Source organism: Streptomyces sp. NPDC051173 (assembly GCF_040689515.1).
GTDB lineage: Bacteria > Actinomycetota > Actinomycetes > Streptomycetales > Streptomycetaceae > Streptomyces.
In genome coordinates this window covers 1-57,237 of record NZ_JBFBBD010000024.1, presented here as the reverse complement: position 1 = coordinate 57,237, position 57,237 = coordinate 1, and the positions used below count along the sequence as shown (strand labels likewise).

The window sequence follows — 57,237 nt, the reverse complement described above, 5'->3', positions numbered from 1 at the left end:
AAGCGCGAGTCCTCGATGGCGACGATCGCCTTCTGCATGTAGGGCGAGATGTCGTTCAGCGGGACGACCGTGCGGTCGCGGGAGTACACCTTCGCGATCTCGCCGCCCTGGGCGTCGAGGATGGTGGTGCGCTGACTGAGCGGAGGGGTCTTGAAGCTCGCGGGGATCTCGTCGAATCCCTCGACCGAACCCTTCGCCGCGAGGCCGAAGGCGCCGACGGCAGGCAGGACCAGGCCCGCAAGAACCGCTCCGGAGAGCACGCTGACACCGAGGAACCTGGCGGCCTGGCGACCCCTGCTGGGGCCCCCGCCCGAACGCTTCATAGCCATGAAGGGAAGCCTACGTTCTCATTCGGCGGACAGACGCCCGTGTGTTCGCCTACGCTGTTTCACGCCAGTCACTGCGATGCGCTTCAGCATCACCTACGCCTTCACTCTTGTGAGTGATGAGACGTGTCCGTATTGCCACCTGTGTCACTCGGTGCCCGCCGCGACATGGGAGAAGTGCCCCGATATAGCGGGGAAAGTCGCTGATGTCGCCAGCTCACTCCGTTGGGTGATCTGCCGTCTACGCATAGTCCGTTCGGGCCATCCAAGATTGGGCCCGAAGGGGGTGTTGCCCCCTGCCCGCCTTCCGTAACGTCCTCAACTGGCAACGGTGAATATGCCGCTGCCGCCGTGGGGGAGCCTCAATTCGGGAGAGGACGGCGCCAGCATGGGCTGGGTAACCGACTGGAGTGCGCAGGCAGCCTGCCGCACTACCGATCCGGATGAACTATTCGTTCAGGGCGCAGCACAGAACAGGGCCAAGGCGGTCTGCACCGGGTGCCCGGTGCGCACCGAGTGTCTGGCCGACGCGCTGGACAACCGCGTCGAGTTCGGGGTGTGGGGCGGGATGACCGAGCGGGAGCGGCGCGCGCTGCTCAGGCGCCGGCCGACCGTCACCTCGTGGCGCAGGCTCCTGGAGACCGCTCGTACGGAATACGAGCGGGGTGCGGGAATCCTGCCGCTGAGCGACGAGGACTACGACGCGTACGCGGCAGTCGGCTAGCCGCTGAGGGCGCCGGGCGTCAGCCCCCCGACACCGACGGCATTACCCACGGCGCCGTCAGTCGGGGGCCTCGGCACGTCGGTCGGAGGTTTCGGTCCCTCTGCCCGGCGGGCAAGGCGTAGCGCTCAGCCGGTCGCCTCGGTGCGTTCTTCCGATGTGCTCCCCGCAGTTGGGGCCGACGCGGTCGCGTTCGGTCCCGTTGTGTCACCCGCGGTCTGGCAGGCGAGCCGCTCGCCGATCGCGCGCAGGCCCGCCAAGTCGTGCACATCACCCGGCAGGGCGGCGACTTCCGCCACCGCGACCTCGGGGTGGAGCGCGGTGAAGCGGTCACGTGTGCGGCGCTCGCGCGCGAGCACCTGCATCCGCTCGGCGTGCAGCCTCAGCAGACCGGCGGTGAGCCGTGCGGTGGAATCCTGTGCGGTGAAGTCCTGTGCCGTGGAGCCTCCTGAGGGGGCGGGCTGGGGGAGGCCGCTCTCGGGAGTTGACGGGGCCGTGGGAGCGTCGGCGCCCGGGGCATCAACGGTACGTGAGGCAGCTTGCCCGCTGTCACGATCCACAATGCCGCCGCAATCAAGATTTTCCGATGTTTCCATCGCGGTCGTTGCCAAGGCTTCACCGGGTGCGCCGAGCGAGCCGTCGAGCAGCGCTTCCGCCGCGGCGAGCGCCCGGTCCGCGGGGAGCCGGGCGGCCTCGCTGCCGTGCACGCGGTTGAGCACCAGGCCCGCCAGCGGCATCCGCTCGGCGGCCAGCCGTTCGATGAAATAGGCCGCCTCCCGGAGCGCGTCCCGCTCCGGGGCCGCGACGACCAGGAAGGCCGTACCCGGTGCCTGGAGCAGCCGGTAGGTGGCGTCCGCGCGCGTGCGGAAGCCTCCGAACATCGTGTCCATGGCGGCCACGAACGTCTGCACGTCACGCAGGAGCTGGGCTCCCATCAGCTTGTTGAGCGGGCCGCTCATCACCGACATGCCGACGCCCAGGAACTTCATCCCGGCCCGGCCGCCGATCTTCGCCGGGGCCATCAGCACCTTGATGAACTTCCCGTCCAGGAAGGACCCCAGGCGCCCGGGAGCGTCCAGGAAGTCCAGCGCGGAGCGGCTCGGCGGGGTGTCCACGACGATCAGGTCCCACTCGTCCCGCGCGCGCAGCTGGCCGAGTTTCTCCATGGCCATGTACTCCTGCGTGCCGGCGAAACCGGCCGACAGGGACTGGTAGAACGGGTTTTCCAGGATGGCGCGTGCGCGCTCACCGTCGGCGTGCGCCTCGACTATCTCGTCGAAGGTCCGCTTCATGTCGAGCATCATGGCGTGCAGCTCGCCACCCGCGGAGGTGTCGATTCCGTGCACCCGGCGCGGCACGTTGTCGAGTTCCTCGATGCCCATGGACTGCGCGAGCCTGCGGGCCGGGTCGATGGTGAGGACGACGACCTTCCGGCCGCGCTCGGCGGCCCGTACGCCCAGTGCCGCCGCGGTCGTCGTCTTGCCGACGCCACCGGAGCCGCAGCACACCACGATGCGGGTGCGGGGGTTGTCGAGGACAGGATCCACGTCCAGTACGGACGCCGCGTCCAGGCTCACTCGGAGACTCCTTGCTTCCGCAGTTCGCGCGCCATGCGGTAGAGGCCCGCCAGATCGACGCCGTCGCCGAGCAGTTCCAGTTCGTAGGTGGGCAGGCGGAGGCCCGATATCTCCGTACGGCCCTGGTGCTCCAGGGCGAGCCGCTCGGTGTGCTCGCGCGCCTGTGTCACGAGGGGGTCGACCAACTGCCCGGCCAGGCCCGCGTGGCGTCCACGGCCGAAACCGGTGCGCTCCAGGGCGTGCGACAGCGTGCGGGCGACGTCGGCCCGGCGGCCGTTCGCCGCGATCTCCACGGCGGCCTCGTCCAGGATCTCCGGGCGCACCATGTTGATGACGACGCTGCCCACCGGCAGCTGCGCGGCGCGGAGTTCGGCGATGCCGTCCACCGTCTCCTGGACCGGCATCTCCTCCAGGAGCGTCACGAAGTGCACGGCTGTCTCGGGGGACTTGAGGACGCGCATCACGGCCTGCGCCTGATTGTGGATCGGGCCGATCCGGGCGAGCCCCGCCACCTCGTCGTTGACGTTGAGGAAGCGGGTGATGCGGCCGGTCGGCGGGGCATCCATGATCACGTGGTCGTAGACGTAGCGGCCCGCGCGGTCCTTGCGGCGCACCGCCTCGCACGCCTTGCCGGTCAGCAGGACGTCCCGCAGGCCCGGTGCGATGGTCGTCGCGAAGTCGATCGCGCCGAGCTTCTTGAGCGCGCGCCCGGCGCTGCCGAGTTTGTAGAACATCTGGAGGTAGTCGAGGAGGGCCCGCTCGGCGTCGATGGCGAGCGCGTGGACCTCGCCGCCCCCGCCGGGAGCCACCGCGATCTTCCGTTCCTCGTACGGCAACGCCTCGGTCTCGAAGAGCTGCGCGATGCCCTGCCGCCCCTCCACTTCGACCAGGAGGGTCCGCTTGCCCTCGGCGGCGAGGGCAAGCGCGAGTGCCGCGGCGACCGTGGTCTTGCCGGTTCCGCCCTTGCCGCTGACGACATGGAGCCTGCTCATGATTCGGAGCCTAATTCCTTCGCAACGGCCGTGTGGCGTCAGGTGGCGACATGGCCGGGTTCCAGTGGTGAGGCCCGTCACGCCACGGGGGAGCGGGCTCCTCGCGGGGCCACCACCGGCCCGGCGCTCGCCCGTTGAGCCGGTGGCGCGAGGCCGCCGCGCGGGCTACGCACGAGGCTGTCGGTGCCAGGCATTACAGTCGGGCCCATGACCAAGTGGGAATACGCGACTGTGCCGCTTCTCGTGCACGCGACCAAGCAGATCCTGGACACCTGGGGCGAGGACGGCTGGGAGCTCGTCCAGGTCGTCCCGGGCCCGAACAACCCCGAGCAGCTCGTGGCCTACCTCAAGCGGGAGAAGGCGTGAGTGCCGTCGAGGCCAGGCTCGCCGAGCTGGGTCTGACGCTGCCCGACGTCGTGCCACCGCTGGCCGCCTATCAGCCGGCCGTGCGCTCCGGCGCGTACGTCCACACCGCCGGCCAGCTGCCGATGGTCAAGGGCTCGATCCCGCTGACCGGCAAGGTCGGTGCCGAGGTCAGCGCCGAGCAGGCGAAGGAGCTCGCGGGGATCTGCGCGCTCAACGCCCTCGCCGCCGTGAAGTCGGTCGTCGGCGACCTCGACAAGGTCGTCCGAGTGGTGAAGGTCGTGGGCTTCGTCGCCTCCGCACCGGACTTCACCGGCCAGCCCGGCGTCCTCAACGGCGCCAGCGAGCTCCTGGGCGAGGTGCTGGGCGACAAGGGCGTCCACGCGCGCTCGGCCGTGGGCGTGGCGGTCCTGCCGCTGGACGCCCCGGTGGAGGTCGAGATCCTGGTGGAGGTCGGGGACTGACCCCGAGGTCCGCGTACGGGCCGCTGCGCGGGACGCGCACCGGCCCGGCCTCCCCCCTCGAACCCTCGAACATCCGCGCATGAGCGCATAGCATCCGGCCATGTCGACTTCGAACGGCCAGTGGTATCCGCCGGAGTGGCCCGACCGGATCAGAGCGCTCGCCCGCGGCGAGCTCCGGCCCGTCGCGCCCCGGCGCGCCGCGACCGTCCTGCTGCTCCGTGACGGAGCCGACGGCCCCGCCGTCCACATGCTGCGCAGACGCGCCTCCATGGCCTTCGCCGGAGGCGCGTACGCGTATCCGGGCGGCTCCGTCGACCCGCGTGACGAGCGCGAGGTGCCCTGGGCCGGGCCGTCGCGCGCGGAGTGGGCGCGCCGCCTCGGCGTGGACGCCGCCGGAGCCCAGGCCATCGTCTGCGCGGCCGTACGGGAGACCTTCGAGGAGGCGGGCGTGCTGCTGGCGGGCCCGGCGCCCGACACGGTCGTCGCGGACACCACCGGCGCCGGCTGGGAGGCCGACCGCGCCGCCCTGGTGAGCCGCGAGCTGTCCTTCGCCGACTTCCTCGACCGGCGTGGCCTGGTGCTGCGCAGCGACCTCCTCGGCTGCTGGGCGCACTGGATCACCCCGGAGTTCGAGCCGCGCCGCTACGACACCTGGTTCTTCGTGGCCGCGCTCCCCGAGGGGCAGCGCACCCGCAACGCCTCCACCGAGGCCGACCGCACCGAGTGGATCCGGCCGGGCGCCGCGGCGGACGGCTACGACCGGGGCGAGCTGCTGATGATGCCGCCCACCATCGCCACCCTGCGCGCGCTGCGCCCGTACGGCAGCGTGCGGGAGGCGCTGGAGGCGGCGGGTGAGCGGGATCTCACCCCTGTCCTGGCGCAAGCCCGGCTCGTCGCCGGTGAGATCGTGCTGAGCTGGCCGGGGCACGACGAATTCACCAAGCACATCGCTCCGGGACCGCCGGAGCCCGGTGCCCCCACGGGAACCCCGCGAGCTTTGGGAGCCGACTCATGACCACGACAGCCGACCTTCCCGGCAGGCCGCGCCCCGGCGCCATCGGCGGCCCCGCGACCGCCCGCGCGACCTGCGTGCTCGCGGACAACCCCTCCGCGATGACACTGGACGGCACCAACACCTGGATCCTCGCCGAGCCCGGCTCCGACCTCGCGGTCGTCGTCGACCCCGGCCCGCTGGACGAGGCCCACCTCGCCGCGGTCGTCGCCACGGCCGAGGCGGCGGGCCGGCGCGTCGCCCTCACGCTGCTCACCCACGGGCACCCCGACCACGCGGACGGTGCGGCCCGCTTCGCGGAGCTGACGGGCACGCACGTACGGGCGCTGGACCCGGCGCTGCGGCTGGGCGGCGAGGGGCTCGGGGCGGGCGACGTGATCACCACCGGCGGGCTCGAACTGCATGTCGTACCCGCGCCCGGCCACACCGCGGACTCGCTCGCCTTCCACCTCCCGGCGGACCGTGCGGTCCTCACCGGCGACACGGTCCTCGGCCGCGGCACCACGGTCGTCGCCCACCCCGACGGGCGGCTCGGCGATTACCTCGACTCCTTGCGCAGGCTGCGCGCGCTGACCGTCGAGGAGGGCGTGGAGACGGTGCTGCCCGGCCACGGACCGGTGCTTGACGACGCCCAGGGCGTCATCGACTTCTATCTGGTGCACCGGGCGAAGCGGCTCGCCCAGGTCGAGACGGCCGTCGAGAACGGCTGCCGGACGCCGGAGGACGTGGTCGCCATGGTCTACGCCGACGTCGACCGCTCGCTGTGGCCGGCGGCGGAGCTCTCCGTACGGGCGCAGTTGGACTACCTGGGCGAGCACGGCCTGATCTGACGGGCGCTCGAGGAGCGTGCGCGCATGCCGAAGGCCCCCGCTGGAAACGGCGGGGGCCTTCGGCGCGTCTGCGGGCGCGGTCCCTCACGGGCGCGCCAGGGGCGTGCGCCCCTTCGCGTCAGCGGGACCGCTTGGCGAGCCGCTCCACGTCGAGGAGGATCACCGCGCGGGCCTCCAGGCGGAGCCAGCCGCGGCCCGCGAAGTCCGCGAGCGCCTTGTTGACCGTCTCGCGGGAGGCGCCGACCAGCTGGGCCAGCTCCTCCTGGGTGAGGTCGTGCACCACGTGGATGCCCTCCTCGGACTGCACGCCGAACCGGCGGGACAGGTCCAGGAGCGCCTTGGCGACACGGCCCGGGACGTCGGAGAAGACGAGGTCCGACATCGAGTCGTTGGTGCGGCGCAGGCGGCGCGCGACGGCGCGCAGCAGGGCCGTGGCCACCTCCGGGCGGGCGTTGAGCCAGGGCTGGAGGTCGCCGTGGCCGAGGCCGAGCAGCTTGACCTCGGTGAGGGCGGTGGCGGTGGCGGTGCGCGGCCCCGGGTCGAAGAGCGACAGCTCTCCGATGAGCTCACCCGGGCCGAGGACGGCGAGCATGTTCTCGCGGCCGTCGGGCGAGGTGCGGTGGAGCTTCACCTTGCCCTCGGTCACCACGTAGAGGCGGTCGCCTGGGTCCCCTTCGTGGAACAGGGCGTCGCCCCTCGCGAGGGTGGCCTCGCCCATGGAGGCGCGCAGCTCAGCGGCCTGCTCGTCATCGAGCGCCGCGAAAAGCGGGGCGCGCCGCAGAACGTCGTCCACGAGTTCTCTCCTTGTCGACATGCACAGAGGACCGTGGTCCCCATGATGCCCGTCGGTAAAACTGTGTGATCAAACACAAGTGTCGCGCATCGTCGACCGAAGCCCTACGGCAGGGGTCCGATTGGGCTGCGGTTTTCCTGCGCACGGGCCGGATGTCAGTGCTGGGCTCTAGTCTGGCCGGGTGTCCAATACGCCGGTGAGAGCACAGGGCAAGGGGGCCGGGAGGGTGACCGGGAGCCGCGATTCCGCTGTGGGCGAACACTCGTCCGCACAACAGGCGAATGCCGCGAGGCAGAGCAAAACGCCGGGCGCGCCGTCGGGCGGTGACAAGCCCGCGAAGCGCGCCGCCAGGACGGTGAAGGCGCCTGCCGCCGCTCGACCGGCCAAGGCCGCCGCCTCGGTGAAGCCCGCGGCCAAGCAGGAGTCCCGGACCGCGCTCGTCCGCCGCGCGCGCCGCATCAACCGCGAGCTCGCCGACGTCTATCCGTACGCCCACCCCGAGCTCGACTTCGAGAACTCCTTCGAGCTGCTGGTCGCCACGGTCCTCTCCGCGCAGACCACGGACCTGAGGGTCAACCAGACCACCCCGGCGCTCTTCGCCGCCTATCCGACGCCCGAGGACATGGCCGCGGCCGACCCCGAGGCGCTGGAGCAACTGATCCGGCCGACCGGCTTCTTCCGGGCCAAGGCCAAGTCGCTCATAGGGCTCTCGGTGGCGCTGCGCGACCGGTTCGACGGTGAGGTGCCGGGGCGGCTCGAGGATCTGGTGTCGCTGCCCGGCGTCGGCCGGAAGACCGCGAACGTCGTGCTGGGCAATGCCTTCGGGGTGCCCGGCATCACCGTGGACACCCACTTCGGCCGACTCGTGCGCCGCTGGAAGTGGACCGACGAGACGGACCCCGAGAAGGTCGAGGCCGTCGTCTGCGACCTCTTCCCCAAGAGCGAGTGGACGATGCTCTCGCACCGGGTCGTCTTCCACGGGCGGCGCATCTGCCACTCGCGCAAGCCCGCCTGCGGCGCCTGCCCGATCGCCCCGCTGTGCCCGTCGTACGGCGAGGGCGAGACGGACCCGGAGAAGGCACGGAAGCTGCTGAAGTACGAGAAGGGCGGACTGCCGGGCCAGCGGCTGAAGCCCCCGCCGGACTACCCGGGCCTGCCCGCCCGTCCGCTGGGCGCCGAGTGAGCGTGCCGAGGGCACGCACGGAGTGAGCCGATGAGCGCACGTACGAGGGGAAGCGCATGACCAGCACGTACGGCCGGGGAGCCGCCGTCACCGCGGAGGGGCTGCCCGAGTGGCTCGAACCGGTGGCGCGCGCCTCGGAGACCATCGAGCCGCACCAGCTCAGCCGCTTCCTGCCGCCGGACACCGGCGGCCGGCAGTCCGCCGTGCTCGTCCTCTTCGGCGACGGCCCCAAGGGGCCGGAACTGCTGCTCCTGGAGCGTGCGGGGACGCTTCGCTCGCACGCGGGGCAGCCGTCGTTCCCCGGTGGCGCGCTCGACCCGGAGGACGGCGACCCGGCCGAGGGCGGGCCGGTCCGCGCCGCGCTGCGGGAGGCCGAGGAGGAGACCGGGCTCGACCCGTCCGGAGTGCAGGTCTTCGGCGTGCTGCCCCGGCTCTACATCCCGGTGAGCGATTTCGTGGTGACCCCCGTGCTCGGCTGGTGGCGCGCGCCCAGCCCCGTCGGGCCGGTCGACGAGGCGGAGACCGCGCGGGTCTTCGCGGTGCCGGTGGCCGATCTGGCCGACCCGGCGAACCGCGCGATGGCCAAACACCCCAGCGGCCACATAGGGCCCGCCTTCCAGGTGCAGGGAGCGCTCGTATGGGGGTTCACCGCAGGGGTGATCGACCGGATCCTGCACTACTCCGGCTGGGAGCGCCCCTGGGACCGGGCCCGCCAGGTACCTCTGGACCGGCACGCCTGACAGGCATGAGACGGTGACCTCGGCCCCACCCCCGGGCGCGGGGCCGCCGACCCCACCGACCACATCATTGCGAGGCATTTCCCGGTGAACGTGCTGGATGTCGTGCTGCTGATCGCTGCCGTGTGGTTCGCCGTCGTCGGCTACCGCCAGGGCTTCGTCGTCGGGGTGCTGTCCGTGATCGGCTTCCTCGGCGGCGGCCTGGTCGCCGTGTACGTCCTGCCGGTCATCTGGGACAGCGCCACGGACGACGCCACCCCGGGCACGGCCGCCGCCATCGCGGCCGTCGTCATCGTCATCGTCTGCGCCTCGATCGGCCAGGCCGCCACGACCCACCTCGGCAACAAGCTCCGCCGTCACATCACCTGGTCCCCGGCCCGCGCGCTGGATGCCACCGGGGGCGCGCTCGTCAACGTCCTGGCGATGCTGCTGGTCGCGTGGCTGATCGGCTCCGCCCTCGCCGGCACGTCCCTGCCGACGCTCGGCAAGGAGGTCCGCAACTCCAAGGTGCTGCTCGGCGTCGCCCGCGTCGTCCCCTCGCAGGCCAACACCTGGTTCGCGGACTTCAGCACGGCCCTCGCGCAGAACGGCTTCCCGCAGGTCTTCGCGCCCTTCTCCACCGAGCCCATCACCTCGGTGCCCGCGCCCGACCCCCAGCTCGCCGAGAGCCCCGTCGCCATCTCCGCCCAGCGCAGCGTCGTCAAGGTCGTCGGCACGGCGCCCAGCTGCGGCAAGGTCCTGGAGGGATCCGGATTCGTCTTCGACCGGCACCGGGTGATGACCAACGCCCACGTCGTCGGCGGCGTGGACGAGCCGACCGTCCAGATCGGCGGGCAGGGCCGGCAGTACGAGGCGAAGGTCGTTCTCTACGACTGGAAGCGCGACATCGCCGTCCTGGACGTGCCCCAGCTGGAGGCGCCCGCCCTGCGGTTCGCCGAGAACGACGCCGAGACGGGCAGGAGCGCCATCGTCGTCGGCTTCCCCGAGAACGGGTCGTACGACGTGCGCGCCGCCCGCGTCCGCAGCCGGGTCCAGGCCAACGGCCCGGACATCTACCACCGCGGCAACGTCCGCCGTGATGTCTACTCGCTCTACACCACCGTGCGCCAGGGCAACTCCGGCGGCCCCTTGCTCACCCCGGACGGCCGGGTCTACGGCGTGGTCTTCGCCAAGTCCCTCGACGACGCCGACACCGGCTACGCCCTCACGGCCGACGAGGTGCGTCCTGACGTCGTCAGCGGCCGCAAGGCGGTCGAGCGGGTGAACACCCAGAGCTGCGCCCTCTGAGCCCTCACACGGGCCCGTACGGGTCCCTGAGGGCCTTTCTGGCCGAGGGTCAGCCCGAGGGGTGCACGGGCGAGGGAGAGACGCGTCAGCGGCCGCGCGGGTGGTGGCGCAGCCGCGCCGACACCCAGCGGGCGCGACGGCGGATGATGCGCGGGATGCCGATGAGCGGATCCGGTCCGGCCACCGGCCGGTGCTCCGCCCGCGCAGCCCTGTCGGTCACCTCGCTCACAGCCACAGCGGAGTCGCCCTCGGCGCCCCGCTCCTGTGTCGCGTCACGGTAGTCGTGCGTCCAGCCCATACAGAGCTCTGTGCCCGGGGCCAAAGGTCGGTAATCGCCCAGGGGTCGCTCAATCGGCTTATGCGCCGGGCAATTGGCCGTTCGGGGGAACGGCCGTTCCCGTGCGCGCGGCGGTGCTCCGGCGGCCGGTGCCGGGTGGGATCCGGCAGGGTCGCGGGCCTGCTGCGGAGGTCAGCGGTCCGGTTCCGGGTCCTTGAGCCAGTTGACCAGTTCCGTGGAGAACGCCGCCGGGTCCTCCTCGTGCGGGAAGTGCCCGAGCCCGTCGAAGAGCCGCCAGCGGTACGGCGCCTCCACGTACTCCCCGGAGCCCGCGGCGCTGCGCGTACGCATCACCGGATCGAGGGAACCGTGCAGGTGCAGCGTCGGCACCCGCACCGGACGCTTCATCCGGCGGTTGAACTGGAGACCGTCCGGGCGCGCCATCGACCGCACCATCCAGCGGTACGGCTCGATCGAGCAGTGCGCCGTGGAAGGGATCGTCATGGCCCGCCGGTAGGTGTCGACGGCGTCGTCGTCCGGCAGCCGGGGGCCCGACCACTCCCGCACCAGCCGTCCCACCAGTGCCGCATCGTCGGCGACCAGCCGCCGCTCCGGCAGCCACGGCTGCTGGAAGCCCCAGACGTATGAACCGGCCGCGCTCTGCTTGACGTCGGAGAGCATCGCCGAACGCCAGCGGCGCGGGTGCGGCATCGAGGAGACGGCGAGCCTGCGGACCAGCTTCGGCCGCATCACGGCCGCCGTCCACGCCAGATAGCCGCCCAGATCGTGCCCCACCAGCGCGGCGTCCGGCTCCCCGAGCGAGCGGATCACGCCGGTGATGTCGAGCGCGAGGTTCGCCGGGTCGTAGCCGCGCGGCGTACGGTCGCTGCCGCCCACCCCGCGCAGGTCCATCGCGACCGCCCGGAAACCGGCGTCGGCCAGGGCCTGCAACTGGTGCCGCCACGTCCACCAGAACTGCGGGAAGCCGTGCAGCAGCAGCACCAGGGGCCCCTCGCCCATCTCGGCGATGTGGAACCGCGCGCCGTTCGCCGCCACATCCCGGTGGGTCCAGGGACCCTCGGGACGTACGACCGAGGCCCCGGAGACGACCGGGGCCGGGCCCGTCCGCGCCGCCGGTGGCCCGGCGGAGGGGGTGGGCTCGGGGTCGGGAGACGCGGGCGCTGCGGAGGTATCGGGCACCGTCATACGGCCGAGCGTGTCACAGATGCGTCGGCGCGGCCCGTGTCGACCAGCGGGTGCGGGTGCGGCTTGACGGTGCCCAGGACGGCGGCCGTCTGCTTTGCGGAGGCAATGGTCTTCTCGGGCTTGCTGACCTTCTTGAACCTGTTCACCGCCAGCAGTCCGAGAAGCGCCGCCACCAGCAGGAACGCGCCACCGACGATCAGGAACGACCAGGCGAGGCCCATGCCGAGGTTGTGAATGCCGTACGCAGCGGCGAAGCTCAGAACGGGCAGCGAGAACAGCGCGAGCGTCCCGGCCGCGGCGATCGCGCCACCGCCGATGCCGACGCGCTTGGCGTCCTGCCGCAGCTCGGCCTTGGCCAGCGCGATCTCGTCGTGCACCAGTGCGGACAGCTCCGTGGTGGCCGTCGCCATCAGCTGGCCGAGGCTGCGGTTCGCGCCGTTCACACCGGTCGCCGCACCGTCGTCGGCTGCGCTCATCGGCTGCTCCCTCATCGTCATCAGCTCGTCATCTGCGGGTCTCCAGCGGATGTGAAGACACCCAGAATCATGCCGGACCATCGTCCCCAGTGGTGCGCCCGGCAGCGACTTCGGCCAGCCTGCGGTGCTCGGCCGCCTTCGCCTCCAGGATCGCGGCCATCCGGAGGTGGTACGCCGGGTTGTCCTGCTCGTAGATGTCGGGGATGCCGTCGTGGTCCTCGTCGAGGTCCTCCGCGGCGCACAGCTTCTTGTACTTGTTGTCGCGCAGCTTGAGCAGCACGCTCGCCAGCACCGCGGCTATCAGCGAACCGACGAGCACGGACGCCTTGATCTCGTCGGTCAGCAACTGGTCGCTCTTGAAGGCGAGCTCGCCGATCAGCAGCGAGACCGTGAAGCCGATGCCGGCCAGCGAGGCGACGGCCAGCACGTCCGGCCACTTGAGGTCGGGGTTGAGCTCGGCCTTGGTGAAGCGTGCCGCCAGCCAGGTGCCTCCGAAGACGCCGATCGCCTTGCCCGCGACCAGGCCGAGCACGACACCGAGGGTCTCGGGCCGGGTGAAGACGTCCGACAGCGCGCCGCCGGAGATCGCGACGCCCGCCGAGAACAGCGCGAACAGCGGCACCGCGAGCCCCGCCGACAGGGGGCGCACGAGGTGCTCGATGTGCTCGCCGGGGGAGTGCGCCTCGCCCTCACGGCGCGTGCAGCGCAGCATCAGCCCCATGGCGACGCCCGCGATCGTCGCGTGGACGCCGCTGTTGTACATCAGAGCCCAGTTGGCGATGCCCAGGGGGACGTAGATGTACCACCCGCGCACGCCCTTGTGGAGCAGTAGCCAGAAGACGGCCAGGCCCAGCACGGCGAAGCCGAGGGCCGCGAAGTTCAGCTTCTGTGTGAAGAAGATCGCGATGATCAGGATCGCGAAGAGGTCGTCGACGACGGCGAGGGTCAGCAGGAACGCCCGGAGCGCCGACGGCAGGGAGGTGCCGATGACGGCCAGTACGGCGAGCGCGAAGGCGATGTCGGTCGCGGTGGGCACGGCCCAGCCCGCCGTCGAACCGCCGCCTGCCGACACCACGGTGAAGTAGACGAGCGCGGGCGCGGCCATGCCGCAGACCGCCGCGACGACCGGGAGGATCGCCGCCTTGGGATCGCGCAGCTCGCCCGCGACCAGCTCGCGCTTGAGCTCGATACCCGCGACGAAGAAGAAGACGGCCAGCAGTCCGTCGGCCGCCCAGTGCTGGACCGAAAGGTTCAGGCCGAGGGCACCAGGGCCGAAGTGGAACGAGCTGACCGACTGATAACTGTCACGCAGCGGGGTGTTCGCCCAGATCAGTGCGGCGACGGCGGCGACGAGCAGCAGCACGCCGCCCACGGTCTCGGTACGCAGGGCGTCGGCGAGGTAGTTCCGCTCCGGCAGCGGCAGCCGACCGAGAAAGACGGAACGGCGGTTCTTGGGCGCGGCCACGGCGGAGGACCTCCTGGGGGTCGACTGGATACACGTGTGCTGTGTGCCGACCAGACTTCCCGGCGCGCCCATGATTCTTGTCGCGTTTTTGACGCGACGAATACTTACCTTAGCCCGAAAGAGTGAGAGGCGCCCGGCGTGATGCCGGGCGCCTCTCACTCGTACCAGGTGTTCGCGCGCTGCCTCAGGGCCGCGTGAAGCCTCAGTCCTCGCTGCTCGCGGCCGGGAGCTGGTTCTGGATGAGGTCCATGACGGAGGAGTCGGTCAGTGTGGTGACGTCGCCGAGGGTGCGGTTCTCGGCCACGTCGCGCAGCAGTCGGCGCATGATCTTGCCGGACCGGGTCTTGGGCAGCTCGGCGACGGGGAGGATGCGCTTGGGCTTGGCGATCGGGCCGAGCTGCTTGGCGACGTGTGCCCGGAGCTCCTCGACCAGGCCCTCCTCGGTCGCGTCCACGTTGCCGCGCAGGATCACGAAGGCGCAGATGGCCTGGGTGGTCTGCGGGTCGGCAGCGCCGACGACGGCCGCCTCGGCGACCTTGGGGTGTGAGACGAGCGCGGACTCGACCTCGGTGGTGGAGATGTTGTGGCCGGAGACCAGCATCACGTCGTCGACGCGCCCGAGGAGCCAGACGTCGCCGTCGTCGTCCTTCTTCGCGCCGTCGCCCGCGAAGTACTTGTGCTCGAAGCGGGACCAGTAGGTGTCGAGGTAGCGCTGGTCGTCGCCCCAGATGGTGCGGAGCATGGAGGGCCAGGGCTCGGTGAGGACCAGATAGCCGCCGTGGCCGTCGGGCACCTCGTGGGCGTCGTCGTCCACCACGGTGGCCGCGATGCCGGGGATCGGCACCTGGGCGGAGCCGGGCTTGGTCGCGGTGACACCGGGCAGCGGGCTGATCATGATGCTGCCGGTCTCGGTCTGCCACCAGGTGTCGACGACCGGGGTCCGGTCGGCGCCGATGTGCTTGCGGTACCAGACCCACGCCTCGGGGTTGATGGGCTCGCCGACCGAGCCGAGGACGCGCAGGCTGGACAGGTCGAACTTCGCGGGGATGTCGTCGCCCCACTTCATGGCGGCGCGGATCGCGGTCGGCGCGGTGTAGAGGATCGTGACGCCGTACTTCTGGACGATCTCCCACCAGCGGCCCTGGTGCGGGCTGTCGGGCGTGCCCTCATAGAGCACCTCGGTCGCGCCGTTGCTCAAGGGGCCGTAGACGATGTACGAGTGGCCGGTGACCCAGCCGACGTCGGCCGTGCACCAGAAGACGTCGGTCTCCGGCTTGAGGTCGAAGACAGCGTGATGGGTGTACGAGGTCTGGGTGAGGTAGCCGCCGGTGGTGTGCAGGATGCCCTTGGGCTTCCCCGTGGTGCCGGAGGTGTAGAGGATGAACAGCGGGTGCTCGGCGTCGAACGCCTGCGGGGTGTGCTGGTCCGACTGGCGCTCGACGAGGTCGTGCCACCACACGTCACGGCCTGAAGTGAAGGCGATGTCCTCCTGGCCGGTGCGACGGACGACGAGGACGCTGCGGACGTTCTCGGTGCCGGGGCGGGTCAGGGCCTCGTCCACGGCGGGCTTGAGCGCGGACGGCTTGCCGCGCCGGTAGCCGCCGTCGGCGGTGATGACGACGCGCGCGTCGGCGTCGTTGATGCGGGTCGCGAGGGCGTCCGCGGAGAAGCCGCCGAAGACGAGCGAGTGCGGGGCGCCGATCCGGGCGCAGGCGAGCATCGAGACGACGGCCTCGGGGATCATCGGCAGATAGATCGCGACCCGGTCGCCCGCCTGGACACCCAGCTCCGTCAGGGCGTTGGCGGCCTTGGAGACCTCGCGCTGGAGCTCGGCGTAGGTGATGGTGCGGGTGTCGCCGGGCTCGCCCTCGAAGTGGATGGCGACCCGGTCGCCCAGGCCGTTCTCCACGTGACGGTCCACGCAGTTGTACGCCACGTTGAGCCGGCCGTCGGCGAACCACTTGGCGAACGGCGGGTTCGACCAGTCCAGGACCTCGGTCGGCTCGGTCTCCCAGCTCAGCCGCCGGGCCTGCGTGGCCCAGAAGCCCAGCCGGTCAGCCCGCGCCTGCTCGTACGCCTCCGCAGTGACATTGGCGTTCGCGGCCAGGTCGGCAGGCGGTGCGAAGCGGCGCTCCTCCTTCAAGAGGTTAGCCAGGCTTTCGTTGCTCACGACATCTCCCTTTCCCAGGCTGCCCGTTGCGTCCCGGGCCATAGCTCATCAGCCCGGGGTGCACTCTGACAAGGGTTGTCGGGAAAAACTGGTTTAGACCTTTGCTCGGAGCGGTTGTTCGAGGTCAGACGGGTGATACGGGGGTGGCGGGGGGTACGTCGCCCCGGGGGCGGCCGGGGTGGCGGCCCCGCTGACGGCCACCCCTCAGACGGCGTCGAGGACCTCCGGCCGTACGGCCTTGAAGGTGCGCGAGCGCGGGTCCAGCACATACGCCTGCGCCTCGGCCACGTGGAAATACATCCCCTGCAGCTGGAGCGTCCCTTCCGCCACGCGCCGGGCGACGCACACGTGGGCCATCAGGTGGTCGAGCTGCTGCATCACGTTGACGAGCGCGAGGCGTTCGGCGTCGTCCGCCACGGGGCGGTCGGCCAGCGCCACCTCGCCACGGCCGAGCCGGCCGATCCGCTGCATCCGGGCCAGGCTCGGACCGCCGTGCCGCAGCCAGCGGGTGAGTGAGGTCTGCTGGGCGCCCGGCCCCTGGCCGGCGGCGTCGAGCAGGGCCTGCATCGCCCCGCACCCGGAGTGCCCGCAGACGGTGATGGTGCCGACCTCCAGCACCTCCACCGCGTACTCCACGGCGGCGCCGACCGAATCACAGGTGCCGTCGGAGCCGGGCGGAGGCATCAGATTGCCGACATTGCGCACGGTGAATAGATCGCCCGGACCGCTGGAGGTGATCATGCTCGTCACCAGCCGGGAGTCGGCGCAGGTGAGGAACAGCTGGGTGGGACGCTGCCCTTCGAGGGCGAGCCGGGCCAGTTCGTCCCGCACCAGGGGGGCCGTGTGGCGCTGGAAGGCGGTGACCCCGCCGAGGAGCTGCCGCCCGCCCCCGGCGTCCTGGGTGCCGATGTCCGCGGCGGGGCGGGTGCAGTGGTGGTTGCGCCAGGGGGTCCAGGGGTGGCACGCGTGGGAACTGGAGGGCTCGGCGACGGTCTGACCGCCGCGTCCGCGGAGCGTGACCCGTCCGCCCTGTGCGCGATGGGTGTCGGTCCATGACTGCAAGGCGTCGTAGGCCGCGTGATCCATGAAGGAGCCTCCCAGCTCGACCACCACGCTCGCTCCGGTGGGCACCTGCGCCAGCGCCCGGGTCAGCCGTGGCACAGCAAGGAACGTCAACTGCCCGCCGACGAGCACCAGGTGATCGTGACCCCGGGGCTCGACGGTGATGCGGGTGTGTGCGAGCCGCCGCAGAGAGAGGAAGCCGGCGACCACGAGCCCGATCGCGAGCCCCTGGAGCACGCCGAGCAGCACCACCGATCCCAGCGTGGCCACGTACATCGGGAACTCCCGCTGCCGTCGCACATGCCTGATGTGCGCGAAGCTCACCATCCGGACTCCGGCGGCCATGACCAGCGCGCCGAGCGCGGCGAGGGGGATCAGCTCCAGCACGGAGGTGAGCAGACCGGCGCAGAGCACCACCCACACTCCTTGCAGAACCGTGGAATTGCGGGTGGCGGCGCCCGCCCGGACGTTCGCGGAGCCGCGCAGCGCGCCACCGGCGATCGGCAGCCCGCCGAGCAGCCCGGACACCACGTTCGCCGCCCCCTGTCCGATGAGCTCCCGGTCCAGCGCGGCGGGGTCGGCCGGCGCGTCCGGCCGCTCGGACCGCAGCCGGTCGACCACCACGGCGGACAGCAGCGACTCCATGCTCGCGACGAGGGTGACCGTCAGGACTGCCGCGAACACCCCGAGCACCGGCCCCTCCGGCAGGGCGGGCAGGGCCTGGAGCTCCCAAGGGGGCAGTGAGACGCGGGGCAGGACCAGTCCGGTGGCGGCGGCGGTGGCCACGGTCACCGCCACCACCGGCGCCGGGACCGTGCTCAGCCCACGGCCGATCCGCCCCGGCAGCCGGGGCCAGGCGACCAGCACGGCCAGCGTGATCGCGCCGACGAGCAGGGCCGCCGGGTGCGGATCCGTCAGCACCGGGGGAAGCGCGGCGAGATTCGCCGCGGCGGAGCTGTACGGACTGCCGCCCAGGACGACATGGACCTGTCCGAGCGCGATGGTGACACCGACGCCCGCGAGCAGGCCGTGCACGAGGGCCGGGCTCACGGCGAGCGCGGCACGGGCCACCCGGGCGGCGCCGAGCGCCAGTTGGGCCAGGCCGGCGAGAGCGGTGATCGCGCAGGTGGCCCGCCATCCGTATCGCTGCACGAGCTCCGCGGTCACCACGACGAGCCCCGTGGCGGCGCCGCTGACCTGAAGCGGGGCACCGCCCAGCAGACCCGCGACGATGCCGCCGGCCGCCGCCGCGACCAGACCCGCCTGGAGCGGGGTGCCGGTGGCCAGGGCGATGCCCAGGGAGAGCGGGACGGCGATCAGGAAGACGACCACGGAGGCGAGGAGATCCCGCCGCCAGAGGCGCCTGCCGGAGCGGCGTTCTCTGTTGCTTACGGAGTCGGGCGAGTCGGTCGGTCCCGACGTGTCCGTCGTATTCGTCGACTGAGGCTGCATGGGCGTTCCCGTCTTCGTCGGGGCGGCGCGGCCGCGCGTCGGGACGCGGCCGTGGTCACGGCGTGCAGCGGCGGGAGCGGCTGCGATGGCGGGGGTGTATCAACACTCGGTAAACGAATCGTAATGGAGAGTAAATGTGGAGGGAAGGCTGAAAGATCGAAGAAGGGGCGATTCCTCCTATCGAGTGAACGGGTGTCTTTATCTGCTGGTTGTTCTTCGATTTCGTTCTGTGCGAGGGGTGTTGCTTGTGCGAGTCTGCCGTGGTTGTTTCCTCGCTGATTCTTCGCTGATCTCTTCGGACGCCGCTCAGGCGGGCTGCGCCGTGGTGGCCGCCTGCCGCTCGTCGAGAACGAAGGAGGGGTCGACCTGGGCGGCGAGATCGGCGCCCGTCTTCGCGTTGCCCCAGCTCTCCGCGTTCTTGAGGTGGAAGTGCACCATCTGTCGCGTATAGCGCTGCCAGTCGCGCCGCTCGTAGGCGCTGTCGGCCGTCTCGTGCAGCGTGCGCAGGGCCGCCCGGTTGGACTCCTCCAGCAGGCCGAAGCGGGGCGGGCGGCCCTTCTCCATGGCCCGCACCCAGTCCGAGTGGCCGACTGTCACCAGCAGGTCGTCGCCGACCTCCGAGCGCAGGAAGTCGAGGTCGTCGGCGCCCTGCACCTTGTTGCCGACGACCTTCAGGGAGACGCCGAAGTCCTGCGCGTACTCCTTGTACTGGCGGTAGACCGAGACCCCCTTGCGGGTGGGCTCGGCCACCAGGAACGTCATGTCGAAGCGGGTGAACATCCCGGACGCGAACGAGTCGCTGCCCGCTGTCATGTCGACGACGACGTACTCACTGGGGCCGTCGACAAGGTGATTGAGGCACAGCTCGACCGCGCCGACCTTGGAGTGGTAGCAGGCGACCCCGAGGTCGGACTCGGTGAAGGGGCCGGTGGCCATCAGCCGGACCGACGCGCCTTCGTCGAGCGGGACGGTGCGGGCGCAGGCCGCGTAGACGGGGTTCTCCTCGTCCACCCGCAGCAGCCGCGAGCCCTCGCCCGGCGGGGTCGTCTTGATCATCGTGGCGGCGGAGGCGATCCGGGGGTTGCTCCCCCGCAGATAGTCCTTGATCAGAGGGAGCTGGGCACCCATCGCGGGCAGCGCGGCGGCCTCCTCGTCGTCCAGCCCGAGCGCGGCGCCGAGGTGCTGGTTGATATCGGCGTCCACCGCCAGCAGAGGTGCGCCGTCCGCTGCGAGATGGCGGATGAACAGTGAGGACAGCGTGGTCTTGCCGCTGCCGCCCTTGCCTACGAAAGCGATCTTCATGTTCACCAAGCGTAGGGTGATGGCCGCGGAAGGTGAGAACCGCGCGTGAAGAAGACCACTCCTTCGAGGGGTGTGAAGCCGAAGTGCGTACTGTTTTACCCATGAGTACGACTGCCGATCCGCTCGCGGCCCTGGGTTCGCTCCCTGGCGTTGCCGACTCCGTGGACTCCGTGCGCAAGGCGGTGGACCGCGTCTACGGCCACCGTGTGATGCGCCGCCGCAGCAATGAGATCGCCTCCGAGGCCGCGCTGCGCGGAGCGCGTGGCTCCGCGGCGCTTTCCGGCGCCGACTGGGCACTGGAAGAGGTCCGCCGCCGCACCGACTTCAGCGTCGAGGGCGAGCCCCGGACGGTGGGCGCGGCCCTGAGGCTCACCGCCGAGGCGGGCCAACTGCTGAGCGTGTGGCGGCAGTCGCCGCTGCGGGTACTGGCCAGGCTGCACCTGGTGGCGGCCGGCGGCAATCGGCCGGACGAGACGGTGGGGCGGCCCCGGCTGGAGGGCGAGCCGGTCGACGAACCGCTGATCGAGCTGGAGCTCCCGAGCGCCGCCGAGGTGTCGGGCCGGCTGGACGGGCTGGCCGGACTGCTGATCGCGGGCAGCGAGGCGCCCGCACTGGTGACGGCCGCCGTGGTGCACGGCGAACTGCTGGCGCTGCGGCCCTTCGGGTCGTGCAACGGGCTGGTGGCACGGACCGCCGAGCGGATCGTGCTCGTCGGCAGCGGGCTCGACCCCAAGTCGGTCTGTCCCGCGGAGGTGGGCCACGCCGAACTGGGCCGAGCCGCCTATGCGGCGGCGCTCGAAGGCTATGTGTCCGGTACGCCCGAAGGGGTGGCGGCCTGGATCATCCACTGCGCCCGTGCCACGGAGCTGGGCGTACGCGAGAGCACGGCCGTATGTGAGGCGCTCCAGCGCGGAGCCGCCTGACGCGTTTGGAGCCCCCGGCCGGGCCTGCGGGGGTGTGGTCGCCGAGCCGGGGTGATCCGGCATTCGGCGGCGGCTTCCGGCGGCGGGGAGGAGCCGGGAAACCCGGCCGACCGGGTTGCGGCGGTACCGGTCAAGTCCGGTACCGCCGCTGGCATGTTCGCCGGGTTACCATGCGTGCACGATGTTTGCCCATCAGGTCGAGACTTCGCTCGCCCCTGGTGCGGCTGGCCCGTAATCGACGGGTCGGCGTCGCGTGGGTGCCCGACGTTCATGCTCGGTCCGTGGGGCCGTGGTGCGTGAAAGGGCTTCCTCTCGGATGTCCCTGGTCTCGCGGGCCGTTGATTCCTTTCTACTCCTGTCGCCCCCGAAGCGGAAGTCCAAGCCGCAGTTCTTTGCTTTTGCCTTCAAAAGCGGGCAATGCGGGCGCGGGGTGAACGGCGTCGGCCGGCGAGCCAGAACAGGCTCGCGGCGGCCACGGCGGCACCGACCGCGGCGGCCGCGACCAGGGCGGGACGGGAGGGCAGGGACAGCGAGGGAACCCGCTGTTTGAGCCGCACCGGTCGGTTGAAGGAGAGGACCGGCCAGTCGCGGGCGACCGCCTCCCGGCGCAGCGCGCGGTCCGGATTCACCGCGTGCGGGTGGCCCACCGATTCCAGCATCGGGATATCGGTCACCGAGTCGCTGTACGCGTAGCAGCGCGCGAGGTCGTATCCCTCGGACTCCGCGAGCTCCCTGATGGCCTCGGCCTTGGTCGGGCCATAGGCGTAGTACTCGACTTCGCCCGTGAAGGCGCCGTCCTCGACGACCATGCGGGTGGCGACCACGCGGTCCGCGCCGAGGAGTTCACCGATGGGTTCGACGACCTCGGCGCCGGAGGTGCTCACAATCACCACATCGCGGCCGGCGGTGTGGTGCGCTTCGATGAGAGAGGCGGCCTCGTCGTAAATGATCGGGTCGATGAGTTCGTGCAGAGTCTCCGCGACGAGCTCACGGACCTGCTGGACATTCCAGCCCCGGCAGAGCGCGGAGAGATACTCACGCATCCGCTCCATCTGGTCATGATCGGCACCGCCGGCGAGGAAGACGAACTGCGCGTATGCGGTGCGCAGGACGGCGCGTCGGTTGATCAGGCCACCTTGGTAGAACGACTTGCTGAAGGTGAGCGTGCTCGACTTGGCAATGACCGTCTTGTCCAGATCAAAGAACGCGGCTGTCCTGGGCAGCGAGTGGTTTTCCACGGTGCCGAGCATAGGGGCCCTCCATTCGGCGTAAGCTGAGGCGTGTGGGTTTGCCTGAGAAGGCTCTCGGGTACACCATGGAAGTCACGGATCGTTCGCGACCGTGTCTAACCCGGCCCGACTCCTCCCCCCCCGAGTCGGCCGTGGGGACGACCCCCGCTCTCCCCCCCGGCGGGGGTCGTCGCATGTCCGGATGCATTTTGAGCGTCCCCGCCCGAGCCTCCTTCCTCCGTCGGCCTTGCGGCGCCGTGCCCTCCCCCTCCTTCATACGCGTCACGCTGCGTAATCGCCAGGCCGCTCTCCGGAAGTCACCGGTATAGGTGACCGGGATATTCACAACGGCTCGGTCGTCCACAGTTTTCAACCAAGATCCACATGATTTTTCAGTTCCGGGCACGGTGATTCCCCGCGCTGTTCCGCGATGTACGTGGAAGCGAGAGCGCGTAGTGGGACGGGGAGGACATCGTGGCCGGATCCAGTGCATCCGATTGGCCGCGCGCCGCCGAGGGCGGACGGGCCGGGCCCTTGATCGTCGCGGAGGACGAGGCGCTGCTCGACGACCTGCTGCGGCTGTGCGCCGCGGCGGGGGCGGTGCCCGAGGTGGCGCAGGGGATGCCCGCGCGCAGAGGTGTCTGGGAGCGGGCGCCGCTGGTCCTGGTCGGCGACGACTGCGCGAGCCGCCTCGGAAAGGCCGTCGCCGGGCCCCCGGGCGAGGGACTCGTGCTCGTCGGCAGGGACCCGGAGGACCCCGGCATCTGGCGGCGGGCCGTGGAGCTCGGGGCCGGCGGCGTGGCTTTGCTGCCGGAGAACGAGGCATGGCTGGTCGACCGCATCGCCGACGCCATGGAGGAGAAGGGGAAGCCCGCCCTGACCGTCGGGGTGATCGGCGGCCGGGGCGGCGCAGGAGCGAGCACGTTGGCCTGCGCGCTCGCCGTCGGCGCCGCCCGCTCGGGGCAGCGCACCATGCTCATCGACGCCGACCCGCTGGGCGGCGGCCTGGACGTGCTCTTCGGGGGTGAGAAAGCGGAAGGGCTCCGCTGGCCGGCCTTCGCCGACTCGCGGGGCCGGGTGGCGGGCCAGGCGCTGGAGGAGGCGCTGCCCGAGCTGCACTCACTGCGCCTGCTCAGCTGGGACAGGGGTACGTGCGCGAGCGTGCCGCCGGACGCGATGCGGGCCGTGCTCGGCGCGGCACGCAGGCGCGGCGGCGTGGTCGTCATCGATCTGCCGCGACGGCTCGACGATGCCGCTGTCGAGGCCCTCGGGCAGCTGGACATGGGGCTGTTGGTGGTGCCCGCGGAGCTGCGCGCCGTGGTGGCGGCGCAACGCGTCGCGTCCATGGTCAGGATGATGCTCGACGACCTGAGAGTGGTCGTGCGCGGCCCGTGCGGTGCCGGGCTCGACGGCGAGGAGATCGCCCGCCTCCTGGGCCTGCCGCTCGCCGGTGAGCTGCCCCTCGACCCCGGTCTGCCCGGCGTGTTGACCGCCGGTCGGCCGCCGGGCGCCGATCGCGGGCCGCTCGCCCGGTTCAGCGCGGAGTTCTGGGGCCGACTGGCGGCCGACGGCAGCGGGGTCCCGTCATGAGCGCCGAGCTGCTGGACGCCGTACGGCTGAGGCTCGCCGAGAGCGGTACGGAGCCGACGCCGGCCCGGGTGGCGGAGGCGCTGCGCAGCGAGGGGCGGCTGCTGGGGGACGCCGAAGTGCTCGGTGTCGTCAAACGGTTGAGATCCGAGCTGATCGGCGCCGGCCCGCTGGAGCGGCTGCTCGCCGAGCCCGACGTCACCGATGTGCTCGTGACCGCCCCCGATCAGGTGTGGGTCGACCGGGGCTCCGGCCTTGAGCGCACGGGGGTGACCTTTCCCGACGCGGCGGCGGTACGCCGGCTCGCGCAGCGGCTCGCCGCGATCGCCGGACGGCGGCTGGACGATGCCCGGCCGTGGGTGGACGCCCGGCTCCCCGACGGGACGCGGCTGCATGCCGTGCTGCCTCCGGTGGCGGTGGGCTCGACGTGCCTCTCGCTACGGGTGGTGCGGCCACGCGCCTTCACCCTGGACGACCTGGTGGCCGCGGGCACCGTTCCGCCGGGCGGGGAGCGGCTGTTGCGGGCGGTGCTGGAGGCGCGGCTCTCCTTCGTGATCAGTGGTGGAACGGGCAGTGGCAAGACGACCTTGCTGACGACCCTGTTGGGGCTGGTCGCCCCGGACGAGCGGATCGTGCTGGCGGAGGATTCCGCGGAGCTGCGGCCGGACCATCCACATGTAGTGCGACTGGAGACGAGACCCGCGAACCAGGAGGGAATCGGCCTGGTCACCCTGAGGGATCTGGTGCGCCAGGCACTGCGGATGCGGCCGGACCGGCTGGTGGTCGGTGAGGTTCGAGGGCCCGAAGTCACGGACCTGCTGGCGGCGTTGAACACGGGGCACGAGGGAGGGTGTGGCACGGTCCACGCGAATGCCGCAGCGGACGTGCCGGCTCGCTTGGAGGCCCTGGGATCCACGGCCGGTCTCGACCGGGCGGCGCTGCACAGTCAACTGGCGGCGGGGCTGGCCGTGGTGATCCATCTCGTCCGGACGCGAGGAGGGCTGCGGCGCATCGCCGAGGTGCATGTGCTGGACCGTGACGGGGCGGGGTTCGTGACGACCGTGCCGGCGGCCGTCCGTGGCCCGGAGGGCTTCGAGCGGGCCCGGGGCTGGGATCGGCTGGCGGAGCTGTGTGAGCGCGGGGGGTGCGCGCCATGACGGTCCACGCGGTGGCGCCCCACACCGTGCTCGGGCCGGTTGCGGCACTGGGGGCGCTGGTCATGGTCTGGTCGCTGACGAGGCCGGACCATGAAGTGCGGCGGGCCAGGCTGCTGTTCGCCGGTGGGGGCGTGGTCGGGCCGGCCGGGTTCGGGCTTCCCGACTGGGTCGAGGAATGGCGCGGCCGGCTGTGGCGGCTGGCGCGGGAGCGGCGCGAGCTCGTGTGCCTCCCGATCGGAGGCGTGGTGGCGCTGCTGGGGCAGTCGGTGTTGCCGCTGTTGGCCGCGGTGGCGGCCGTGCCGCTGGTGAGGCGGTGGCTCGGTGTGCGCCGGGCGCGGGAGGAGCGGGAGCGGCGGGAAGCAGCGGTGATCGAGCTCTGCGGCACCGTCGCGGGGGAGCTGCGGGCTGGTCGGCAGCCCGCCGAGGCCCTGTCGGTCGTCGGGGCAGGGGAGTTGGGGTCGGACTGGGCCGTGGTGCCAGCGGCGGCGCGATTCGGCGGCGACGTGCCGGAGGCGCTGCGAGCGGTGGGGCGGTTGCCGGGGGCCGAGGGGCTGCAGGGTGTGGCCGCCTGCTGGAAGGTCGCGGTCGACGGGGGCGCGGGGCTCGCCGCGGCGCTGGAGCGAGTGGCAGCTGCGTTGAGCGCGGAGCGCGATCAACGGGAGGAGCTGCACGCGCAGTTGGCGGGCACCCGGTCCACCGCTGTGATGCTCGCCGTGCTTCCGGTCATGGCCCTGCTGATGGGCAGCGCGCTCGGCGCAGCGCCGCTGCGGGTGCTGCTGCATACGCCGGTGGGGCTGGGTTGCCTGTGCCTCGGTGGGTTGTTGGAGGGTGCGGGGCTCGCCTGGACGGGACGGATCGTGCGCTCGGCGGTCGGGGCGCCAACGGTGGGAGCCGGTCCGATGCGGGGCTCGGAGCGGAGGGATGTCAGGTGAGCGGAAATGTTATCCACAGCCTGTGGACAGTGATGTTGCTCTGCGCCGCACTCGCGGGGGCGGCGGCTCTCGGGGCGGTCCGTGGGAGGCGGAGCGCGCGCAGGAGGGTCGCGTCCCTCTTCGGCCGGTGCGAGGCGGAGGCTAGTGGATGGGCGGGGATGTTGCTGCGGCTGCGGGCGGAGCGGCTCCCGGGGGTTCGCCGCTGGTTGCCGATGGTGGGGGCTGCTGCCGCCGGGCCCATCCTCGTCGGAGGAATCGCCGGGTGGGGGCTGGGACTCGCCGCCGTGTACGGCATGTGGAGGTTCCAGCGGCGAGCGGGCGGGGTCGGTGACGGCTCGGGTGGTGCCTTCTCGGCCATATCGGCTGGATCGGCCTCGGTGTCGGCATCCGCACCAACCGCATCACCAATCTCGGCTATCTCAACTGTCTCAACTACCTCGGCTGCGCCGAATGTGCCCGCCGCAGAAGTGGAAAAGCAGCTTCCACTTGCCGCGGATCTTTTGGCCGCGTGCCTCGCCGCTGGGGCGGGGCCGAGGGAGGCGGCGGAGGCGGTGGGCGCGTCCCTCGGCGGGCCGGTGGGGGAGGGATTGGCCCAGGCGGCCGCAGAAGTCCGGCTCGGGGGCGAGCCCGCCACGGCCTGGAGCCGGGTCGGGAGTCTCCCGCAAGCGCGAGCTCTGGCGAGCTGCCTGGAGCGTGCGCAGGCGACGGGGGTGCCCGCGGTGGAGTCCATGTCCCGGCTCGCGGGCCGCCTGCGCGCCGAGCGGAGCCGGGCGGCGGGCATACGGGCCCGGCGCGCGGGCGTGCTGGTGACGGCCCCGCTGGGGCTGTGCTTCCTGCCCGCGTTCCTGACGGTCGGCGTGGTGCCCGTGGTGATCGGGCTCGCGAGCGGCCTTCTGAAAGGCAATTGACGATGCGTGAGACAAGGGCGGGGGAAGTGGAAATGACAGCACTGACAATGTCGTGGCGGTCGAGGTTCCGCGCATGGCGGGAAGCGCGGGTGCGGGCGGGGTCCGGGGCGGGCGGGGAGGCCGGGATGTCCACGGCCGAGTACGCCATCGGCACCTTGGCGGCCTGTGCCCTGGCCGCCGTGCTCTACAAGGTGGTCACGAGCGGGGCGGTCAGCGCGGCCTTGCAGGGGCTGATCCAGAAGGCGCTCCATGCGCCGTTCTGACGGCGGCTATGTGACCGCGGAGGCCGCGCTGGCGCTGCCGGCTCTGATGCTCTTCGGCATGGCGCTGATCTGGGGGCTCATGGCCGCGTCCGCGCAGATCCAGTGCGTGGACGCGGCGCGGGCCGGGGCCCGGGCGGCGGCCCGGTCCGACCCGGCGTCGGTGGCGATCGCCACGGCCAGGGCGGCCGCGCCCGAGGGCGCGCGGGTGGCGCTGAGCAGGGAGGGCGACCTGGTCCGGGTGCGTGTGGACGCCCGGTCCGCCGGGCCAGGCCCCCTGGCGGTCCGGCTCGGGGGAGAGGCGGTGGCCCTTGCGGAAGAGACCGTGGGGTGACGGGGGCATGGCCACGGTGTGGGTTGCGCTGGCCGCCACGGCGTTCTGCGTGGTGTTCGCGGCGGTCCTGGCCATGGGGCGGGCGATCGAGGTCCGCCACCGGGCCGGAGGAGCGGCGGACCTGGCGGTGCTGGCGGCCGCAGATCACGCTCTCGAAGGCGAGCCGACGGCGTGCGGTCTCGCCCGGCGGGTGGCGGTGGCCCAGCACACGAGGGTGGTGCGCTGCGTTGTGAGCGGCGAGTTCGCCGAAGTCTCGGCCGAGGCGAGAGCGGGTCCGTACGCGGTGCGCGTCCGTTCACGAGCGGGCCCGGCGATGGGAGGTGGAGCTGCTTGGCCGTGAGCGGTGCGGTGTGGCCTGCGGGCGGCCGGGGCGAGCCCTGTGGCTGTGGCTGGTGGCCTGCGGCTTGGCGTGTGCGGTTCTGAGGTGTGTGCAGGGCGGTGCGGACGGTTCTGCGGCTCCGGCCCACTCTGAGCGCTCAAGGCCGTTTCTCGGTGGCCGGGCTGAGTTTGTGGGCGGGGCGGGCCGAATGGCGGCGGGCATGTGGCGGGCGGTGGTTGGCCGCAAGGCTGTCCTGCGGCTGCCGGCTCCGTCCTGGTCGGCCCGAGGCGCCGGATGAGCTTCCGGGTGTCCGGCGACGAGGCATGGAGGGCGCGTCCTGAGGTCGGCGAGGCAGTTCGCTCGGCGGTGCGCCGGAGGGCGGCTCCGTAGCGGTCGCGACGTCACTCAGGCCGTTCCACAGCTCCCGCCGTGCCCCACGGGCCAAGTTCCGGGGGCAAGGCCACCGGAGCGCGACTGAGGGCCCGTCAGGCGCTGTCAGGGGTCCTGATCAGGCCTCCTCCGATGGTTTCGGTGGGGCGCCTTTGAGGAGGTGGGTGAGGAGGCGGATGGCGGCCTTCTTGTCGAGGGGGTCGTTGCCGTTGCCGCACTTGGGGGACTGGACGCAGGAGGGGCAGCCGGATTCGCACTCGCAGGCTGCGATCGCCTCCCGGGTGGCGGTGAGCCACTCGGCGGCGGTGTGGAAGGCGCGCTCGGCGAAGCCGGCGCCGCCCGAGTGGCCGTCGTAGACGAAGACGGTGGGCAGGAGCGTGTCGGGGTGGAGGGGGACGGAGACGCCCCCGATGTCCCAGCGGTCGCAGGTGGCGAAGAGCGGCAGCATGCCGATGGAGGCGTGTTCCGCGGCGTGCAGGGCGCCGCCCAGGGCCTCGGGGTGGATGCGGGCGTCGTCGAGCTGGTCCTCGGTGACGGTCCACCACACGGCACGGGTGCGCAGGGTGCGGGGCGGCAGGTCCAGCTTGGACTCGCCGAGGACCTCGCCGGTGATGAGCCGGCGGCGGAGGAAGGAGACGACCTGATTGGTGACCTCGACAGAGCCGAAGCAGAGCCGTGCGTCCCCCCAGGGGACCTCGGCGCTGGTCTCCAGGACCGAGATGGTGGTGGTGTCGCGGGCGGTTGTCGAATAAGGCGGGTCGGCCTGCTCGACGAGGGCGACGGAGGAGTCCAGGTCGAGGTGGCGGACGAGATAGGTCCGGCCCTGGTGGAGGTGGACCGCGCCCTCGTGGACGGCGGCGTGCGCGGCGGCGGCGTCCACCGTGCCCAGCAGGCGCCCGGTGCCCTCCTCCACGACCTGGACGGGGCGGCCGCCCCCGCCCCGGATGTCGGTGAGGTCGGCGGCCCGCTCGCGGCGCGTCCAGTGCCAGGCGGCGGCGCGGCGGCGGAGCAGCTTGCGCCCTTCGAGCTGGGTGAGCAGACCGGGCGCCTCAGGTCCGAAGAGCGAGAGGTCGGCCTCGGTGAGCGGCAGCTCGGCCGCCGCCGCGCACAGATGGGGGGCGAGGACGTAAGGGTTGTCCGGGTCGAGGACGGTGGACTCCACCGGCTGCCGGAAGAGGGCCTCCGGGTGGTGGACGAGATAGGTGTCCAGGGGGTCGTCGCGGGCGACGAGGACGGCGAGGGCGCCCCGGCCCGTACGGCCCGCGCGGCCGGCCTGCTGCCACAGCGAGGCGCGGGTGCCGGGATAGCCGGAGAGCAGGATGGCGTCGAGACCGGCGACGTCGACGCCGAGTTCCAGGGCGGTGGTGGCCGAGAGGCCCAGCAGATCCCCGGAGTGCAGGGCGTGCTCGATCGCGCGGCGCTCCTCGGGGAGGTAGCCGCCCCGGTAGGCGGCGACGCGGGCGGGGAGGGAGCGGTCGACGGCGGCCAGGCGTTCCTGGGCGATGAGGGAGATGAGCTCGGCGCCGCGCCGCGAGCGGACGAACGCGACGGTGCGGACGCCCTGGACGACGAGGTCGGTGAGGAGGTCGGCAGTCTCCGCGGTGGCGGTGCGGCGGACGGGCGCGCCCTTCTCGCCGTGGAACTCGGTGAGCGGGGGCTCCCAGAGGGCGAAGACCAGTTCGCCGCGCGGGGAGGAGTCCTCGGTGATCTCCGCCACGGGCACCCCGGTGAGTCTGGACGCCGCGGTGGCCGGGTCCGAGGCGGTGGCGGAGGCGAGGAGGAAGACGGGATACGAGCCGTAGCGGGCGCAGACACGCCGGAGCCGGCGCAGCACCTGGGCGACGTGCGAGCCGAAGACGCCGCGATAGGTGTGGCACTCGTCGACGACGACGTAGCGCAGGGCGCGCAGGAAGGAGGACCACCTGGGGTGGGCGGGCAGGATCGAGCGGTGGAGCATGTCGGGGTTGGTGAGCGCGTAATTGGCGTACTGCCGCACCCACTCCCGTTCCTCCACGGGGGTGTCGCCGTCGTAGACCGCGGGGCGGACGCTCCTGCCCAGGGGCTCGGCCAGGGCCCGTACGGCGCGCCGCTGGTCGGCGGCGAGGGCCTTGGTGGGGGCGAGGTAGAGGGCGGTCGCGCCGCGGCCGTTCGGGGCCTCCGCCCCGTCCAGCAGGGCGCTCAGCACGGGGGCCAGATAGGCGAGGGACTTGCCGGAGGCCGTTCCGGTGGCCACCACCACCGACTCGCCGCGCAGGGCGTGCTCGGCCGTGAGAGCCTGGTGAGCCCAAGGGCGCTCGATGCCGGCCAGCCGGATGGCATCGACCACTTCCGGCCGGATCTTCTCAGGCCAGGGGGCATGACGTCCCGGACGCGGGGGCAAGTGCTCCGTATGAGTGATGCGCGCAGCCCGGTCGGCCCCGGCGGTCAGCCTGTCGAGGACCGTCCGGGGAGCGGGGTGTACGCCCGCCTCCGGCGGGAGTTGATCGTTGGCCATTGACACCGAGTGTGTCACTGGCGTGGCGGACAATGGCGCCAAGGCGTCGTGCACGCCTGCCGGTAAGTGATTGAATGCCATCGCGGCTGCCGATCCATGGGGGGCGACCGCTCGATGCAAGGTGCTGGAGGATCCGTGGACCTGTCCCTGTCGACCGAGACCGTAGGCGACCGTACGGTTGTCCGGGTCGGTGGCGAGATTGATGTGTACACCGCGCCCAAGCTGCGTGAGCAGTTGGTCGAGCTTGTCAACGACGGCAGCTATCACCTCGTCGTGGACATGGAGGGCGTCGACTTCCTCGACTCCACCGGGCTCGGCGTGCTGGTCGGCGGCCTCAAGCGGGTGCGAGCCCACGAGGGCTCGCTGCGCCTGGTCTGCAACCAGGAGCGCATTCTGAAGATTTTCCGTATCACCGGCCTCACCAAGGTGTTCCCGATTCACACCTCGGTTCAGGACGCGGTGTCGGCGACCGACTGACGGTCGTCGCAGGAAGACTGCGACGCGGGGGGATCCGGGCCTGAGGGGCCCGGCCCTCCCCGCGAGTCCGCCCTTTTCCGGAAGAGGGGAAGGGGGCACGTACGACTGAGGGGGATGGCATGGCCACCGTCGAACTGCTCTTCAGTGCCCTTCCCGAGCATGTCCGGACCGCTCGTCTGGTGGCGGCCGCGGTGGCGCGCCGGGCCGGAGTCGATGAGGCCGTGCTGGACGAGCTCCGTCTCGCCGTGGGCGAGGCGTGCTCCCGCGCGGTCGGGCTGCACCTCAACAACGGCGTGACCAGCCCCGTCCGGGTCGTGCTGATCGAGGACGAGAAGAAGTTCTCCATCGAGGTCGGGGACGACGCTCCCAGGCCGCCCGTCGCCGCGAGCGCGGCCGCGCGGGGCGCCGGCGGCACCTCGGGCGCGCCCGTGCCCGCCCAGGACGACGGCGGGGCCGACGGCGAGGACGATATGGGCCTGGCCGTCATCAGCGGTCTGGTCGACGACGTCGAGGTGACCGCCGACGACAGCGGCGGCCTGATCCGCATGAGCTGGCCGACGACGTCGGCGCACGTTCTGTCGTAGCCCACTGTCACCGTGATGCCGTAGCGGACGGTTCCGAATCCGGCGTAACCGCCAGGGGGCCGGTGAGGCACCCCGCTTCGGCGTGCGATCGCTTCCGAGCAGGGCCGGAGCGCCTGCCGGGCCGGTCCCGGGCCCCGGCGTCGAGGGATGGATTTCCGCCGTGCGGCATGAGCCGCGGGTCTATTTCCGATCCCTTTCCGATCTCCCCGCGGCGATCTTTCCTTTACGGATCTCCGTCCGAGCATTCGGGATCTTTCCTGCCGAGATCCTTTGCTGCGCGGTCATTCACTCGATCTTCACGGCGGTAAGGCCGGTTCCGTTTGCCGCGCTCTGTTTTGATCTCGGCATGCTCCCTACAATCCGTCCATCTTGAGCTCAGTACGCCTGAGCGTGGCGGCTGTTCCGCGTTCGCGGTGCTGTCGCGCGCCCATGTGCCAAACGTCAAGGAGGACGAATGGCGGGGCCTCTTACCCCTGAACAGGTGGACTTCACTCAGAATCTCGCGGCCGAGCTGACCCGGGGCAACCGCACGCTGGTGCTGGTGATCGGCGCCGTGGCGCTGGCCGCGCTCGGGGTGGCCGTGGTGCTCGTACGGCAGGTCCTCGCGGCGCGTGAGGGTACCGACAGCATGAGAAAGATCGCCGCGGCGGTGCAGGAAGGCGCGAATGCCTATCTCGCCCGCCAGTTGCGCACCCTCGGCATTTTCGCCGTGGCCGTGTTCTTCCTGCTCATGCTCCTGCCGGCGGACAACTGGTCGCAGCGTGCCGGGCGTTCGGCCTTTTTCCTGGTCGGCGCTCTCTTCTCCGCGGCCACCGGCTATATCGGCATGTGGCTCGCGGTGCGCAGCAATGTGCGGGTCGCCGCCGCCGCGCGGGAGGCCACGCCTGCCGAGGGCGAGCCCGAAAAGGATCTGACGGCTGTTTCGCACAAGGCCATGAAGATCGCTTTCCGCACCGGCGGGGTCGTCGGCATGTGCACGGTCGGGCTGGGCCTCCTGGGCGCCTCGTGCGTGGTGTTGGCGTACAAGTCGGACGCGCCCAAGGTGCTGGAGGGCTTCGGTTTCGGCGCGGCGCTGCTCGCGATGTTCATGAGGGTCGGCGGTGGCATCTTCACCAAGGCCGCCGACGTCGGCGCCGACCTGGTCGGCAAGGTGGAAAAGGGCATTCCGGAGGACGATCCGCGCAATGCCGCCACCATCGCCGACAATGTGGGCGACAACGTCGGCGACTGCGCGGGCATGGCCGCCGACCTCTTCGAGTCCTACGCCGTGACGCTGGTCGCCGCGTTGATCCTCGGCAAGGCGGCGTTCGGCGACGCGGGCCTCGCCTTTCCGCTGCTCGTCCCCGCCATCGGGGTCCTCACCGCGATGATCGGCATCTTCGCCGTGGCGCCGCGGCGCTCCGACCGCAGCGGGATGACCGCGATCAACCGCGGCTTCTTCATCTCGGCGATCGTCTCCCTGGTGCTGGTCACGGTGGCGGTGTTCGTCTATCTGCCGTCCAGTTACGCGGACTTGAAGGGCATCGGCGACGCCGCCATCAACGGGCACAAGGGGGACCCGCGGGTGCTGGCCCTGGTGGCGGTGGCCATCGGCATCGTCCTCGCCGCGCTGATCCAGCAACTCACGGGCTATTTCACGGAGACGAGCCGCAGGCCCGTACGCGACATCGGCAAGAGCTCGCTGACCGGCCCCGCGACGGTGGTGCTCGCCGGCATCTCCATCGGCCTGGAATCCGCGGTCTATTCGGCGGTGCTCATCGGGCTCGCCGTCTACGGCGCGTTCCTGCTGGGCGGTACCTCGATCATGCTCGCGCTGTTCGCCGTCGCCCTCGCGGGCACGGGTCTGCTCACCACCGTCGGCGTCATCGTCGCCATGGACACCTTCGGCCCGGTCTCCGACAACGCCCAGGGCATCGCCGAGATGTCCGGGGACGTCGAGGGCGCGGGCGCGCAGGTGCTCACCGACCTCGACGCCGTGGGCAACACCACGAAGGCGATCACCAAGGGCATCGCCATCGCCACGGCGGTGCTCGCGGCGTCGGCGCTCTTCGGTTCGTACCGCGACGCCATCGCCACGGCGGTCGACGACGTCCACGCGAAGTCCACGGAGATGAACCTGAGTCTGGACATCTCGCAGCCCAACAACCTCGTGGGCCTGGTGCTGGGCGCCGCGGTCGTCTTCCTCTTCTCGGGGCTCGCCATCAACGCCGTGTCGCGGTCGGCGGGCTCGGTGGTCTACGAGGTGCGGCGGCAGTTCCGCGAGCACCCCGGGATCATGGACTACTCCGAGAAGCCCGAGTACGGGCGCGTCGTGGACATCTGCACCAAGGACGCGCTGCGCGAACTCGCCACGCCAGGGCTGCTGGCCGTCCTGGCGCCGATCGCGGTGGGCTTCTCGCTCGGGGTCGGCGCGCTCGGTTCGTACCTCGCGGGCGCCATCGGCACCGGCACGCTGATGGCCGTCTTCCTGGCCAACTCCGGCGGCGCCTGGGACAACGCCAAGAAGCTGGTCGAGGACGGCCACCACGGCGGCAAGGGCAGTGAGGCGCATGCCGCGACGGTCATCGGCGACACGGTCGGAGACCCCTTCAAGGACACGGCCGGGCCCGCGATCAACCCGCTGCTGAAGGTGATGAACCTGGTGGCGCTGCTGATCGCTCCGGCGGTGGTCAAGTTCTCCTTCGGGGCCGACGCCAACAAGGGGTTGCGGATCGGCGTCGCGGTGCTGGCCATCGTGGTCATCGTCGGTGCCGTCTACGTCTCCAAGCGGCGCGGCGTCGCCATGGACGGCGACGACGGCGAGGCGGAGCGCGCGGCGCACCCCGCGGATCCGGCGGTGGTCTCCTGACGGACCGACACCTACGGGCCGACGGGCCCCGGGGCGGGCGGACGGTGTGCGAAGGCGCGCCGTCCGCCCGTGCGCCGTGGGTCTCCGCCGCGCCGCGCACGGGGGCCCGGGTGAGTGGATCAAGGTGCGGCGAACGCCACGGCGTTCTTGGTGCAAATGGCTTCAAAAGGGGGCGTACAGGGCGCCTGGCTCGGAGATGGCACCGCCTGGACGTGTAAGTTCCGGGGCCGGAGCCATCGAAGGGACCAATCCGGTGAACAAGAAGCTTGTCGCTGCACTGTCCGGCGGTGCGGCACTCGTCCTGGCGCTGACCGGCTGCGGCGGGGGCGGCGGGGGCAACAAGAAGCTCGACGACTGGGCCAAGAAGGTCTGCGACCAGATGCAGCCCCAGGTCAAGAAGATCCAGGACGCCAACCACTCGATCGCCGGCGTCCAGACCGAAGAGGACTCCAAGAAGGTCCAGCAGACCGACTCCGCGGCCTTCCAGGCCAACGCCGACGCGTACAAGGCGCTGGCCGGCGGTGTGGACAACGCGGGAGCGCCGCCGGTGAAGGAAGGCGAGAGCAGCCAGAAGAACGCCGTCAAGGCGCTCAACGACCTCTCCGCGGCGTACGCCGGTCTGAAGAAGCGGATGGACGGGCTGGACACCGGGGACAAGGCGAAGTTCGCCGAGGGGCTCAAGGGAATCGGTGGGGACATCGGGAAGCTGAGCAGCCAGAGTGACGACGCGCTGAAGAAGCTTCAGTCGGGGGACGTGGGCAAGTCGATGGCCAAGCAGCCCGGGTGCCAGAAGACGTCCGTGTCGTCCTCGGCCAGCACGAAGTGATCGGTACGAAGTGATCCGCACGACGTGATCGGCATGAAGCGATCGGCATGAAGTCATGAAGCAGTGAGCCACGCGGGTGGGGTGGGCCGGGGAAACGGAAGAACCCGGCCCGCCCCACCCGTTTGTCGGTGGCGCACCCGACAATGGGGGCGTGAGTACGCTCCTTCCCTTCGCCGACCCCGCCCGCACCGACCGGCTGCGTGGCGCCCTGCTCTCCGCGGCCTTCACCGCCGACGGTCTCCTCGACCTGCTGGGAGCCCCCGCCTACGCCGCTCTCGCGCGCAGCGAGACCGTGCCCGCGCTGCGTGCCACGCGGGGGGACGGGCCGCTGGAGACGCTGGTCCGGCTCTTCCTCCTGCAGCGCCCCGCCGCGTACGGGCGTGCCGCCGCCGCGCTGCCCGTGGACGACTGCCTGGCCGACGGCTGGCTCGTGCGCGACGGCGACGAGGTGCGGGCGACCGTCGACGTGCGCCCCTACGGCGGCCCCGAGGGGCAGGACTGGTGGATCGTCTCCGACCTGGGCTGTGCCGTCGGCGGTGCTGGCGGGATCGCGCAGGGGTCCGCCGGTCCGGCCGGGGTGGACCGCTCGGAGCTCGTCCTCGGTGTCGGCGGCGCGTCCACCACGCTCGCCGGGATCACCGTGCGCACGCCCGTGGCGAGCGCTCTGGACCTCGGCACCGGTTCCGGCATCCAGGCGCTGCACGCCGCCCAGCACGCCACCAAGGTCACCGCGACCGACCTCAACCCGCGGGCGCTGCACTTCGCCCGGCTCACTCTCGCCCTGTCCGGCGCGCCCGAGGCCGATCTGCGCGAGGGCTCGCTGTTCGAGCCGGTCGCCCACGACACGTACGACCTGATCGTCTCCAACCCCCCGTTCGTCATCTCCCCGGGCGCCCGGCTCACCTATCGCGACGGCGGGATGGGCGGCGACGACCTCTGCCGCACGCTCGTGCAGCAGGCGGGGGAGCGGCTCAACGACGGCGGTCACTGCCAGCTGCTCGCCAACTGGCAGCACGTCGAGGGCGAGGACTGGCGCGACCGGCTGTCGTCCTGGGTGCCGCGCGGCTGCGACGCCTGGATCGTCCAGCGCGAGGTGCAGGACGTCGCACAGTACGCCGAGCTGTGGCTGCGGGACGGCGGTGACCACCGCTCCGCCCCCGAGGCCTACGCGGCGCGCTACGACGCGTGGCTGGACGAATTCGCGGCCCGCGGGACCAAGGCCGTCGGATTTGGCTGGATCACGCTGCGCAAAACGGGCTCCGAGCGGCCTTCCGTCATGGCGGAGGAGTGGCCGCACCCGGTTGAGCAGCCGCTCGGTGCATCCGTTCGGGCCCATTTCGAGCGACAGGACTTCCTGCGTTCGCATGACGACGCGGCGCTGCTCGCCGCCCGCTTCCGGCTGGCCGACGAGGTCGTCCAGGAGCAGGTCGGGATGCCCGGGGCGGAGGATCCGGAGCACGTCGTCCTCCGGCAGAACCGCGGAATGCGGCGGGCGACCAAGGTCGACACGGTCGGCGCGGGCTTCGCCGGGGTGTGTGACGGCTCTCTCAGCGCGGGACGGATTCTGGACGCGATCGCACAGCTCGTCGGGGAGGACGCGGTGTCGCTGCGCGACCGCACGCCGGAGTCGATCCGGCTGCTCGTGGAGCAGGGATTCCTGGTTCCCGTAGAAAGCTGAGAACACCGTTCGGAGGGGTCGGGTTCACGTCACGTTCGCGTGGGCATCGTCTTCTGGGACCGCAGGTGGCAGGGCTGCCACCTGCGATTCCTCGTGCGGTCGCGTGTGACGGGCCGTCCTGGTGCCCCGGGGCCCCGGCCCTCGTCGGCCGGGAGCCCGCCGGGGATGCCCCCGGGACACCCCCCGGTGGGGTCCGGCCGGCGGTTCACCCCCGTGGTGTGCCGGTCCGGGCGGCAGACAGGACGCTTGTCGGGTTACCGTTCGAGTGGCGTTGCGGGCTTTTTCCGTTTGACACGGGGGCGGGATGTACCGTCACACTCCGCAGCGTCACCGCAGCGCCTACACCGAGTGCCGACCGGAAGAAGAGCGAAGTTGTCCCCGACCAGCGAGACCGCACAGGGCGGCCGCCGACTCGTCATCGTCGAGTCGCCTGCCAAGGCGAAGACGATCAAGGGCTACCTCGGCCCCGGATACGTCGTCGAGGCGAGCGTCGGGCACATCCGTGACCTGCCGAACGGGGCCGCCGAGGTCCCGGCCAAGTACAAGGGCGAGCCGTGGGCCCGGCTCGGCGTGAACGTCGACGCCGACTTCCAGCCCATCTATGTCGTCAACCACGACAAGAAGGACCAGGTCAAGAAGCTCAAGGAGCTGCTGGCCGACTCCGACGAGCTCTTCCTCGCCACCGATGAGGACCGCGAGGGCGAGGCCATCGCCTGGCACCTCCAGGAAGTCCTCAAGCCCAAGGTCCCCGTCCGCCGGATGGTCTTCCACGAGATCACCAAGGACGCGATCCGCGAGGCCGTCGCCAATCCGCGCGAGCTGAACAAGAAGCTCGTCGACGCCCAGGAGACCCGCCGCATCCTCGACCGCCTCTACGGCTACGAGGTCTCGCCGGTCCTGTGGAAGAAGGTCATGCCGCGGCTCTCGGCCGGCCGTGTGCAGTCCGTCGCCACCCGTCTCGTCGTCGAGCGCGAGCGCGAGCGCATCGCCTTCCGCTCCGCCGAGTACTGGGACCTCACCGGCACCTTCGCCACCGGGCGCGGCGGCGACGCCAGTGACCCGGGCAGCATCGCCGCGCGGCTGACCGCCGTCGACGGCCGCCGCGTCGCGCAGGGCCGTGACTTCGGCTCGACCGGCCGGCTCAAGGACGGCTCGCCGGTCCTGCACCTGGACGAGGCCAACGCCCGCGCGCTGGCCGCGGCCCTCGCGGACTCCGCGTTCTCCGTGCGGTCCGTCGAGTCCAAGCCGTACCGCCGCTCGCCGTACGCGCCGTTCCGCACGACCACCCTCCAGCAGGAGGCGTCGCGCAAGCTCGGCTTCGGCGCGAAGGCCACCATGCAGGTGGCACAGAAGCTGTACGAGAACGGCTTCATCACCTATATGCGTACGGACTCCACCACGCTGTCCGACACCGCGGTCTCCGCGGCCCGGGCGCAGGTGACCCAGCTGTACGGCGCCGACTATCTGCCGGAGAAGCCGCGCACGTACGCAGGCAAGGTCAAGAACGCGCAGGAGGCGCACGAGGCGATCCGGCCTTCGGGTGATCGTTTCCGCACGCCCGCCGAGACCGGCCTGACCGGCGACCAGTTCCGCCTCTACGAGCTCATCTGGAAGCGGACCGTCGCCTCCCAGATGAAGGACGCGACCGGCAACTCCGTCACCGTCAAGATCGGCGGCCGGGCGAGTGACGGCCGTGACGCCGAGTTCAGCGCGTCCGGCAAGACGATCACCTTCCACGGCTTCATGAAGGCGTACGTCGAGGGCGCCGACGACCCGAACGCCGAGCTCGACGACCGCGAGCGGCGTCTCCCGCAGGTCACCGAGGGCGACGCGCTGACGGCCGGGGAGATCACCGCCGACGGCCACGCCACCAAGCCCCCGGCGCGCTACACCGAGGCCTCGCTGGTCAAGGAGCTGGAGGAGCGGGAGATCGGCCGCCCGTCGACGTACGCGTCGATCATCGGCACCATCCTCGACCGCGGCTACGTCTTCAAGAAGGGCACGGCCCTGGTGCCGTCCTTCCTGTCCTTCGCCGTCGTGAACCTCCTGGAGAAGCACTTCGGCCGGCTCGTCGACTACGACTTCACCGCCTCCATGGAGGAGGACCTCGACCGCATCGCGCGCGGCGAGGCCCAGGCCGTGCCGTGGCTGCGCCGCTTCTACTTCGGTTCGGCGGACGGCCCCGAAGGCTCCGCCGCCGACGCGGGCAACGGCGACGGCGACCACCTCGGCGGCCTCAAGGAGCTCGTCACCGACCTGGGCGCGATCGACGCCCGCGAGGTCTCCTCGTTCCCGGTCGGCGAGGGCATCGTGCTGCGCGTCGGCCGCTACGGCCCGTACGTCGAGCGCGGCGAGAAGGACTCCGAGGGCCACCAGCGCGCCGACGTGCCGGACGACCTGGCGCCCGACGAGCTGACCGTCGCCTACGCCGAGGAGCTGCTCGCCAAGCCGAGCGGCGACTTCGAGCTGGGCCAGGACCCGGAGAGCGGCAACCAGATCGTCGCCAAGGACGGCCGCTACGGCCCGTACGTCACCGAGATCCTGCCCGAGGGCACGCCCAAGACCGGCAAGAACGCCGTGAAGCCGCGGACCGCCTCGCTCTTCAAGACCATGTCTCTCGACACGGTCACCCTTGAGGACGCGCTCAAGCTGATGTCGCTGCCGCGCGTCGTCGGCAAGGACGCGGAGGGCGTGGAGATCACCGCGCAGAACGGCCGCTACGGCCCGTATCTGAAGAAGGGCACCGACTCGCGCTCCCTGGAGACCGAGGACCAGCTCTTCACGATCACGCTCGACGAGGCCCTCGCGATCTACGCCCAGCCCAAGCAGCGCGGCCGCGCCGCCGCCAAGCCGCCGCTGAAGGAGCTCGGCACGGACCCGGTCAGCGAGCGCCCGGTCGTGGTCAAGGACGGCCGGTTCGGCCCGTACGTGACCGACGGCGAGACCAACGCGACGCTGCGCCGTGACGACGACGTCGAGACGATCACGCCGGAGCGGGGCTACGAGCTGCTCGCCGAGAAGCGGGCGAAGGGGCCGGCGAAGAAGACGGCCAAGAAGGCGCCCGCGAAGAAGGCGACGGCGAAGAAGACGGCCGCCAAGACGACGGCTGCCGCCAAGAAGACGACGGCTACCGCCAAGAAGACCGCGGCGAAGAAGACGACGGCTGCCGCGAAGAAGACCACGGCGGCGAAGAAGACTGCTGCCAAGAAGACGGCGGCGTCCAAGGCTGCGGCGGAGTAGGGGGCGGAGTAGGGGCTGGGCGGGGTTTTTCCCCAGTCCCGCCCCTTCCCGAAACTGGGGCTTCGCCCCAGACCCCGCAACACGCTTCGCGCGTTGTCCTCAAACGCCGGACGGGCTGGTTGTCCAGCCCGTCCGGCGCTTGAGGATGCGCCTGCAGGGCGCTCCGCCGCAGGCGGCAACGAACCCGCACCGTTCGGACGGGCGTTCTATAGAGACGCGGCTCCCCGCCGTAGGCGGATAGGCTGGCAGGATGACGCGAGCCGAGCAGCCAACAGTGGAAACCCCCACATCCGGGGCACTGGCCGAGGACTCCCGCGAGCGTGCCGTACGGGCCCTGTTGCGCCTTCCCCCGCTCCGGCGGCTGTGGAGCGCCCAGTTCGTCGGCGGGATCGGGGACGCTCTCGCCCTGCTGGTGCTCCTGCTGCTGTCGTTCCAGGCGGCGGTCGCGGCGGGCTCCTTCGGGGGCGGCTACCGCGGTGCCGCCCTGGCGATCGCCGCGGTCCTCGGCGCGCGGCTGCTCGCGACCCTGCTCTTCGGTGCCGTCCTGCTCGGCCCGGTCTCCTCGCTGATCGCGCCGAACGGCCCGCTGGACCGCCGCTGGACCATGCTCGCCGCCGACGGCGTACGGCTGGCACTGCTCGTGGTGGCGCCGCTGTGGACCGGTTGGACCGGCACCAGGGCCCTCGCGCTGCTGCTCGTGTCCGCCTTCGTCATGGGCGTCGCCGAGCGGTTCTGGACCGTGGCCAAGGACGGCGCGGCGCCCGCGCTGCTGCCCAGGCCGCCCACCGAGGGCACCGCCGTCCGGCCGCTGCCGGACCCCTACGACGCGCTGCGCCGCCTCTCGCTGCGTACGAACTTCGTCGCGCTGCCCATAGCCGCCGCCGCGCTCGTCGCCATCACCCTCGTCAGCAATCTGCTGGGCTCCGGGATCGCGTGGTTCCACGCGCACCAGGCGGCGCTGGGCTCCTTCCTGGCGGCCGCGCTGTTCGCCGGTTCGGCCTCGATCCTCTACCTCCTCGAACTTCCCGGCGTGCAGTCGCCGCGCGTGCGCTCCCCCCTTGAGGGACTGCGCCGCCCCCGGACGCCGCACGGTCCCGACACCGGGCGCACGGGCGCCATCCCGGTGCTCGTCCTCGCCTGCGCCGCCGTCGCGGGCGCGATCGCCGCGGCCGTCGGCGTGGCCACGCTCCAGGCCGTCGACCTGGGCGGCGGGCCGGTCGCCTTCGGGCTGCTGGTGCTCGCGCTGAGCGGTGGCCCCGTCATCGGTATCCGCACCGCCCGGAAGGTCCTGCCGGGCTTCTCGCGCCGCCGCCTGCTCGCCCTGGCCCTCGCCCTGACGGGCCTCGCGCTGCTGATCGCGGGCCTGGTGCCGGACCCGACGACGGTCCTGCTGCTGATCCTGCTCGCGGGCGTCGGCGCCGGCGTCGTCGCCAACACCGGGCACTCCCTGCTCGACCAGGAGACCGAGGAGGTCCGGCGGGCCCGTACGACCGAGCATCTGCACGCCGTCGTCCGCGTCACCGCGGCGCTCGGCGCGGTGGTCGCGCCGCTGCTCGCCGCCGCCATCGGGCCGCACCGGCTGGAGAGCGGCAGCTTCGTCTTCGCGCACGGCGGGGCCGCATTCACGCTGATGCTCATCGGCGCGCTGCTGCTGCCCGTCGGCGCCATCGTCCTCGGCAAGACGGACGACCGGCACGGCGTACCGTTCCGCCGCGACCTGATGGACGTCCTGCGGGGCGGCGACCCCGCGCAGGCGCCGTCGGGCACCGGCTTCTTCATCGCCTTCGAGGGCGGCGACGGCGCCGGCAAGTCGACACAGGTGCAGGCCGTCGCCGACTGGATCCGCGGCAAGGGCCACGAGGTCGTCGTCACCCGGGAGCCCGGCGCCACGGCCATCGGCAAGCGGCTGCGCGCGATCCTGCTCGACGTCGGCTCCGCCGGCCTGTCCGACCGGGCCGAGGCCCTGCTCTACGCCGCCGACCGCGCGCAGCACGTCGACTCCGTCGTGCGGCCCGCGCTGGAGCGCGGCGCGGTGGTCATCACCGACCGCTACATCGATTCGTCCGTCGCCTACCAGGGCGCCGGGCGCGACCTCTCGCCGACCGAGATCGCCCGGATCTCCCGCTGGGCCACGGACGGGCTCGTTCCGCATCTGACGGTGCTGCTCGACGTCTCGCCCGAGACGGCCCGCGAGCGCTTCACCGAGGCGCCGGACCGGCTGGAGTCCGAGCCGGCGGAGTTCCACCAGCGCGTACGGACCGGCTTCCTCACCCTCGCGGCCGCCGACCCCGCGCGGTACCTCGTCGTGGACGCCGGGCAGGAGCCGGAGGCCGTCTCCACGGTCGTACGGCACCGGCTCGACGAGGTCCTCCCGCTCTCCGCCGACGAGATCGAGGCCCGCGAACAGGCCCGCAAGGCGGCCGAGGAGGAGGCCCGGCGCAAGGCCGAGGAAGAGGCCGCGCGCAAGGCGGAGGAGGAGCGCCTGGAGCGCGAGCGCCAGGCGCAGCTCGCCAAGCTGCGGGCCGAGGAGGAAGAGCGCAAGCGGCGCGAGGCGGAAGAGGCGCGTCGACGGGAAGAGGCGCGGGCCGCCGAGGAGGCCCGGCAGCGGGCCGAGGAAGAGCGCCTGGCGGCCGAGCAGGAGCGCAAGCGGCGCGAGGCGGAGGAGCGTACGCGCGCCGCCGAGCAGGAACGACTCCGCAAGCAGGCCGCCGAAGAGGTCCGGCTGCGCGCGGAGGCGGAGGAACGGCGCCTGGAGAAGCAGCGCAAGGCGGAAGAGGCCCTGCTGCGGGCCGAACGGGCGCGCGTCGAGGCGGAGGCGGCGGCCGCGGCTGCTTCGGCCTCTGCCGCTGCGTCTGCTCCTTCCTCTTCGGCTGCTTCGGCCTCCGAGGCGCCGACGGTCGAACGGCCGTCGCTGCGGAAGGACGATCAGCGGGACGACTCTGCTGACTCCGCCGACTCCGCTGATTCCGAGGCGACCCAGACGGTGGAGGCGCCGACTCCGCCGGCTTCCGGCGACTCCGACCGTACGCAGACGGTGCGCAGGCCGATCGTCGGCCGGCCGGACCCGCGGCGGGGCGACCCCGACCTGACGCCGACGGTCGAGCGGCCGCGCGTCGAGCAGCGCGCGGAGCCGGAGGGCGCGGCCGACGAGACCGCGGTGCTCCCGCCCGTGCGGCCCGCGCCGCCGGTCGTCCGCCCGGAGGCGCCGCAGCGCGTCACCTGGGGGATGGAGCCGGGGAAGACGGACACCGGCTCGGAGTCCGAGGAGACGGCGGTGCTTCCGCAGCCGGTGGCCCGGACCGAGGCGAAGCCTGCGTCCGGTGGGTCCGGCAGGTCGGGTGCGTCCGGTGCGTCCGGCGGATCTGGTGCGTCCGGCAGGTCCGGTGGCTCCGGCGAGCCCGGTGGGTCTGGTGTCTCCGGCGGGTCCGAGGGATCTGGTGCGCCCGGCGCTTCCGGCGCCCCCGGTGCTTCCGCGGAGGACGAGACCGCGGTGCTTCCTCCCGTACGTTCCGAAGGCCCCGCCCCGGCCGCGCGGTCCGACCGTTCCGAGGACCCGGCGGACCGCGTGCCGACGTGGCTGTTCCGGCCGGAGGACGGGGAGCGGACGCGCGAGATGCCGCGTACGACGGATGAGCAGCCGGAGGCCCGTCGGCGCCGCCCGGGCTGGGCGGAGTCGTCCTCCGACGACGCGCCCACCCTGGCGGACGAACTGCTGGGCCCGCGCGAGGACACGCGCCGCCCGTCGGACGACGAGCAGAAGGGGCGCCGGCGGGGCGGACGCTGAGGCGTCCGCCGGTCCCCGCGGTGGCCTCTGCCTCGTCGGCCCGGTCGGCCTGGGTCGGCCGTCGGCCCGTCCGGCGGCCGTCTCTCCGGGCCGGCCGTGGCCAGGAGGCCCGAGGCGCCGGCCCGGCGGGTATCAGCCGTCAGCCGACCAGACCCGCCCCGGGGCGGGCCCAGAGTTGATCATGGCGGGCGGTGTCAGTGCCGTGTCCCACAATGGGTAGCCGCAGGACGAACAGCGCGCTCGGAGGCAGCCATGGCGGTGTGGGACGACCTGGTCGGTCAGGACCGGGTGACGGAGCAGCTCTCCGCTGCCGCCCGCGACGCGGACGCGTTCGTCACGGGCGGGGGTGGTGACGCGGGCGGCGGTTCGATGACGCACGCCTGGCTGTTCACCGGCCCGCCCGGGTCCGGGCGGGCCACCGCGGCCCGCGCGTTCGCCGCCGCGCTCCAGTGCGTCAGCCCCGACCGGTCCCTCGGCGGGGCCCCCGGCTGCGGTTTCTGCGACGGCTGCCACACCAGCCTCGTGGGCACCCACGCGGACGTGGAGATCGTGCGCACCGACCAGCTGTCGATCGGCGTCAAGGAAACCCGTGAACTCGTCCGCCGCGCCCAGCTGTCCCCGGCCGGCGGCCGCTGGCAGGTGATCGTCCTGGAGGACGCCGACCGCCTGACCGAGGGCGCGGGCAACGTCCTGCTCAAGGCGGTGGAGGAGCCCGCTCCGCGCACTGTGTGGCTGCTGTGCACGCCTTCTCTGGAGGACGTGCTGCCGACGATCCGTTCCCGCTGCCGCCTGCTCACCCTGCGGACGCCGCCCGTCGCCGCGGTCGCGGACCTCCTCGTCCGCCGGGACGGCATCGAGCCCGAGGTCGCGGGGCAGTCGGCGCGGGCCACGCAGGGCCACATCGGCAGAGCCCGCCGCCTCGCCACGGACGAGCGCGCCCGCGCCCGCCGCGCGGCCGTCCTGAGGCTCCCGCTGCGCGTCGACGACGTCGGCGGCTGCCTGAAGGCCGCGCAGGAGCTGATCGACGCGGCCGCCGAGGACGCCAAGCAGGTCGCCGAGGAGGTCGACACGAAGGAGACCGAGGAGCTGCGTGCCGCCCTCGGCGCGGCGGCCGGCACCGGCAGCCGCCTCCCGCGCGGCACGGCGGGCGCCATGAAGGAGCTCCAGGACCGCCAGAAGCGCCGCAGCACGCGCACCCAGCGCGACAGCCTCGACCTCGCCCTCGTGGATCTGACCGGCTTCTACCGCGACGTGCTGGCCATACAGCTCGGCTCGCGCGTGGAGCTCGCCAACACCGACTCCCGGGACGCCCTCCAGCGCGTCGCCGCGGGCTCCGGGCCGGAGCGGACGCTGCGCCGCATCGAGGCGATCATCGAGTGCCGCCGCGCGCTCGACCGGAACGTGGCGCCGCTCCTCGCGGTCGAGGCGATGACGATGGCCCTGCGGGCGGGCTGAGCCCGCGTCCGGGCCCGCCGGGAGCGGCGCTCGCCACAGGCACCCGAAACCCGACGGACCCGCGACGGTCCGTCGGGTTTCGCGTGAACGGCGCCCCCACGCACGCACCCGCCGACAGTTACGCGATCTCACTCATACGAGCCCAAGCGGCCCCGCAACTGGCCATGCCGCACACCCATATGGATACGCTCCGTGCGGGCACCGTGATCTGTCGTAACCAACAGTCATTCCCGCTGCTCGTCGTTTTCATGCCATCTGTGCCGTATTGCTCCATTCATGCCACATCACTCCATCAGAGGGACCAGCCGATGGACTCCAGCCGTCTGCTCCGCACCTCAGGCGTCGTCATCGCGACCGCGGCACTGCTGATCTCCGGCTGTGCCCTGGAGGACCCGGGGCCGAGCGCGTCCGCGGCGGCGAGACCGCAGGCCCAGGGCGACGGGCGGGCCTGGGGCGCCCTCCCCGCCGCGGGTGCGATCGGCGCCGGCGGTTCCCTCGCGGGCCCGGCGAGCACCCTCGCGCCGCTCCCGAGGGCACTGCCCTCCGCCCTGCGGCCCTACTACGCCCAGAAGCTCGCCTGGCACGCGTGCGGCGCCGCCGGGTTCGAGTGCGCCACCCTGACCGCGCCCCTGGACTACGACCGGCCGCGAACGGGTGACGACATCAAGCTCGCCGTATCCCGCAAGAAGGCGACCGGCCCCGGCGAGCACCTCGGCTCCCTGATGGTGAACCCGGGCGGACCGGGCGGCTCGGCGATCAACTACCTCCAGCAGTACGCGGGGGCCGGCTACCCCGCCGCCGTCCGCGCGCGGTACGACCTGGTCGGCATGGACCCGCGCGGCGTCGCCGCGAGCGAGCCGATCACCTGCCTCAGCGACGCCGAGATGGACGCCTACACACAGGTGGACCAGACGCCCGACGACGCCACCGAGATCGCCGAGCTGGTCGAGGCGTACCAGAAGTTCGCGGACGGCTGCGCGAGCCGTTCCGGCAGGCTCCTGCCCCATGTCTCGACCGTCGACGCCGCCCGCGACATGGACGTACTCCGCGCGGCCCTGGGCGACGAGAAGCTGACGTACGTCGGCGCCTCGTACGGCACCTTCCTCGGCGCCACCTACGCCGGGCTCTTCCCGTCCCGCGTCGGCCGCGTGGTGCTCGACGGCGCCCTCGACCCCTCCCTGGACTCGGAGCGGATCAACCGCGACCAGACGGCCGGTTTCCAGACCGCCTTCACCGCCTTCGCGCAGGACTGCCTCAAGCGCAAGGACTGCCCCCTCACCCCCGCCGCGAACGCCGCGGCGGCGGGGGACCGGCTGGCCGCGCTCTTCAAGCAGCTCGACGCCCACCCGGTCCAGGCCGGCAAGACGCGCAAGCTCACCGAGAGCCTGGCCACCACGGGTGTGATCTCCGCCATGTACGACGAGGCCGCCTGGGGTCTCCTGCGCAAGGCGCTGGGTGCCGCGGAGCACGGCGACGGCGCCCTGCTGCTGAGGCTCTCGGACGCCTATTACGAGCGGGACGGCAAGGGCTCGTACACCAACCTGATGTTCGCCAACGCCGCCGTGAACTGCCTGGACCTCCCGCCGGCCTTCCACGACCCCAACGAGGTCCGCGAGGCCCTCCCCGAATTCCGCAAGGCGTCGCCGGTCTTCGGCGCCAGCCTCGCCTGGTCCTCTCTGACCTGCGGATATTGGTCGGTGCCCGCCACCGGCCGCCCGCACCGCATCCCCGCGCGAGGCGCCGCCCCGATCCTCGTCGTCGGCACCACCCGCGACCCCGCGACCCCCTACCCCTGGGCCCGCTCCCTCGCGTCGCAGCTGTCCTCCGGCCGCCTCCTCACGTACGACGGCGACGGTCACACGGCGTACACCCGGGGCAGCAAGTGCATCGACTCCGCGATCAACAACTACCTCCTCACGAACACCCCGCCGCCCGCCGCCCAGAAGTGCTCCTGACCTGCGGATCCCCTCTCCCGGCGGCTGTGTGCGGAGCACCCCTCGAAACTGTGTAGACTTGGCCGCGCTGCTGATGCCGAACCGGTGTCCGGCAGCTTGCCGCCTTAGCTCAGTTGGCCAGAGCAACGCACTCGTAATGCGTAGGTCTCGGGTTCGAATCCCGAAGGCGGCTCAGTGAAAGTCCAGGTCAGATAGTCCCTGACCTGGGCTTTTTCTTATGCCGGGATGCGGCGGGGGCGGAACGCGATGATCTTCGCGCCCTCATGTGTGGCCGTTGTGTGGCCATCCTGATTTGCAGTCGCATCGACGGTCCGCTCGGCAAGTTGGGCGAGAGCGACCTGCGCGAGCTGCTCGACCGTGCGGCCGTCCTGCTCGGCGGCCTCGACGATCTGCGCGACGAGGTGATCGAGAGCGACCTGCGCGACCTGCTCGACGCGCGGATCGACAGCCGCCTCGGGGCGGCGGACGGTGCCCCGAGGAACCATGGCGGCGGTCGCCTCGGCGGCATCGCGAGCGGCCTTGGGCATGACCGGCTGATAGATATCCCGGGTGATCCGGCTTTCACTGTGGCCGAGGGTCTCGGACACGATCTTGATGTCGACGCCGGCGGCGAGCATGAGCGAGGCGGCGACGTGCCGCAGATCATGCAGCCGGATCGGCGGGAGACCTGAGAGCTCGACGAGACGCTCGAAATGGTCGGTCAGCCACCCGGGGTGGATGAACGACCCATCGGGCATGGTGAACAGGCGCCCGGAGTCGATCCACGCCTCGCCGTACGAGAGGTGTTCGCCATCCTGTCGCAGCGCCTGGTCGTCGAGTATCTCGTCGGTGTACTCGTCGAGGTCGATCACGCGCTCGCCGCTGTCGGTCTTCGGCGCGTTCTCGATGACCTCCCAACCGTCCTGCACAAGCTGCGTCGCGATGGTGAGCGTTCCCCCTGCGCGGTTCCGGTCCGTTCGGCGGAGGCCGCACGCCTCGCCGCGGCGTAGCCCCCGGAAGGTGATCAGGTGGAAGAGCCCGTACAGGCGCTCGCCCGTGTCGGCGAGGAAGTCGAGGAACTGCCCGGCGTGTTCCGGGGTCCACACCATGACCGGGGACGGCTTGATGCCGGTCCGCAGCCACTCGGCAATGCGCTCGTCGGTCCACACAAGCGCTTTGGGGCGCCTGTGCGCTTCGAGCTCGACGTGCGCGGCGGCGTTGAAGATGATCGATCCGCGCGCGATGGCGACGTTCAGGGCAGCGCGTAGTGTCGCCTTGATGTGGTGCTGCGTCGCGACGCCCGTGATCCGCCGGAACGGCGGCATCGCGTCGATGGTCTCCTTGATCGCCTTACGGCGGCGACGGTTCTCAACCCCCTTCCACGGAATCAGCTTGAGCTCGTCCACCGCCGTACGGCGCAGAATGTTCGCGTCGTTGATCTCGATGTTCGTCTCGGCGATGCCGGCGAACATCTCGTCGAGGTGAGCGACGGTGAGCCGGTCGAGGCGTATGTGCCCGATCCGCGGTATGAGGTGTACGCGTATGTCGACCTCGTACCGGTCCTTCCCCTTCTTGCGGAGTGCCTTCTTGCCGTCGAGCCACAGTTCGAGCCACTCGCCGACGGTCATGTGCTGCGTGAGTGACTGGCCGGTCGCGAACTTGCGCTTCGTCTCGTCGTAGTTGGGGATGGGGTCCTTGCTCGCCGCGACCGTTTCGAGCATGTCGGCGATGCGGGTGCGGCCTTCGACGTCGTACCTCTCGGAGTACCGGCACCTGCTCGACGTCGGTGGCGGCACGGCCATCAACGCGTCCACGCTCGCCGCCCGTTGGCCGCACCTGCGGGTCACCATCGGTGACCTGCCGTCGGTGGCGGCCGCGGCGAACGGGAAGATCGAGGAGATGGGCCTGGCCGACCGGGTCGCGGCCGTCCCGCTGGACGCCTTCGACGACGAGTTCCCCACCGGCTGCGACGCGGTCCTCTTCGCGCACTTCCTGGAGATCTGGTCGCCGGAGCGGATCCGGGCGCTGCTGGCGAAGGCGTCGCGGGCGCTGGAGCCGGGGGGTGCCGTCCTCGTCGTCACCCCGCACCAGAACGACGAGGAGACCGGCCCGGAGCGGGCGGCGTACCTCTCGGCGTACTTCCACACGATCGCGTCGGGCGAGGGCATGGTCTACACGGGCCGGGAGTACGAGCAGTGGTTCGTGGAGGCGGGGTTCGAGCCGGCGGGCCGGGTGATGCTGGGGGCCGACACGGTGGTCATCTGCGGGCGCAGGGTCTGAGGACGCAGGATCTGAGGACGCCGACGGGGCGGGTGGGGGAAACCCCCCGCCCGCCCCGTCGGTGAACCGCCCGGCTACCGCGGCGCGGTGGCCCCCAGCGCCGCGCGCACCTGGGTCACGACCGCCGCCGCCGTGATGCCGTTGCGCTCCACGAGGTGGCTCTGGCCGCCGGTGCCCCGTGCGAAGTGGTCGCCCACGGCGACGCGGCGCACGGGCGTGGGGACGCCGAGTTCCGCGATCGTCTCCGCGGCCGCGGAGCCCAGGCCGCCGGCCGCCCAGTGCTCCTCGACGGTGACGACGGCCTTCGTCGCGCGCGCCGCCGCGATCAGCGCGCCGGTGTCCAGCGGCTTGACCGTATGGAAGTTGAGCACCGTCGCCTCGATGCCCGCCTCGGCGAGCGTGCCGGCCGCCTCCAGGGCGGCGAGCACGGGGTACGGGCCGGTGGCCACCAGCGTCACGTCGTCGCCCTCGCGCAGCCGCTGTGCCTCGCCGAGCCGCTGCGGCGGGGCACCCGCCGGGAGGTCGGGCGTGGCGTTGCGGCCCAGCCGGATGTAGACGGGGCCCGGGAGCTCCTGGGCCTGCCGGACGAGGGTCCCGGTGGAGGCGGCGTCCGTCGGGACCACGACCGTGAGGTTCGGCAGCAGCCTGGTGATGGCCAGGTCCTCCAGGGAGTGGTGCGTGGAGCCCAGGTGGCCCGCGGCGAGACCGCCGTGGGTGGCGGCGATCCGCACCGGGAGGTTGTTCAGGGCGATGTCCAGCTTCAGGGACTCCAGCGCCCGCGTGGTGGCGAACGTCGCCATCGTGTTGACGTACGGCAGCCGGCCGGACCTCGCCAGGCCCGCGGCCACGCCCATCAGGTTCTGCTCGGCGATGCCGAGGTTGACGTAGCGGGCCGCGGTGCCGCCGAAGTCCACGCCGTTGAACAGGCCGGTGTCGCTGTCCAGGCACACCACCCGCTCGTCCGCGGCGAGGAACTCCACCAGCAGGTCGCGGTAGACGTCACGGCTGGACGGGGTCGCGGGCGCCTCGGGGCCCGCCGCGGGCGTGGCCCGTTCCGGGGCCCGCGGGGCGTCGGGTGCCACGGTGGTCATGCCTGTGCCGCCTTCCTGGACTGGGCGCGCAGGATCGCCAGCGCCCTCTTCTTCGGTCGCTCGCCGAGGCGGGCGTAGTGGCTGCGCGCCTGGCCCTCGATGTAGGGCAGGCCGCGGCCCTTGACCGTCCGCGCGATCAGCACGGTCGGCCGGTCCGCGTCGGCGGGGATGCCGTCGAACGTGGCGCGCAGCAGGGCGATGTCGTGCCCGTCCACGTCGTGCACGTGCCACCCGAAGCTGCGCCAGCGGTCGGCCAGCGGCTCCAGGGCGACGGCGTTCTCGGTGGGGCCGGTGATCTGGAGGCTGTTGCGGTCGACGACGGCGACGAGCCGGCCGAGCCCGAGCGAACCGGCGGCCATCGCGGCCTCCCAGTTCGAGCCCTCCTGGAGCTCGCCGTCGCCGAGGATGACGAAGGTGCGCCGGGGGGAGCCGTCGAGCCGTGCCCCGAGGGCGAAGCCGACGCCCAGCGGCAGCCCGTGCCCGAGGGAGCCGGTGGGCATCTCGACGCCGGGCACGGCCGCGTTGGGGTGCGCGGAGAAGAGGCTCTCCGGGCGCCCGTACGTGGCCAGGTCCGCGGCGGGGAAGAAGCCGCGTTCCGCCAGGGCGGCGTAGAGGCCGATCGCGCCGTGGCCCTTGCTCAGCAGCAGCACGTCGCGCTCGGGGTCGTCGGGCGCGGCGGGGTCGACGCGCAGCACCGAGCGGTAGAGCGTCACCAGGATCTCGACGAGGGACATCGAGCCGCCGAGGTGACCCCCTTCGGCGGAGCCGCACATCTCCACGATCAGTTCGCGGACGCGCAGGGCGTGTTCCTCGGGCGTGAGGTCGCCGGTCCAGGCGCTGCCCGCGAGGGAACCGGTGGGGGGCGTGGCACTCATCAGCATTCCTCGGTTGCGTGCGGGGCGGGGGCCTGCGCCGGGAGGGAGGCGCCGAGCTCGCGCAGGGCGGCGGACAGCACCTCGATGCCGCCGAGGTAGTCGGACAGCACGACGTGCTCGTCGTCCGCGTGGTCGAGCCTGCTGTCCCCGGGGCCGTACGTGGCCATCGGGACGTCCCAGACCTCGGCCAGGGTGTTCATGTCGGAGGTCGCCGTCTTCACCTTCATCGACGGCTTGGCGCCCTGCTGCCGGATGCCTGCCGTCAGCGCCCGGACGACCGGGTCCGTACGGCCCACGCGGCACGCCTCGACGGTGTTGACGACCGTGATCCGGCCCTCGGGCACGGCCTCGGTCAGCTGGTGGACGAGCTTGTGGTGGTCGAAGCCCGGCGGGATGCGGATGCTGAACTCGGCGGTGGCCTCGGCGAGATCACCGTTGATAGACACGAGCGTGGGCCCCGGCTGGTCGAAGGAGCCGTGGCTCGCGTCCGGTCCCAGCAGCTCCAGCAGCGTGGCCCAGGCGCCCGCGGCCAGCTCGGTGGCCTTGGGCAGCGGGTTGCTGGGGTGCGTCGCCTCGCACTCCACCTCGTAGAGGAGGTCGAGCTTGCCCTTGTAGCCGAGCACGACGGTCGACCAGCCGCTGGGCTCGCCGATGACGAAGGCGTCCGGCCTGGGGTGGGTACGGCGGATGTGCACGGCGCCGCGCGACAGCGCCGTCTCCTCCTCCACGGCGCCCACGACCACGACGCGGCCGCGGAAGTCCGTCGCGGCGGCGGCCGCGCAGACCATGGTCGCCAGCGGGGTCTTGGCGTCCACCGCGCCGCGCCCGTACAGCCGCCCCTCGGCGGCGTAGACGGGCAGGTCGCCGGTGACCGTGTCCATGTGCCCGAGCAGCATCACCGTCGGCCCGGGGCCGCGGACGATCTCGCCGACGGCGTTGCCCGCCTCGTCGACCCGGGCGTCGAAGCCGAGCCCGGTCATGCTCTCCACCAGGAACGCGGCCAGCTCCCCCTCCCCGTACGACGGGGACGGGATCTCCAGCATGCGGCGCAGCATGCCGACCGCGTACGACTCCGTGACCGGGCTTGGCGCGGTCACCGGCGTGAGCGTCATCCGAGTGCCTCTTCCGTGTCGTTTTCCGTGTCGGTGGTGCGGGAGATCACGATCTCGGTGGCGTGGCCCGCGAGCGCGGCCCGTACGGGGTCGGGGCGGCGGCCGTCGGCGATCAGGACGCGCCGCGCGCCGCCGAGCAGGGCCTCCCGGGCGGCGATGAGCTTGAGGCCCATGCCGCCGCCGACGTGCGGCGGTGCCCCGGTGGGCGGCACGGCGCAGACCGGCAGCACGGAGGTCTCGTCGGCGGGGTCCGCGAGGACGCCCGGGGCGCCGGTCAGCAGGACCAGGGTCTCCGCCCGGAGGGCCCCGGCGACGGCCGCTGCGGCGCGGTCGGCGTCGGTGTTCACCGGGCGGCCGTCCTCCGCGACGGCCGGCGGGGAGACGACGGGCACCGAACCGGCGTCCAACAGGGTGTTCAGCAGGGCGGTGTTGACCTCCACCACGCGCCCGCTGTGGTCGTCGCGCACGAGCACCTTGCGGCCGTCGACGATCGCGCGGTGCGCGGACTTGCGCCTGGCGCGCAGCAGGCCGCCGTCCAGGCCGGTGAGCCCGACGGCGCTGACGCCCGCCTCGACGAGCGCGCCGACGAGGCGGGGCTTGGCGAGCCCGGCGAGGGCCAGGTGGACCACTTCCAGGGTCGCGGCGTCGGTGTGCCGGGCGGAGACGCCGTCCGGCGAGGTGAGGCGGCGGAGCGGAACGCCCATGCGGCGCGCCAGGTCCTCGATGTCGGCGGAGCCGCCGTGCACGAGGGCGACCCGGGCGCCCCCGTGGGTCATCGCCGCTACGTCCTCGCAGATCGCCAGCGGGTCCACCGCGGCGTTGCCGCCGCACTTGACGACGGTGATGTGCTGCATGTTCTCGGGCCTTTCGGCTGCTCGGGGTGCGGCGGTCCCGCCCCGCGGACGCGTACGCGGCTCAGTTCGGGTGCAGGCCCGTGAACCCCAGGCCCAGGTCCTCCGGCCAGCCCTGGCGGATGTTCAGGCACTGCACGGCGTTGCCCGAACCGCCCTTCACGAGGTTGTCGAGCGCGCCCACCACCACGGCGGTGCCCTCCTCGTCGCCCATCGCGAAGCCGACGTCGCAGAAGTTCGACCCGGAGAGGATCTTCGGCTCGGGCAGCCGGTAGAGGCCGCGCTTCTGCGCGACGACGCGCACGAACCGCTCCTCCGCGTACGCCTCGCGGTACGCCCGGCGCAGCGCGCGCTCGTCCGTGCCTTCGGTGAGCCGTACGCGGCAGAGCACCTGCACGCCGCGTACGGCCTCCACGCCGGTGGCGGTCATGCTGACCGGCAGCCCGGTGGACTGGGTGATCTCTGCCTGGTGGCGGTGGCCGCCGGGCGCGAAGATCCGCATGGCGCCGCTGCGTTCGGCGTGGATGTTGGACGAGCCGGCCGAGATCCCGGAGCCGCTGGAGCCGGTGCGGGCGTCGATCTGGATGCTCCCGGTGAGCAGTCCGGCCTCGCTGAGCGGGCGGAGCGCCAGGATGCCGGCGGTCGCCATGCAGCCGGGCACGGAGATGCGGTCGCTCTCCTGGATCTCCTCGCGGTGCCACTCCGGGAGGCCGGTGGCGAAGGTGGGGATGAGCCCGGGGGCGGTGTGCGGGGTGCCGTAGTGGCGCTCGTAGACCTCCGGGTCGCGCAGCCGGAAGTCGCCGGAGAGGTCGATGACCTGGTCGGCCAGCCCGAGGAACTCGGGCATCCGGCCCATGGTCTCCTTGTGCGGAGTGGCCAGGAAGAGGACGTCGAAGCTGCCCTTGGTCTCCGCCAGTCGGTCGTTCGCGACGAAGGTCAGGTCGGTCGCGCCGCGCAGATTGGGGTGCGGGCCGTCCACCCGCTTGCCCGCGAAGCGGTTCGAGGTCGCGACGGTGACCTCCACGCGCGGGTGGCCGATGAGGAGCCTCAGGAGTTCGCCGCCGATGTATCCGGAGGCTCCGACAACCGCTACTCGCAGCATGATTCAGACCTTGTCATGAGATGTTCGACGATCCGGTCGGCCACGTCCACGCGGTCGCCCATGGCCCGCTGGAAGCCCGAGAACTCGACACCGTGGTTGACCTCCAGGACCACCACCTCGCCGTCGTCGCTCTCGATCAGGTCGACGCCCGCGATGTCGGCCCCCACGGTCTTCGCGGCCATGACCGCGAGTTCGGCCGTCGCGGGCGAGGGGGTGAACGCCTCGGTGGTCGCGCCGCGCGCCACATTGGTGCGCCACTGTGTGCCGCGGCGGTAGGTGGCGCCGAGCACCTCGCCGCCCACGACGACCATGCGGATGTCGCGGTCGGGCTTGGCGATCAGTTCCTGGACGTAGACGATGTGCGACTGCGGGGCCGGGAGGGCGGCGATGTACTCCATCACCGTCTCCGCCGTCCGGCGGTCCGGCAGCAGGGTCACCAGGCGGCCCCAGGAGCCCACGAGCGGCTTGACCACGGCGGGGTAGCCGATCTCCTCCAGGGCGTCGAGCGCGGCCTCGGGTGTGAGGGCGAGCGCGGTGCGGGGGGTGGGCAGGCCGGCCCGGCGCAGGGCCACGGAGGTCTGCCACTTGTCACCGCAGACCTCCGTGGCCGCCGCCGAGTTGACCACGGTGGCGCCGACGGCCTCCAGGGCGCGCGCGGCGTACAGGGCACGGGCGTGGCCGATCTCGCGGTTGAGCACGATCCGCCACGGCGGCCGCTCCGCGTGCAGCAGGCTCCACGACGCCCGGCTGTCGACGTACTCGCACTGTGCGCCCCGTCGTTCGAAGGCGTCGAGAAGGCGCTTCTCGTCCGCCCTCATACGGGACGCGAGCATGGCGAAGCGGCCCGGGCGCGTGGAGGAGGTCACTCGCCCCAGTCCTCTTCGATCTCCGGGGCCAGCACGAGCTCGACCGGGTCGACGGAGATGAGCTCCAGCTCGCTGGAGCAGCCGGCGCACTCCACGATCTCACTCACCCGGGGGTTCTCCATGAGGGCCACGGAACCTTCGCACTCCGGACACTTCGCCATGAAAACTGCTCTCCCATCGCACTGTTGCGGAATCGCGCACTTGACACGCACTGGATGCGCGGACCAAGGCTAGGGGCCGCTGTTCCGGGCGGGCATCCACTCGTTTGATGATTCCCGCCGGGCGATTCCGTTGACCGCACCGGGCAATTCCTGATGGCGCGTCGACGCGCGTCCACAACTTCTCAACGGCAGGCTGACCGGCCTGCTTCAATTCCCCTGCTCAGGGCCCCTGTCGGTGCGCGCCCATTGCTCCCGGCGCGCTGTTCGGGCTAGGTTGAGGCGCCCGTGTGCAGTATTGGCAGAGTGTGCGAGGAGTGTCATTTTGCGGTCCGCAGAAGCCCCGAGAATTCTGGCCCTCTGGAGCGCTCCGCGCTGCCGTTCCACCGCATTCTTCCGCATGATGTCGGAGCGCGGTGATTTCCGGCTGCTGCACGAGCCGTTCTCGTATCTGATGGAATTCGGTTCCGTGGACGCGGCCGGCCGGGAGATATCCGACGAAGCCGGTCTGCTCGCCCGGATCCGCGAGCTCTCCGCGGACCGTCCGCTTTTCTTCAAGGACACCACCGACGAGCGCTGTCCCGGGCTGCTCGCGGACGCGCCTTTCCTGGAGCGGGACGCGCTGCACACCTTCATCATCCGGCACCCGCGCGAGACGATCGCCTCGTACTACGCCATCAACCCCGAGGTGCGGCTGCACCAGATCGGGTTCGAGGCGCAGTACGAGCTCTTCGAGCGCGTCCAGGAACTGACCGGCACCGTGCCCGCCGTGGTCGACGCCGCGGACCTCGTGGAGGCGCCGGAGCGGACCGTGCGGGCGTACTGCGCCGCCGCTCGCATCCCGTACGTCCCCGAGGCCCTCCAGTGGAGCAGCGGCAGCCGCGAGGAGTGGGCGCCGAGCGAGAAGTGGCACCGGGACGCGAGCGCGAGCAGCGGCTTCGAGAAGAAGGAGCGCGGGGACCGGGTCGACGTGGACACCCACCCTGTCCTCTCGGAGTACCTGGCGCACCACCTGCCGTTCTACGAGAAGCTGCGCGCGCACCGGCTGGGTGTCTGACGTGGGAGCGAGGGCGGCCGCGGTGCGGCCCCTGACCGATGCGGTGAGGAGCGGTGAGAAGCGGGGTGTCCGGAAGATGACAGTGACGCAGTGCACGTGCGGAACGCCGGAGCGGACGGGCGCCACGGTGTGGCTGACCGGTCTGCCCAGCGCCGGCAAGACCACGATCGCCAAGGAGCTCGCCGAGCGGCTGCGCGGCGAGGGGCACCGGGTGGAGGTGCTGGACGGGGACGAGATCCGCGAGTTCATCTCCGCGGGCCTCGGCTTCAGCCGCGCGGACCGGAACACCAATGTGCAGCGCATCGGGCTGATTTCCGAGGTGCTCGCGCGCAACGGCGTGAAGTCGATCGTGCCGGTGATCGCGCCGTACGCCGATTCCCGGGAGGCGGTGCGCGAGCGCCACGACGCCTCGGGGACGGCCTATGTGGAGGTGCACGTGGCGACTCCGGTCGAGGTCTGCTCGGAGCGTGACATGAAGGGGCTGTACGCCAAGCAGGCGGCCGGCGAGATTTCGGGTCTCACGGGGGTCGATGATCCCTATGAGGCACCCGAGGCGCCGGACCTGCGGATCGAGTCGCACACGCAGACCGTGGCCGAGTCGGCCGACGCTCTGTATTCGTTGCTCACGGAGAGGGGCCTGGTGTGAGTGACACCGGTTCGACGGCCTTCGTGCCCGTCGACGACACCGCCGGTCGATACGCGTTGTCGCATCTGGATGTGTTGGAATCGGAGTCGGTGCATATATTCCGTGAGGTGGCGGGTGAGTTCGAGCGGCCGGTGATCCTTTTCTC

General features: G+C 71.9%; 49 protein-coding genes, 1 tRNA gene and 1 pseudogene (1 of these 51 only partly in view). 30 read left to right on the top strand and 21 right to left on the bottom strand.

The features are described from left to right. Positions 1-329, bottom strand: partial view of a transglycosylase domain-containing protein gene (locus AB0435_RS15755; RefSeq protein WP_366427220.1) — the 5' portion only. It extends 1,855 nt beyond the left edge of the window; 329 of the gene's 2,184 nt are visible here — the first part of the coding sequence; its start codon is at positions 327-329; its stop codon lies beyond the left edge, outside the window. 385 nt (positions 330-714) lie between these two features. Here AB0435_RS15755 and AB0435_RS15750 point away from each other — a divergent pair, with 385 nt between their 5' ends. Continuing rightward, a complete protein-coding gene (locus AB0435_RS15750) occupies positions 715-1,050 on the top strand; it encodes a WhiB family transcriptional regulator (protein WP_361525423.1) in 336 nt (111 codons plus the stop codon). Between the two features lie 125 nt (positions 1,051-1,175). Here the strand turns inward: AB0435_RS15750 and AB0435_RS15745 are convergent, their stop codons facing one another. Continuing rightward, positions 1,176-2,624, bottom strand: a complete 1,449-nt coding sequence (locus tag AB0435_RS15745) for an ArsA family ATPase (RefSeq protein WP_366004529.1) — start codon at positions 2,622-2,624, stop codon at positions 1,176-1,178. Beyond that, a complete protein-coding gene (locus AB0435_RS15740) occupies positions 2,621-3,616 on the bottom strand; it encodes an ArsA-related P-loop ATPase (protein ID WP_366427219.1) in 996 nt (331 codons plus the stop codon). The genes AB0435_RS15745 and AB0435_RS15740 overlap by 4 nt, the downstream gene beginning before the upstream one ends. Positions 3,617-3,823: 207 nt before the next feature. On the opposite strand from AB0435_RS15740, the gene AB0435_RS15735 reads away from it, so the two are divergent. From AB0435_RS15735 to AB0435_RS15720, 4 genes are all read left to right on the top strand, one after another. Beyond that, positions 3,824-3,982, top strand: a complete 159-nt coding sequence (locus tag AB0435_RS15735; RefSeq protein ID WP_003967454.1) for a DUF4177 domain-containing protein — start codon at positions 3,824-3,826, stop codon at positions 3,980-3,982. Beyond that, positions 3,979-4,443, top strand: a complete 465-nt coding sequence (locus AB0435_RS15730; protein WP_366004531.1) for a RidA family protein — start codon at positions 3,979-3,981, stop codon at positions 4,441-4,443. Before AB0435_RS15735 ends, AB0435_RS15730 begins: the two co-directional genes overlap by 4 nt. A gap of 100 nt (positions 4,444-4,543) precedes the next feature. Continuing rightward, positions 4,544-5,458 carry an NUDIX hydrolase gene (locus AB0435_RS15725; protein WP_366004532.1) on the top strand — a complete coding sequence of 305 codons (915 nt, stop codon included), beginning with the start codon at positions 4,544-4,546 and terminating at the stop codon, positions 5,456-5,458. Next, entirely contained in the window at positions 5,455-6,285 is an 831-nt protein-coding gene (locus tag AB0435_RS15720; protein ID WP_366004533.1) for an MBL fold metallo-hydrolase, read from the top strand. The genes AB0435_RS15725 and AB0435_RS15720 overlap by 4 nt, the downstream gene beginning before the upstream one ends. Before the next feature lie 118 nt (positions 6,286-6,403). On the opposite strand, the gene AB0435_RS15715 is transcribed toward AB0435_RS15720, so the two are convergent. Then, positions 6,404-7,078 (bottom strand): Crp/Fnr family transcriptional regulator, encoded by a 675-nt coding sequence (locus AB0435_RS15715; protein ID WP_030367278.1) that lies wholly within the window; start codon positions 7,076-7,078, stop codon positions 6,404-6,406. Between the two features lie 226 nt (positions 7,079-7,304). Here AB0435_RS15715 and nth point away from each other — a divergent pair, with 226 nt between their 5' ends. The 3 genes from nth (at position 7,305) to AB0435_RS15700 (ending at position 10,285) form a co-directional block, all read left to right on the top strand. Beyond that, the gene (gene nth, locus AB0435_RS15710; RefSeq protein ID WP_366004534.1) at positions 7,305-8,261 is read left to right on the top strand and encodes an endonuclease III; all 957 of its coding nucleotides are present in this window, start codon (positions 7,305-7,307) and stop codon (positions 8,259-8,261) included. Positions 8,262-8,317: 56 nt separating this feature from the next. After that, positions 8,318-9,001 carry a CoA pyrophosphatase gene (locus tag AB0435_RS15705; RefSeq protein ID WP_366427218.1) on the top strand — a complete coding sequence of 228 codons (684 nt, stop codon included), beginning with the start codon at positions 8,318-8,320 and terminating at the stop codon, positions 8,999-9,001. An 84-nt stretch (positions 9,002-9,085) separates the two neighbouring features. Beyond that, the gene (locus AB0435_RS15700) at positions 9,086-10,285 is read left to right on the top strand and encodes a MarP family serine protease (protein ID WP_366004536.1); all 1,200 of its coding nucleotides are present in this window, start codon (positions 9,086-9,088) and stop codon (positions 10,283-10,285) included. 85 nt (positions 10,286-10,370) lie between these two features. Here AB0435_RS15700 and AB0435_RS15695 read toward each other — a convergent pair whose 3' ends face one another. From AB0435_RS15695 to AB0435_RS15665, 7 genes are all read right to left on the bottom strand, one after another. Beyond that, on the bottom strand, positions 10,371-10,583 hold the full coding sequence (locus AB0435_RS15695) for a hypothetical protein (RefSeq protein WP_366004537.1): 213 nt from the start codon (positions 10,581-10,583) through the stop codon (positions 10,371-10,373). 171 nt (positions 10,584-10,754) lie between these two features. Then, positions 10,755-11,768: an alpha/beta hydrolase gene (locus AB0435_RS15690; RefSeq protein WP_366004538.1), complete on the bottom strand. Its 1,014-nt coding sequence runs from the start codon at positions 11,766-11,768 to the stop codon at positions 10,755-10,757. Continuing rightward, positions 11,765-12,244, bottom strand: coding sequence for a phage holin family protein (locus AB0435_RS15685; RefSeq protein WP_366004539.1), 480 nt, complete (start codon positions 12,242-12,244; stop codon positions 11,765-11,767). The genes AB0435_RS15690 and AB0435_RS15685 overlap by 4 nt, the downstream gene beginning before the upstream one ends. A gap of 67 nt (positions 12,245-12,311) precedes the next feature. Next, a complete protein-coding gene (nhaA, locus tag AB0435_RS15680) occupies positions 12,312-13,709 on the bottom strand; it encodes a Na+/H+ antiporter NhaA (RefSeq protein WP_366427217.1) in 1,398 nt (465 codons plus the stop codon). 202 nt (positions 13,710-13,911) lie between these two features. Beyond that, a complete protein-coding gene (acs, locus tag AB0435_RS15675) occupies positions 13,912-15,879 on the bottom strand; it encodes an acetate--CoA ligase (protein WP_366004541.1) in 1,968 nt (655 codons plus the stop codon). A 204-nt stretch (positions 15,880-16,083) separates the two neighbouring features. After that, a complete protein-coding gene (locus AB0435_RS15670; protein ID WP_366427216.1) occupies positions 16,084-18,393 on the bottom strand; it encodes a SulP family inorganic anion transporter in 2,310 nt (769 codons plus the stop codon). Between the two features lie 306 nt (positions 18,394-18,699). Next, positions 18,700-19,695 carry an ATP-binding protein gene (locus tag AB0435_RS15665; RefSeq protein ID WP_366427215.1) on the bottom strand — a complete coding sequence of 332 codons (996 nt, stop codon included), beginning with the start codon at positions 19,693-19,695 and terminating at the stop codon, positions 18,700-18,702. 101 nt (positions 19,696-19,796) lie between these two features. Between AB0435_RS15665 and AB0435_RS15660 the strand changes: the two genes are divergently transcribed. After that, complete coding sequence (locus AB0435_RS15660; protein WP_366006802.1) at positions 19,797-20,618, top strand: oxidoreductase; 822 nt, start codon at positions 19,797-19,799, stop codon at positions 20,616-20,618. A 404-nt stretch (positions 20,619-21,022) separates the two neighbouring features. Here AB0435_RS15660 and AB0435_RS15655 read toward each other — a convergent pair whose 3' ends face one another. Continuing rightward, entirely contained in the window at positions 21,023-21,868 is an 846-nt protein-coding gene (locus tag AB0435_RS15655; protein ID WP_366427214.1) for an HAD-IB family hydrolase, read from the bottom strand. A gap of 453 nt (positions 21,869-22,321) precedes the next feature. On the opposite strand from AB0435_RS15655, the gene ssd reads away from it, so the two are divergent. The 7 genes from ssd (at position 22,322) to AB0435_RS15620 (ending at position 27,365) form a co-directional block, all read left to right on the top strand. After that, positions 22,322-23,437 (top strand): septum site-determining protein Ssd, encoded by a 1,116-nt coding sequence (gene ssd / locus AB0435_RS15650; protein WP_366006800.1) that lies wholly within the window; start codon positions 22,322-22,324, stop codon positions 23,435-23,437. Further along, a complete protein-coding gene (locus AB0435_RS15645) occupies positions 23,434-24,591 on the top strand; it encodes a TadA family conjugal transfer-associated ATPase (protein WP_366006799.1) in 1,158 nt (385 codons plus the stop codon). Before ssd ends, AB0435_RS15645 begins: the two co-directional genes overlap by 4 nt. Positions 24,592-24,653: 62 nt before the next feature. Further along, a complete protein-coding gene (locus AB0435_RS15640) occupies positions 24,654-25,523 on the top strand; it encodes a type II secretion system F family protein (protein WP_366006806.1) in 870 nt (289 codons plus the stop codon). 32 nt (positions 25,524-25,555) lie between these two features. Then, positions 25,556-26,431: a type II secretion system F family protein gene (locus AB0435_RS15635; RefSeq protein WP_366006805.1), complete on the top strand. Its 876-nt coding sequence runs from the start codon at positions 25,556-25,558 to the stop codon at positions 26,429-26,431. A gap of 32 nt (positions 26,432-26,463) precedes the next feature. Beyond that, positions 26,464-26,694: a DUF4244 domain-containing protein gene (locus AB0435_RS15630; RefSeq protein ID WP_366006798.1), complete on the top strand. Its 231-nt coding sequence runs from the start codon at positions 26,464-26,466 to the stop codon at positions 26,692-26,694. Further along, entirely contained in the window at positions 26,681-27,025 is a 345-nt protein-coding gene (locus AB0435_RS15625; protein ID WP_366006797.1) for a TadE family type IV pilus minor pilin, read from the top strand. Before AB0435_RS15630 ends, AB0435_RS15625 begins: the two co-directional genes overlap by 14 nt. A gap of 7 nt (positions 27,026-27,032) precedes the next feature. Continuing rightward, positions 27,033-27,365, top strand: coding sequence for an Rv3654c family TadE-like protein (locus AB0435_RS15620; protein ID WP_366006796.1), 333 nt, complete (start codon positions 27,033-27,035; stop codon positions 27,363-27,365). A gap of 487 nt (positions 27,366-27,852) precedes the next feature. On the opposite strand, the gene AB0435_RS15615 is transcribed toward AB0435_RS15620, so the two are convergent. After that, positions 27,853-30,309, bottom strand: coding sequence for a DEAD/DEAH box helicase (locus AB0435_RS15615; RefSeq protein WP_366006795.1), 2,457 nt, complete (start codon positions 30,307-30,309; stop codon positions 27,853-27,855). Positions 30,310-30,363: 54 nt separating this feature from the next. Between AB0435_RS15615 and bldG the strand changes: the two genes are divergently transcribed. The 10 genes from bldG to AB0435_RS15565 all read left to right on the top strand — a co-directional run bounded on the left by bldG (position 30,364) and on the right by AB0435_RS15565 (position 47,247). Continuing rightward, positions 30,364-30,705, top strand: a complete 342-nt coding sequence (gene bldG / locus AB0435_RS15610) for an anti-sigma factor antagonist BldG (RefSeq protein ID WP_366006794.1) — start codon at positions 30,364-30,366, stop codon at positions 30,703-30,705. A gap of 119 nt (positions 30,706-30,824) precedes the next feature. Next, a complete protein-coding gene (locus AB0435_RS15605) occupies positions 30,825-31,289 on the top strand; it encodes an ATP-binding protein (RefSeq protein ID WP_366006793.1) in 465 nt (154 codons plus the stop codon). A gap of 454 nt (positions 31,290-31,743) precedes the next feature. After that, positions 31,744-34,137 (top strand): sodium-translocating pyrophosphatase, encoded by a 2,394-nt coding sequence (locus AB0435_RS15600; RefSeq protein WP_366006792.1) that lies wholly within the window; start codon positions 31,744-31,746, stop codon positions 34,135-34,137. Positions 34,138-34,390: 253 nt separating this feature from the next. Beyond that, complete coding sequence (locus AB0435_RS15595; protein ID WP_366006791.1) at positions 34,391-34,963, top strand: small secreted protein; 573 nt, start codon at positions 34,391-34,393, stop codon at positions 34,961-34,963. Positions 34,964-35,114: 151 nt separating this feature from the next. Then, positions 35,115-36,641, top strand: a complete 1,527-nt coding sequence (locus AB0435_RS15590; protein ID WP_366006790.1) for a methyltransferase — start codon at positions 35,115-35,117, stop codon at positions 36,639-36,641. Positions 36,642-37,013: 372 nt separating this feature from the next. After that, entirely contained in the window at positions 37,014-39,881 is a 2,868-nt protein-coding gene (gene topA / locus AB0435_RS15585) for a type I DNA topoisomerase (protein ID WP_366427213.1), read from the top strand. 250 nt (positions 39,882-40,131) lie between these two features. Continuing rightward, complete coding sequence (tmk, locus tag AB0435_RS15580; protein WP_366427212.1) at positions 40,132-43,665, top strand: dTMP kinase; 3,534 nt, start codon at positions 40,132-40,134, stop codon at positions 43,663-43,665. Between the two features lie 252 nt (positions 43,666-43,917). Continuing rightward, the gene (locus tag AB0435_RS15575; RefSeq protein ID WP_366006787.1) at positions 43,918-45,120 is read left to right on the top strand and encodes a DNA polymerase III subunit delta'; all 1,203 of its coding nucleotides are present in this window, start codon (positions 43,918-43,920) and stop codon (positions 45,118-45,120) included. Positions 45,121-45,428: 308 nt separating this feature from the next. Further along, on the top strand, positions 45,429-47,075 hold the full coding sequence (locus tag AB0435_RS15570; protein ID WP_366427211.1) for an alpha/beta hydrolase: 1,647 nt from the start codon (positions 45,429-45,431) through the stop codon (positions 47,073-47,075). A gap of 98 nt (positions 47,076-47,173) precedes the next feature. Next, positions 47,174-47,247, top strand: a tRNA-Thr gene (locus AB0435_RS15565). 43 nt (positions 47,248-47,290) lie between these two features. Here AB0435_RS15565 and AB0435_RS15560 read toward each other — a convergent pair. After that, positions 47,291-48,775 carry a tyrosine-type recombinase/integrase gene (locus AB0435_RS15560; protein WP_366427210.1) on the bottom strand — a complete coding sequence of 495 codons (1,485 nt, stop codon included), beginning with the start codon at positions 48,773-48,775 and terminating at the stop codon, positions 47,291-47,293. Between AB0435_RS15560 and AB0435_RS15555 the strand changes: the two genes are divergently transcribed. Then, positions 48,774-49,334, top strand: a complete 561-nt coding sequence (locus tag AB0435_RS15555) for a methyltransferase (RefSeq protein ID WP_366427209.1) — start codon at positions 48,774-48,776, stop codon at positions 49,332-49,334. The genes AB0435_RS15560 and AB0435_RS15555 overlap by 2 nt on opposite strands. A gap of 74 nt (positions 49,335-49,408) precedes the next feature. Here the strand turns inward: AB0435_RS15555 and AB0435_RS15550 are convergent, their stop codons facing one another. The 7 genes from AB0435_RS15550 to lysW all read right to left on the bottom strand — a co-directional run bounded on the left by AB0435_RS15550 (position 49,409) and on the right by lysW (position 55,392). After that, positions 49,409-50,425 (bottom strand): transketolase C-terminal domain-containing protein, encoded by a 1,017-nt coding sequence (locus AB0435_RS15550; protein ID WP_366008337.1) that lies wholly within the window; start codon positions 50,423-50,425, stop codon positions 49,409-49,411. Beyond that, positions 50,422-51,300, bottom strand: coding sequence for a transketolase (locus tag AB0435_RS15545; RefSeq protein ID WP_366008336.1), 879 nt, complete (start codon positions 51,298-51,300; stop codon positions 50,422-50,424). Before AB0435_RS15545 ends, AB0435_RS15550 begins: the two co-directional genes overlap by 4 nt. Continuing rightward, positions 51,300-52,397: a M20/M25/M40 family metallo-hydrolase gene (locus tag AB0435_RS15540; RefSeq protein ID WP_366008335.1), complete on the bottom strand. Its 1,098-nt coding sequence runs from the start codon at positions 52,395-52,397 to the stop codon at positions 51,300-51,302. Before AB0435_RS15540 ends, AB0435_RS15545 begins: the two co-directional genes overlap by 1 nt. Positions 52,398-52,408: 11 nt before the next feature. Beyond that, positions 52,409-53,266, bottom strand: coding sequence for a [LysW]-aminoadipate kinase (locus tag AB0435_RS15535; protein ID WP_366008334.1), 858 nt, complete (start codon positions 53,264-53,266; stop codon positions 52,409-52,411). 61 nt (positions 53,267-53,327) lie between these two features. After that, a complete protein-coding gene (gene argC / locus AB0435_RS15530) occupies positions 53,328-54,365 on the bottom strand; it encodes an N-acetyl-gamma-glutamyl-phosphate reductase (protein WP_366008333.1) in 1,038 nt (345 codons plus the stop codon). Beyond that, the gene (locus AB0435_RS15525) at positions 54,353-55,231 is read right to left on the bottom strand and encodes a RimK family alpha-L-glutamate ligase (protein ID WP_366008332.1); all 879 of its coding nucleotides are present in this window, start codon (positions 55,229-55,231) and stop codon (positions 54,353-54,355) included. The genes argC and AB0435_RS15525 overlap by 13 nt, the downstream gene beginning before the upstream one ends. Then, positions 55,228-55,392 (bottom strand): lysine biosynthesis protein LysW, encoded by a 165-nt coding sequence (lysW, locus tag AB0435_RS15520; protein ID WP_116213109.1) that lies wholly within the window; start codon positions 55,390-55,392, stop codon positions 55,228-55,230. The genes AB0435_RS15525 and lysW overlap by 4 nt, the downstream gene beginning before the upstream one ends. Positions 55,393-55,687: 295 nt before the next feature. Between lysW and AB0435_RS15515 the strand changes: the two genes are divergently transcribed. From AB0435_RS15515 to AB0435_RS15505, 3 genes and pseudogenes are all read left to right on the top strand, one after another. After that, positions 55,688-56,446, top strand: a complete 759-nt coding sequence (locus AB0435_RS15515; RefSeq protein WP_366008331.1) for a sulfotransferase family protein — start codon at positions 55,688-55,690, stop codon at positions 56,444-56,446. A gap of 76 nt (positions 56,447-56,522) precedes the next feature. After that, a complete protein-coding gene (cysC, locus tag AB0435_RS15510; RefSeq protein WP_366427208.1) occupies positions 56,523-57,092 on the top strand; it encodes an adenylyl-sulfate kinase in 570 nt (189 codons plus the stop codon). Between the two features lie 23 nt (positions 57,093-57,115). Beyond that, positions 57,116-57,237, top strand: a pseudogene (locus AB0435_RS15505) (sulfate adenylyltransferase small subunit); the annotation flags it as partial.

Coding starts and splice junctions, on each gene's coding strand:
- AB0435_RS15690 (WP_366004538.1), bottom strand. CDS start 11,768: ATGACGGTGCCCGATACCTCCGCAGCGCCCGCGTCTCCCGACCCCGAG.
- AB0435_RS15560 (WP_366427210.1), bottom strand. CDS start 48,775: ATGCTCGAAACGGTCGCGGCGAGCAAGGACCCCATCCCCAACTACGAC.
- AB0435_RS15695 (WP_366004537.1), bottom strand. CDS start 10,583: ATGGGCTGGACGCACGACTACCGTGACGCGACACAGGAGCGGGGCGCC.
- AB0435_RS15630 (WP_366006798.1), top strand. CDS start 26,464: ATGACAGCACTGACAATGTCGTGGCGGTCGAGGTTCCGCGCATGGCGG.
- AB0435_RS15640 (WP_366006806.1), top strand. CDS start 24,654: ATGGTCTGGTCGCTGACGAGGCCGGACCATGAAGTGCGGCGGGCCAGG.
- AB0435_RS15600 (WP_366006792.1), top strand. CDS start 31,744: ATGGCGGGGCCTCTTACCCCTGAACAGGTGGACTTCACTCAGAATCTC.
- AB0435_RS15575 (WP_366006787.1), top strand. CDS start 43,918: ATGGCGGTGTGGGACGACCTGGTCGGTCAGGACCGGGTGACGGAGCAG.
- AB0435_RS15670 (WP_366427216.1), bottom strand. CDS start 18,393: ATGCAGCCTCAGTCGACGAATACGACGGACACGTCGGGACCGACCGAC.
- AB0435_RS15655 (WP_366427214.1), bottom strand. CDS start 21,868: ATGCTCGGCACCGTGGAAAACCACTCGCTGCCCAGGACAGCCGCGTTC.
- AB0435_RS15545 (WP_366008336.1), bottom strand. CDS start 51,300: ATGAGTGCCACGCCCCCCACCGGTTCCCTCGCGGGCAGCGCCTGGACC.
- AB0435_RS15720 (WP_366004533.1), top strand. CDS start 5,455: ATGACCACGACAGCCGACCTTCCCGGCAGGCCGCGCCCCGGCGCCATC.
- tmk (WP_366427212.1), top strand. CDS start 40,132: ATGACGCGAGCCGAGCAGCCAACAGTGGAAACCCCCACATCCGGGGCA.
- AB0435_RS15620 (WP_366006796.1), top strand. CDS start 27,033: ATGGCCACGGTGTGGGTTGCGCTGGCCGCCACGGCGTTCTGCGTGGTG.
- lysW (WP_116213109.1), bottom strand. CDS start 55,392: ATGGCGAAGTGTCCGGAGTGCGAAGGTTCCGTGGCCCTCATGGAGAAC.
- AB0435_RS15735 (WP_003967454.1), top strand. CDS start 3,824: ATGACCAAGTGGGAATACGCGACTGTGCCGCTTCTCGTGCACGCGACC.
- argC (WP_366008333.1), bottom strand. CDS start 54,365: ATGCTGCGAGTAGCGGTTGTCGGAGCCTCCGGATACATCGGCGGCGAA.
- AB0435_RS15625 (WP_366006797.1), top strand. CDS start 26,681: ATGCGCCGTTCTGACGGCGGCTATGTGACCGCGGAGGCCGCGCTGGCG.
- AB0435_RS15605 (WP_366006793.1), top strand. CDS start 30,825: ATGGCCACCGTCGAACTGCTCTTCAGTGCCCTTCCCGAGCATGTCCGG.
- AB0435_RS15740 (WP_366427219.1), bottom strand. CDS start 3,616: ATGAGCAGGCTCCATGTCGTCAGCGGCAAGGGCGGAACCGGCAAGACC.
- AB0435_RS15685 (WP_366004539.1), bottom strand. CDS start 12,244: ATGAGCGCAGCCGACGACGGTGCGGCGACCGGTGTGAACGGCGCGAAC.
- AB0435_RS15750 (WP_361525423.1), top strand. CDS start 715: ATGGGCTGGGTAACCGACTGGAGTGCGCAGGCAGCCTGCCGCACTACC.
- AB0435_RS15550 (WP_366008337.1), bottom strand. CDS start 50,425: ATGACCACCGTGGCACCCGACGCCCCGCGGGCCCCGGAACGGGCCACG.
- AB0435_RS15535 (WP_366008334.1), bottom strand. CDS start 53,266: ATGCAGCACATCACCGTCGTCAAGTGCGGCGGCAACGCCGCGGTGGAC.
- AB0435_RS15705 (WP_366427218.1), top strand. CDS start 8,318: ATGACCAGCACGTACGGCCGGGGAGCCGCCGTCACCGCGGAGGGGCTG.
- AB0435_RS15665 (WP_366427215.1), bottom strand. CDS start 19,695: ATGAAGATCGCTTTCGTAGGCAAGGGCGGCAGCGGCAAGACCACGCTG.
- AB0435_RS15555 (WP_366427209.1), top strand. CDS start 48,774: ATGTCGGCGATGCGGGTGCGGCCTTCGACGTCGTACCTCTCGGAGTAC.
- AB0435_RS15645 (WP_366006799.1), top strand. CDS start 23,434: ATGAGCGCCGAGCTGCTGGACGCCGTACGGCTGAGGCTCGCCGAGAGC.
- AB0435_RS15660 (WP_366006802.1), top strand. CDS start 19,797: ATGAGTACGACTGCCGATCCGCTCGCGGCCCTGGGTTCGCTCCCTGGC.
- AB0435_RS15570 (WP_366427211.1), top strand. CDS start 45,429: ATGGACTCCAGCCGTCTGCTCCGCACCTCAGGCGTCGTCATCGCGACC.
- cysC (WP_366427208.1), top strand. CDS start 56,523: ATGACAGTGACGCAGTGCACGTGCGGAACGCCGGAGCGGACGGGCGCC.
- AB0435_RS15635 (WP_366006805.1), top strand. CDS start 25,556: ATGTTGCTCTGCGCCGCACTCGCGGGGGCGGCGGCTCTCGGGGCGGTC.
- AB0435_RS15615 (WP_366006795.1), bottom strand. CDS start 30,309: ATGGCATTCAATCACTTACCGGCAGGCGTGCACGACGCCTTGGCGCCA.
- AB0435_RS15725 (WP_366004532.1), top strand. CDS start 4,544: ATGTCGACTTCGAACGGCCAGTGGTATCCGCCGGAGTGGCCCGACCGG.